At 47.4% G+C, this 57,671-nt stretch carries 50 protein-coding genes and 1 pseudogene (1 of these 51 running past the window's edge); 36 read left to right on the top strand and 15 right to left on the bottom strand.

Annotation, left to right across the window (positions count from 1 at the left end; all coding sequences use genetic code 11):
* From GSO_RS16250 to GSO_RS11935, 7 genes and pseudogenes are all read left to right on the top strand, one after another.
* Positions 1-1,868, top strand: partial view of a Ser-Ala-175 repeat protein gene (locus GSO_RS16250; protein WP_010492503.1) — the 3' end only. The gene continues 5,857 nt to the left of window position 1, outside the view; only the last 1,868 of its 7,725 coding nucleotides appear in the window; the start codon falls outside the window, past its left edge; it ends in the stop codon at positions 1,866-1,868.
* A 61-nt stretch (positions 1,869-1,929) separates the two neighbouring features.
* The gene (locus GSO_RS11955) at positions 1,930-4,341 is read left to right on the top strand and encodes a KxYKxGKxW signal peptide domain-containing protein (protein ID WP_010492502.1); all 2,412 of its coding nucleotides are present in this window, start codon (positions 1,930-1,932) and stop codon (positions 4,339-4,341) included.
* Between the two features lie 8 nt (positions 4,342-4,349).
* Positions 4,350-4,595 carry a bacterial Ig-like domain-containing protein gene (locus GSO_RS11950; protein ID WP_010492501.1) on the top strand — a complete coding sequence of 82 codons (246 nt, stop codon included), beginning with the start codon at positions 4,350-4,352 and terminating at the stop codon, positions 4,593-4,595.
* 190 nt (positions 4,596-4,785) lie between these two features.
* Positions 4,786-4,893 (top strand): annotated as a pseudogene (locus GSO_RS18610) (KxYKxGKxW signal peptide domain-containing protein); the annotation flags it as partial.
* Positions 4,894-4,929: 36 nt separating this feature from the next.
* The gene (locus GSO_RS11945; protein WP_235500836.1) at positions 4,930-6,234 is read left to right on the top strand and encodes a hypothetical protein; all 1,305 of its coding nucleotides are present in this window, start codon (positions 4,930-4,932) and stop codon (positions 6,232-6,234) included.
* Between the two features lie 3 nt (positions 6,235-6,237).
* Entirely contained in the window at positions 6,238-7,479 is a 1,242-nt protein-coding gene (locus GSO_RS16005) for a CAP domain-containing protein (protein ID WP_010492499.1), read from the top strand.
* A gap of 109 nt (positions 7,480-7,588) precedes the next feature.
* Positions 7,589-9,022, top strand: coding sequence for a hypothetical protein (locus tag GSO_RS11935; RefSeq protein WP_010492498.1), 1,434 nt, complete (start codon positions 7,589-7,591; stop codon positions 9,020-9,022).
* Positions 9,023-9,163: 141 nt separating this feature from the next.
* On the opposite strand, the gene GSO_RS11930 is transcribed toward GSO_RS11935, so the two are convergent.
* Positions 9,164-11,395: a coiled-coil domain-containing protein gene (locus GSO_RS11930; protein WP_010492497.1), complete on the bottom strand. Its 2,232-nt coding sequence runs from the start codon at positions 11,393-11,395 to the stop codon at positions 9,164-9,166.
* Between the two features lie 710 nt (positions 11,396-12,105).
* Between GSO_RS11930 and GSO_RS17890 the strand changes: the two genes are divergently transcribed.
* From GSO_RS17890 to GSO_RS11905, 6 genes are all read left to right on the top strand, one after another.
* Positions 12,106-12,267: a hypothetical protein gene (locus GSO_RS17890; RefSeq protein ID WP_155807537.1), complete on the top strand. Its 162-nt coding sequence runs from the start codon at positions 12,106-12,108 to the stop codon at positions 12,265-12,267.
* The gene (locus GSO_RS16000; protein WP_010492494.1) at positions 12,267-13,118 is read left to right on the top strand and encodes a hypothetical protein; all 852 of its coding nucleotides are present in this window, start codon (positions 12,267-12,269) and stop codon (positions 13,116-13,118) included. Before GSO_RS17890 ends, GSO_RS16000 begins: the two co-directional genes overlap by 1 nt.
* A gap of 38 nt (positions 13,119-13,156) precedes the next feature.
* Positions 13,157-14,620, top strand: coding sequence for a glycosyl transferase group 1 (locus tag GSO_RS17590; protein ID WP_010492492.1), 1,464 nt, complete (start codon positions 13,157-13,159; stop codon positions 14,618-14,620).
* 60 nt (positions 14,621-14,680) lie between these two features.
* Positions 14,681-15,217: a hypothetical protein gene (locus GSO_RS11915; protein WP_010492491.1), complete on the top strand. Its 537-nt coding sequence runs from the start codon at positions 14,681-14,683 to the stop codon at positions 15,215-15,217.
* A gap of 613 nt (positions 15,218-15,830) precedes the next feature.
* Entirely contained in the window at positions 15,831-16,499 is a 669-nt protein-coding gene (locus GSO_RS11910; RefSeq protein ID WP_010492489.1) for a B3/B4 domain-containing protein, read from the top strand.
* Positions 16,500-16,925: 426 nt separating this feature from the next.
* A complete protein-coding gene (locus GSO_RS11905; RefSeq protein WP_162097791.1) occupies positions 16,926-18,704 on the top strand; it encodes a matrixin family metalloprotease in 1,779 nt (592 codons plus the stop codon).
* 78 nt (positions 18,705-18,782) lie between these two features.
* Here GSO_RS11905 and GSO_RS11900 read toward each other — a convergent pair whose 3' ends face one another.
* The 3 genes from GSO_RS11900 to GSO_RS17095 form a co-directional block, all read right to left on the bottom strand.
* Positions 18,783-19,085, bottom strand: coding sequence for a hypothetical protein (locus GSO_RS11900; RefSeq protein ID WP_029345600.1), 303 nt, complete (start codon positions 19,083-19,085; stop codon positions 18,783-18,785).
* Between the two features lie 131 nt (positions 19,086-19,216).
* Positions 19,217-19,864, bottom strand: a complete 648-nt coding sequence (locus tag GSO_RS11895) for an ABC transporter ATP-binding protein (RefSeq protein ID WP_010492483.1) — start codon at positions 19,862-19,864, stop codon at positions 19,217-19,219.
* Between the two features lie 3 nt (positions 19,865-19,867).
* The gene (locus tag GSO_RS17095; protein ID WP_010492481.1) at positions 19,868-21,985 is read right to left on the bottom strand and encodes a DUF1430 domain-containing protein; all 2,118 of its coding nucleotides are present in this window, start codon (positions 21,983-21,985) and stop codon (positions 19,868-19,870) included.
* Positions 21,986-22,351: 366 nt separating this feature from the next.
* Here GSO_RS17095 and GSO_RS11885 point away from each other — a divergent pair, with 366 nt between their 5' ends.
* The 12 genes from GSO_RS11885 (at position 22,352) to GSO_RS18605 (ending at position 33,465) form a co-directional block, all read left to right on the top strand.
* Positions 22,352-23,167: an ABC transporter permease subunit gene (locus tag GSO_RS11885; protein WP_010492480.1), complete on the top strand. Its 816-nt coding sequence runs from the start codon at positions 22,352-22,354 to the stop codon at positions 23,165-23,167.
* A complete protein-coding gene (locus tag GSO_RS11880; protein ID WP_010492477.1) occupies positions 23,164-23,868 on the top strand; it encodes an ABC transporter ATP-binding protein in 705 nt (234 codons plus the stop codon). Before GSO_RS11885 ends, GSO_RS11880 begins: the two co-directional genes overlap by 4 nt.
* The gene (locus GSO_RS11875) at positions 23,865-25,103 is read left to right on the top strand and encodes an acyltransferase (protein WP_010492476.1); all 1,239 of its coding nucleotides are present in this window, start codon (positions 23,865-23,867) and stop codon (positions 25,101-25,103) included. The genes GSO_RS11880 and GSO_RS11875 overlap by 4 nt, the downstream gene beginning before the upstream one ends.
* The gene (locus GSO_RS11870) at positions 25,054-26,586 is read left to right on the top strand and encodes an AMP-binding protein (protein WP_010492474.1); all 1,533 of its coding nucleotides are present in this window, start codon (positions 25,054-25,056) and stop codon (positions 26,584-26,586) included. The genes GSO_RS11875 and GSO_RS11870 overlap by 50 nt, the downstream gene beginning before the upstream one ends.
* Positions 26,576-27,544: an aliphatic sulfonate ABC transporter substrate-binding protein gene (locus tag GSO_RS11865; protein WP_010492472.1), complete on the top strand. Its 969-nt coding sequence runs from the start codon at positions 26,576-26,578 to the stop codon at positions 27,542-27,544. Before GSO_RS11870 ends, GSO_RS11865 begins: the two co-directional genes overlap by 11 nt.
* Before the next feature lie 193 nt (positions 27,545-27,737).
* Positions 27,738-28,076, top strand: a complete 339-nt coding sequence (locus tag GSO_RS11860; protein ID WP_010492470.1) for a PadR family transcriptional regulator — start codon at positions 27,738-27,740, stop codon at positions 28,074-28,076.
* Positions 28,073-28,693: a DUF1700 domain-containing protein gene (locus tag GSO_RS11855; RefSeq protein WP_010492468.1), complete on the top strand. Its 621-nt coding sequence runs from the start codon at positions 28,073-28,075 to the stop codon at positions 28,691-28,693. The genes GSO_RS11860 and GSO_RS11855 overlap by 4 nt, the downstream gene beginning before the upstream one ends.
* On the top strand, positions 28,690-29,559 hold the full coding sequence (locus GSO_RS11850; protein WP_010492466.1) for a DUF4097 family beta strand repeat-containing protein: 870 nt from the start codon (positions 28,690-28,692) through the stop codon (positions 29,557-29,559). Before GSO_RS11855 ends, GSO_RS11850 begins: the two co-directional genes overlap by 4 nt.
* A gap of 21 nt (positions 29,560-29,580) precedes the next feature.
* Positions 29,581-30,441, top strand: a complete 861-nt coding sequence (locus GSO_RS11845) for an ATP-binding cassette domain-containing protein (RefSeq protein ID WP_010492464.1) — start codon at positions 29,581-29,583, stop codon at positions 30,439-30,441.
* Positions 30,442-30,446: 5 nt separating this feature from the next.
* Positions 30,447-31,958: a hypothetical protein gene (locus GSO_RS11840; RefSeq protein WP_010492462.1), complete on the top strand. Its 1,512-nt coding sequence runs from the start codon at positions 30,447-30,449 to the stop codon at positions 31,956-31,958.
* A 931-nt stretch (positions 31,959-32,889) separates the two neighbouring features.
* The gene (locus GSO_RS11830) at positions 32,890-33,138 is read left to right on the top strand and encodes a hypothetical protein (RefSeq protein WP_010492460.1); all 249 of its coding nucleotides are present in this window, start codon (positions 32,890-32,892) and stop codon (positions 33,136-33,138) included.
* A gap of 78 nt (positions 33,139-33,216) precedes the next feature.
* Positions 33,217-33,465 (top strand): hypothetical protein, encoded by a 249-nt coding sequence (locus GSO_RS18605; RefSeq protein WP_010492458.1) that lies wholly within the window; start codon positions 33,217-33,219, stop codon positions 33,463-33,465.
* Between the two features lie 156 nt (positions 33,466-33,621).
* Here the strand turns inward: GSO_RS18605 and GSO_RS11820 are convergent, their stop codons facing one another.
* Positions 33,622-36,360, bottom strand: coding sequence for a family 78 glycoside hydrolase catalytic domain (locus GSO_RS11820; RefSeq protein WP_010492457.1), 2,739 nt, complete (start codon positions 36,358-36,360; stop codon positions 33,622-33,624).
* A 652-nt stretch (positions 36,361-37,012) separates the two neighbouring features.
* On the opposite strand from GSO_RS11820, the gene GSO_RS15990 reads away from it, so the two are divergent.
* The 4 genes from GSO_RS15990 (at position 37,013) to GSO_RS17085 (ending at position 39,619) form a co-directional block, all read left to right on the top strand.
* On the top strand, positions 37,013-38,185 hold the full coding sequence (locus GSO_RS15990; RefSeq protein ID WP_268766194.1) for an MFS transporter: 1,173 nt from the start codon (positions 37,013-37,015) through the stop codon (positions 38,183-38,185).
* On the top strand, positions 38,140-38,526 hold the full coding sequence (locus GSO_RS18520; protein WP_268766193.1) for an MFS transporter: 387 nt from the start codon (positions 38,140-38,142) through the stop codon (positions 38,524-38,526). The genes GSO_RS15990 and GSO_RS18520 overlap by 46 nt, the downstream gene beginning before the upstream one ends.
* Positions 38,527-38,864: 338 nt before the next feature.
* Positions 38,865-39,278: a fluoride efflux transporter FluC gene (locus GSO_RS11810; RefSeq protein WP_029345598.1), complete on the top strand. Its 414-nt coding sequence runs from the start codon at positions 38,865-38,867 to the stop codon at positions 39,276-39,278.
* Positions 39,272-39,619: a fluoride efflux transporter FluC gene (locus tag GSO_RS17085; protein ID WP_010492455.1), complete on the top strand. Its 348-nt coding sequence runs from the start codon at positions 39,272-39,274 to the stop codon at positions 39,617-39,619. Before GSO_RS11810 ends, GSO_RS17085 begins: the two co-directional genes overlap by 7 nt.
* A gap of 74 nt (positions 39,620-39,693) precedes the next feature.
* Here the strand turns inward: GSO_RS17085 and GSO_RS18205 are convergent, their stop codons facing one another.
* From GSO_RS18205 to GSO_RS11775, 5 genes are all read right to left on the bottom strand, one after another.
* Positions 39,694-39,843 carry a hypothetical protein gene (locus GSO_RS18205; protein WP_010492454.1) on the bottom strand — a complete coding sequence of 50 codons (150 nt, stop codon included), beginning with the start codon at positions 39,841-39,843 and terminating at the stop codon, positions 39,694-39,696.
* Positions 39,844-40,045: 202 nt separating this feature from the next.
* Complete coding sequence (locus GSO_RS11795; protein ID WP_010492453.1) at positions 40,046-40,948, bottom strand: metal ABC transporter solute-binding protein; 903 nt, start codon at positions 40,946-40,948, stop codon at positions 40,046-40,048.
* A gap of 210 nt (positions 40,949-41,158) precedes the next feature.
* The gene (locus GSO_RS11790) at positions 41,159-43,180 is read right to left on the bottom strand and encodes a SpaA isopeptide-forming pilin-related protein (protein ID WP_010492452.1); all 2,022 of its coding nucleotides are present in this window, start codon (positions 43,178-43,180) and stop codon (positions 41,159-41,161) included.
* A 159-nt stretch (positions 43,181-43,339) separates the two neighbouring features.
* Positions 43,340-43,981, bottom strand: a complete 642-nt coding sequence (locus tag GSO_RS11785; protein ID WP_010492451.1) for an NAD(P)H-binding protein — start codon at positions 43,979-43,981, stop codon at positions 43,340-43,342.
* Between the two features lie 395 nt (positions 43,982-44,376).
* Entirely contained in the window at positions 44,377-45,306 is a 930-nt protein-coding gene (locus tag GSO_RS11775) for a metal ABC transporter solute-binding protein, Zn/Mn family (RefSeq protein WP_010492449.1), read from the bottom strand.
* Between the two features lie 199 nt (positions 45,307-45,505).
* Between GSO_RS11775 and GSO_RS17880 the strand changes: the two genes are divergently transcribed.
* The 5 genes from GSO_RS17880 (at position 45,506) to GSO_RS11750 (ending at position 48,886) form a co-directional block, all read left to right on the top strand.
* Positions 45,506-45,625, top strand: a complete 120-nt coding sequence (locus GSO_RS17880) for a putative metal homeostasis protein (RefSeq protein WP_010492447.1) — start codon at positions 45,506-45,508, stop codon at positions 45,623-45,625.
* Positions 45,626-45,701: 76 nt separating this feature from the next.
* Positions 45,702-45,971 (top strand): 30S ribosomal protein S14, encoded by a 270-nt coding sequence (rpsN, locus tag GSO_RS11765; protein ID WP_010492445.1) that lies wholly within the window; start codon positions 45,702-45,704, stop codon positions 45,969-45,971.
* 343 nt (positions 45,972-46,314) lie between these two features.
* Positions 46,315-47,058, top strand: coding sequence for a metal ABC transporter ATP-binding protein (locus GSO_RS11760; RefSeq protein ID WP_010492443.1), 744 nt, complete (start codon positions 46,315-46,317; stop codon positions 47,056-47,058).
* Positions 47,055-47,948 carry a metal ABC transporter permease gene (locus GSO_RS11755; RefSeq protein WP_010492441.1) on the top strand — a complete coding sequence of 298 codons (894 nt, stop codon included), beginning with the start codon at positions 47,055-47,057 and terminating at the stop codon, positions 47,946-47,948. The genes GSO_RS11760 and GSO_RS11755 overlap by 4 nt, the downstream gene beginning before the upstream one ends.
* Positions 47,945-48,886, top strand: a complete 942-nt coding sequence (locus GSO_RS11750; RefSeq protein ID WP_010492438.1) for a metal ABC transporter solute-binding protein, Zn/Mn family — start codon at positions 47,945-47,947, stop codon at positions 48,884-48,886. The genes GSO_RS11755 and GSO_RS11750 overlap by 4 nt, the downstream gene beginning before the upstream one ends.
* Before the next feature lie 161 nt (positions 48,887-49,047).
* On the opposite strand, the gene GSO_RS11745 is transcribed toward GSO_RS11750, so the two are convergent.
* The 3 genes from GSO_RS11745 to GSO_RS11735 all read right to left on the bottom strand — a co-directional run bounded on the left by GSO_RS11745 (position 49,048) and on the right by GSO_RS11735 (position 50,471).
* A complete protein-coding gene (locus tag GSO_RS11745; protein WP_010492436.1) occupies positions 49,048-49,380 on the bottom strand; it encodes an ArsR/SmtB family transcription factor in 333 nt (110 codons plus the stop codon).
* 138 nt (positions 49,381-49,518) lie between these two features.
* Positions 49,519-50,148 carry a cation efflux transmembrane domain-containing protein gene (locus tag GSO_RS11740; RefSeq protein WP_010492434.1) on the bottom strand — a complete coding sequence of 210 codons (630 nt, stop codon included), beginning with the start codon at positions 50,146-50,148 and terminating at the stop codon, positions 49,519-49,521.
* Positions 50,149-50,270: 122 nt separating this feature from the next.
* The gene (locus GSO_RS11735) at positions 50,271-50,471 is read right to left on the bottom strand and encodes a hypothetical protein (RefSeq protein WP_010492431.1); all 201 of its coding nucleotides are present in this window, start codon (positions 50,469-50,471) and stop codon (positions 50,271-50,273) included.
* A gap of 133 nt (positions 50,472-50,604) precedes the next feature.
* Here GSO_RS11735 and GSO_RS11730 point away from each other — a divergent pair, with 133 nt between their 5' ends.
* Positions 50,605-52,134, top strand: a complete 1,530-nt coding sequence (locus GSO_RS11730) for a multicopper oxidase family protein (protein WP_010492429.1) — start codon at positions 50,605-50,607, stop codon at positions 52,132-52,134.
* A gap of 35 nt (positions 52,135-52,169) precedes the next feature.
* Entirely contained in the window at positions 52,170-53,540 is a 1,371-nt protein-coding gene (locus GSO_RS11725; protein WP_029345597.1) for an MFS transporter, read from the top strand.
* A gap of 236 nt (positions 53,541-53,776) precedes the next feature.
* Here the strand turns inward: GSO_RS11725 and GSO_RS11720 are convergent, their stop codons facing one another.
* Entirely contained in the window at positions 53,777-54,142 is a 366-nt protein-coding gene (locus GSO_RS11720; RefSeq protein ID WP_010492426.1) for a hypothetical protein, read from the bottom strand.
* A 288-nt stretch (positions 54,143-54,430) separates the two neighbouring features.
* On the bottom strand, positions 54,431-57,148 hold the full coding sequence (locus GSO_RS11715; protein WP_010492423.1) for an HAD-IC family P-type ATPase: 2,718 nt from the start codon (positions 57,146-57,148) through the stop codon (positions 54,431-54,433).
* Positions 57,149-57,671: the final 523 nt, after the last annotated feature.

The raw sequence follows: 57,671 nt of genomic DNA, 5'->3' as shown, positions 1-57,671 counted from the left end.
AGGCAGCCGCCAAGGCCTCTCAAGCTGCATTGAACGCGGCTAAGGATTACGCAGCTAACGCCCACAGTTTTGCAAATCAGGCATCTGATTCAGCAAATCAGACAAGTGATTACGCTAATAAGTACCCTGATAATGCAGTTATTGCTGATGCGCTCAAGCAGGCGTCTGCTGCTGCGGCTGATGCTGCCAAAGCAGCGCAGGCCGCTGACACAGCTGCCAAGACCGGCGATGTTTCAGGTGCCTCAAACGCAGCAAGTCGTGCTGAAGCCGATGCCGTGAAAGCCGCCAATGCGGCAAAGGATGCCGCGAAGGCCGCTTCGTCAGCAGGCAATAGTGGCACAAGCACAGCCGCAAATGGCTATGCTGATGCAGCAAGTAAGTCTGCTAAAGATGCAGCTGATTCTGCTAAGCAAACTGGTTCATATGCAAATGAGTATCCAAATGACAAGACGATTGCGGACGCAAACAAGACCGCTTCAGATGCTGCCAGTCATGCGGCTGATGCTGCCAAAACTGCTGAACAAGCAGCTAAAGCAGGCGATGCAAGCAAGGCCAGTGATGCAGCGAGTGTAGCAGCTAGTGATGCCAAGACGGCAAGTGATGCGGCACGTACAGCTGCTCAGGAGGCAGCTAACAATGCTGCCAAAGCTGCCGCCAACGATGCCGCGAAAGCAAGCGATGCCGCGAAGAATGCTGCAAATGATGCGAAGAACAACCCTTCTGATGCGGCCATCAATAGTGACGCCGCTAAAGCGAGTGATGCCGCCTCAAACGCAGCAGATGCTGCCGCTAGAGCGAGTGATGCAGCATCTAAGGGTGACGCATCTGCAGCTTCTCAAGCAGCTAATGATGCAGCCAAGGCCGCAAATACGGCAACCAGTGCAGCTAATGACGCCGCAACTAAAGCTGCCACCAATGCTGTTGCAGGACAAGATTATGTAAGTGCAGCAACTAGTGCCGCTGAAGCTGCTAAGAAGTCCGCTGCCTTAGCCTCTGATGCAGCAGCATCTACTGCCACAATTGCAAAGAATGATCCGAATAATAAGCAAATCGCATACTTGAATACTGATGCATCGACAGCTAGTTCAAATGCTGCATCTTATGCAACAGATGCCGCGACCAATGCAAATTCAGCCAAAATTGCTCAGTCCTTAGCTGGTGTCTTTAAAGAAGCTGGCAAGGCTGATGAAGCTGCTAAGTACACAGCAGCTGCTAAGCGATACGCCGATGCTGCGATTGCTGATGCTAATAATGCTGCAAATGCGGCAAGTCGTGCTGAAGCTGATCGCGATCTTGCTAAGGACCTGGCTACTCAAGCTAACAATGGCGCGCTTCCTGATACTAATGGCAATGGTACAAATGGTTCCGGTACTAATAGCAATGGTTCTACTAGTGGCAACGGTTCGAACGGTAATGGTAACAACGGCCAAGGGACTGGTACTAACGGTACAGGTACCGGCGCTGACGCTAATCACAACGGTAGCAATGGCACTAATAATGGCAACGGTTCGAACAGTAATGGTAACAATAGCCAAGGAACTGGTACGAATGGTTCAGGTGCCGATACGACCAACAATGGTGGTAATGGAACCAATGGTACTGGAACTGGTCTGAATGGCAATGGCACGAATGGTAGTGGTTCAACAACCGGCGCCAACAGTGTGGGTAAATTGTCGACAACGGGCGCTACGAATGGATCAGCCGCAAACAATGGAAATCAGTTTGGGAATGGTTCTACTAGTGGCGACCATTCACTACCACAAACAGGCGAAGATGAAGCTGCGGGTGCTATTGCATTAGCCGGCGTTGGCTTGATGGCTGCATTATCCCTTTACGGTGCAACCCGTCACCGTCGTCATGGCGCGTAATGCAGTTTGAATTCACTTGAATGGATTAAGGGCAAACTATGAAAAAGTGGGGCCGAATCATATGAAGAAAAATTTACAAAGACAAAGGGGGAGCGAAAAAGCGCAAGTTAAAAATACGCATTTTCGTTCTTGGAAGAAGGGTAAGAAGTGGTTATTCGCTTCTTCGCTGGTGGTTTCAATTATCGGTGCGGGCGCCTTAGAATCAGGGAAAACAGTTAAGGCCGACGTCACAACCGACACGATTCAAGTGGCACAGCAAGTCGACCAAGCTGCAGCAAGTGCTAAAGCTGCTTCATCGGCGGCTGTCCAAAGTGAGGCTTCAGCGGAGACAACTAAAAACGTTGAGCAGCCTTCTGCGCCATCAGTGGCAACAGAGACAGTCAAAGCAGTGGAAAGTTCTGCAGCAGCGCCAGTCGCAACTTCGACACAGGCGCAGAGTGCAGCAGCTTCACAAGCAACTGTTGCAACCGCCGCAACACCTGCACCTGCAAACAGTGGCGCAGCAACCACGACCAATGCGGCATCCTCCGCTGCTGCGGTTGCTGCTACAAAGGCAGGAATGGACTTTGCAGCATCAATTGATGCAACAACAGCAAGTTCCGGTGCACCAACTTCGCAACAATTTGCTGATCTCTTATCATCAGCGGCATCTTACGCGAAAACGCCGGCTGGCAGTGCAGCTTTTGCCCAGCTTGGCGATAAGCTCCAGAGTGCGGCAAATCTTCTGAGTGAAGCCGGCTCGTTGGCGAATGACCCTGCTGTTTTGGCTTTTAAGAAGCAACTTTCAGATGCAGCTGCTGATCCTGCCAAGCAACGTGCATTAATTGCGGAATTTAACACAACGTCACAAGGCAAGGCGTTAAATTCGTTAGCAGCCGTCAAAGCATCGTTAGAATCACTGGCAAGTATGCCTGAAGCAAAAGCAATGCTGAACTCACTGTCATCGAGTATTTCGGCGGCATCTGCTAACGCTACTAAAAAAGCAGCCGCTAATTCTGCTGCTGTCGCTGAGTTCATGAAAACCGACGCCGGCAAGAAGCTTCTTGATGAAGCTAAGCTGGCAGCCGATTCGGGTGCTGCTCAGAGTTCTGCGGCTGTGACGGCATATCTGCAGACTGCTGATGGTAAGGCATTATTGGAAACCTTGAAGTCATATGCGGACATTCCCGAATTTGCTGCATTTAGCAAAGCCATGACTGCGGCAGAAAAGGCTTCCGATGCGACAGCCATTCAATCCTTAGCTGCATCGTTCTTTGCAACAGATATCGGTAAGGCATTTGCGGATGATTTGCAGAAATACGAAGCCAAGGATTCTTATAAGGCGATGACCAAGCAAATTAATGATGCACAGGATGCAGTTGCCAATGAGCTGAAGTCGTCCATCTCGAAGGCAAGCATGTCAACTTCACTCGCTGGGTTTGATTTAGGCGGGATTGTGAGTGGCATTACCGGAACGATCTGGAATGTCGTTTCATGGCTGGCGACGAATATCAATCCAGTGCGACTGGTTCCGGATCTGACGGGACTTGGTGAAATTGGTAAGTTTGTTGAATCGTTGGTCGGCGGTGCCATTGGTAGCACGTTCTATGGCACAATTGCAACAGGCGTCGGTGACTTTGGTGCCTTTCTAGTTGCCGGGATCCCTGGAACGATTTTGAACTCGATCCTTGGGTTAATTCCAATCGTCGGGATTGTCGCCAATGCAAGTACCGCTGGTGATATTGGTTGGGCGCCAGGGATTACGGGCTGGTTAGCCGGTTTGATCGGTGCTCCGCTTGGTGCTTACTACGGCGCCACCTCGGGTCCTGGTTTAGCTGATAAAGACGGTAACCTTGACACCGTTGTCAGTGGTACGGCTTTAGGATCTGCAATTGGTGCGCTTGTCGGCGAAACCCTAGGTGACTGGATCATTTCATTCCCTATTGGCACACTTGTCGATGGGATCGCCGGCTTCATCGGTGGTGTTATTGGTGTCATCGGCCTTGGGATTATTGTCGATCCAATCATGTTCCTGGTAGTCGGCTGGGTTACTGCCTTGACGGATACAATTGCAACGCTGGTTGGGACCCCAATTGGATCAGTTATAGGCGGTGCCATTGGTGGCGGTATCGGCGCTGTTGCAAGTCTCCTTGGTTTGAACCTTCATTTGCCAAACCTTCAGTTGCTGATCAAGGATGTTGGCTCATTACCTGGCATTTCTGACTTGATCAACACCGTCCAGAGTCTTGCTTCCAAGGCTGGCAAGCTAAAGACAAAAGACATTAAGTTGTTCCGTGGTGCTCGTTTTAATCCTTTTGATGCGATTGTCAGCGCTCAGGATGGTAATGGTAAGGATATTTCAAAATCTAACATCAAGGTTGAAGGAAATATCTATACTAATTTGCCAGGTAAGTTTTATGTTAAGTACTCCTTCGTTAACGAAATGAACGATAACGAGGTGGTTACCGGTTACGCGACAGTCACGGTCGCCTAGGTGATATTATGCAAGAAGAATTGAGACTAAAACCAATCTCGCTGCCAGTTGGATTGCGGTTTGATCCAAGCGATGTCGTTGTGAATGCTACGTATTCAGATGGTGCCAACGTGCCCTCAGCTAAGCTTGAATACGAAGGTCAGGTTTGGCCTACCAATCCAGGTTTCTATCCTGTTAAGGTTGCGTTTTATGACGAGGTATCTGGTAAGAGAGTTGAAGAAAAGACAATTGTCACAGTCCATGAAGTTGAGTAAGAAAGTTTTTATGTGAACAGTCACATCAGTTCACTGAAGGCGGGAAAGAAGTTAATCCGAGCTTTTGGGTTGACTTCTTTTTTTAAGTTTCAGTGCAAAAGATCATGAATCAAACAAGGAGACTGTTTTGCGGTTATGAGCGAACTGCTTAAACGTTGACGCTGGCAATTATGGAGAAGGAGATTAGATAATGGGGAATCATAGCGGGCAAAGGTGGCTTAATCAACAAACTAAGATCACCCGGTTTAGAAGATGGAAATCTGGGAAAAAGTGGTTGTATGCTTCAAGTGTGATTGTAACTTTTGCAAGCGGGGCGTTTTTGGCGGATGCAGTCATGACAAATCACGTCAATGCAGATACACAATCAGATATAGAAACTGCCATTAAAGTGGCGGATCAGGTCCAGAAAACGGCTACTCAAGCTGCTAATTTACAGAACTCTGGAGTGCCAAGGGACAAGAATGCTGGTTCTCAAGTGACTCGCGAGCAAAATAATCAACCAACTGTTGACAACCAAGAAAAAATAACAGTATCGCCGCAGCAAGAGACACAACAAGTTTCGACAACAAAAGAGGCATCACAGGCAAGTGCACCTGTCTCGCAGCAAAAGAATGAAACGGTTGCAACAACGACAGAAGAGCCGGTTGTTCACTTAGCTTCTACAACTTCCGAAAACGATCCGAGTCGCAGTGCACAAAACGTTTCGCAGCCTGCTGCCACCGCCGAATTAACCAAAAACGACAAATATACTGAAGAAGGGTCTTCGGTGAGCGCTGAACTTCAAAGTATCGCTGAAAGTGAGACTAAGACTAGTTCTAGCTCCACTGAAGGTCCCACATCAATCACTTCTAACGCAGCCAATGATGAAGCAGAAAAAAATCAAGAAGCATGGATTCGTCAAGCCATCAATGCCAGTCTTCACATTGATCAGTACGTATCCAATGTCAATCAGAGTCAAAATGAGGTAAAGCTAGAAGAAATCACATCAGCAGCAGTTGCTGATCACGCGTCAGCAATCATACTAGGCGCAACGAGTACATCAGCAGCAGCGCAACCGTGGCTTACGGCTCCGGACCTGAGTCAGCTGGTCAAGCAAATTAGTGACGTCTACAATTTGACACTTGGAGATGCCGTTAAGTGGGCCATCAAAAATGGTGTTAATGGTGCTCTAGATGGGCTTTCCGCAATCGTTTCCGGGTTGCGGTCCGTAGCAGGATCGCTGCCAATTGTTAATGTGATTTTGCCACTTGCTAGTGGTGCAATCAAAGCTGCCCAAGATGCAGTTACTGTTGCCAATTCGCTTGGCATTGACCCAACCGGTTTGGTTTCCGGCGCACTAAACCTTGGCATTAACACGATTGGTAAAGCGATTCAAGGTGTGATCTCACCGGTATTAAAAGCCATTCCATTTATTGGTCAAAATCTGGCAAACGCCATTAACCCACTTTTAGATACTGCGACGAATCTAGGACCCGCTTCGATCGTCAAGGCGGTGGCGGGGGTTGTTGGACTTTCAGGTGTTTTGACCGGCGTTTCAAACATCACGGCCACAGTTGCACCAACAATCATTAACGCACTGCAAGGCGTTTTGAATATCAGTGTGTCAGTGGTCAATGGGATTGCTTCGTTTGCCGGATAGGCAATGACGATGTTTAAAGATGTTCTTGGCGGCATCATGGCACCAATTCAATGGGTGATTAACCAAGTGAAAACAACGATCCAAGGATTGTTTCCGGGTTCATCCAGTACCGGTGCAGCGACAAATAACAATAATGACAAGAACCATCAAAATGGTGACTCAAAGACGCCTGCCCCTGAAACCCCTGATGCCACCAATAGTGATAGTCCAGACACATCGAAGAGCACTACGCTAACACCATACATTAATCTTTTCGATATGAGCATTCCTTTGGGCACGCGTTGGAATCCAACTAAAATGTTAATAGCTGCTGTCGATTCCACTGGGAAAGCAGTTAGCTTGTCAGACATCAGAATTGATGGTACGGTTCCGGTAACATTACCAGGAATTTATTTTCAACGTTTTGAGTTTACCGATCCCAACGGCACTATCGTTACCAAAATGGGAAAAGTTAGAGTGGGAGGTAAAGAATCTTATGCCATCCCTTCTGACAGTGCCACGCTTGCTAGTATAACGAATGCTATCCAAGCCTTGCCGCACACTGATAGCAACCTTGCCTCCAGATTCACTTCCACCACTAACTACCCGAGCAAAGAAGCGGTTTATCTTGCTGCTAATCCGGACTTCAAACCAGACGCCAAAGAGATCGCTGCTGATTTTCTACAGTATGTCAATCAGCTACGCACGCTAAATGGCCAGAAACCGCTGACTTATTCAGCCAGTGAAGAGGCTTTTGCCACTAAGCGGGTTCAAGAAATTATGACGAACTTTAGTCACGATGGTTCTCATGGATCAACTGAGGATATTGGAGCCAGCAAGGGGATTATTGAGGACATGCACTCTAATCAGGAGATTGCCTATTATCTGGTCATGGATTGGTATGATGAATCGGATAATCCGGAACCGATTGGCGATGGCCATTATGGTCACCGGGCTAATCTGCTGTATGGCGGTCCGACAATGGGGTTGGCATTTACCCAATCGCCGAGCGAAAAAAATCAGTACAGCTATTATTACGCTTTTGAAGCTCCAACTTACAGTGATAAAAGCCTGTATGATAAGGCCTTGGCAATGGCCAATGCAAAGACAAATCCCCAAACAGTACCGCTCCCAGACACAACTTTTGTTTATGTTGACTCGCCGAAATTTGCAAGTCTTCAAGCACAGTTGAAACAGTTACAAACTGAACAAAAAGCAGTCGCGCCAAACCCGGCCCCAGCAATTAAAACCGTGGCGATCGCGTAATTGGGCTATTGGGTGCAAAAATAATGTTGCGAGATAATCGCACACGTCGTTGTTTTAAAAGTTACTGACAATGAAACGTGTGAGCCGATTTTTAGAAAGGAAGATGAAGATGGGCCTATTTTCCAAGAAAAAAACGTCAGATCAGGATGATCTTCTCGGTGCGTTGGAGAAGCAACTGCGTAGGGCTGGGGATGACGGTCTCGCAGGCCTTGCGGAGTTGCTGCCCCGAACGGACGCCAACGGTTTACAGACAGGGATCGCAGGGTCAGCGACAGCCGATGAATCAGAGTCATCCGGTAACGAGGGGGAAGCGCAGGCGGATGTCGTTCCTGCAAAGTCTGAAGTAGTGAAAAGCAAAAACTGGACAATGAGCATTTCCAATGGTGCACAATTGAGCTTTGCTAACGATCAGTTAACACTTTATGTTGATTCTGAGCAATCCGCGAGCAATCAAGCGGCATCTTCGGCTTCAGCGGCCGATGCTAATGATGCTGCTGATTTGAAAGTAACTGCTACTGAAAAGGAGAAAAAAGAAGGCGAAGCGTCAACTCCGGCAGCAGGCATGGCTTTTAAAACGGACAATGTGATTGACATAGATCATTTCAATCATAAAAGTCTCCTCTCTGAAGCTGATGCGCAAGCTTCCGATGCTGTGGCCATTGCATCAGCAGGTGATACCCGTACCGAAATAGCCGCAACCGCCTCATCGGATTCGGCAAAAACAACACAACAACTTCAAGATGGGGAGATTGACTCGACGCCGGAAATGAATGTAGGCAAGTCAGCTTCACAAGCCTCAGGTGGAGAAGTTATCGAAGTCTCACCAGAAAAGAATGAAGAATTGAGTTCAATAGCAAGCTCAACCCATTCACAGGCTTCAACTGAGGCTAGCTCTGGCACATCTGTACCTACTAAGCAACAGGCGACGCAAGTTTCGGAGAATCAACCGAGTGTTGAGCATGTCACTACTGAAAAGCCAAGGGTATCTGACCAAGCTTCCGACTCAACTGAAGTGCCTAGTGCCACAGATCGCAGCTCGGAGACGCAGACCGCTGTGATGGTCGCCATCAAAGCACTTCAGCAACAAAGCCAAACGAACCAGGAACAAATAGCGGTCCTGTCCACGAAACTTGCGCAGCACTTGGATGCTTCTACTGAACTTGAGCGCACACATAGTAAAACGGTTAATAAACTTAGCGAGATTTTGATTAACCTGATCGTGACTAAGAATGAGCTTGAACAAACGAAAAAGGATTTAAATGATACGAATGAAGCGCTTGGCAAGATTCGCGAGCAGGTCAAACAAACACATGAAGAGGTGCTTGATCGCCAAAACGTTCAAAACGAAAGCCAGCATGTGCTTGTGACTGAATTGCAGGCCAAACTCCAAGAGGCACAAAAGTCGATCAAGACATTAACTGACAAGTATGCAGAAAGTCAAGAGCAAACGAAAACACTGCAAGATAAGGTCAACAATCTGCGCTTTGAAAATTTGCAGTTACAACATCAGATTGAGGACAGTAAGATGATTCAAGCTGAATAAACGATCTTTTCGGTCAGTATCAGAAGAGACAACAATAAGAACCCAGCGCGGTGAGCTCATCTAAGTGAGCAAAGCGCTGGGTTCTTATTGTGTGACCGGTTTGCAACCGAGTTCTTTTTCTATAGAAATTTTGGCTAATGATCAATCAGCGGGCATCGAAAGTTGAACCGGTAACGGCGCCTGCTTGAGCACATTAACATAAAGTGGCAGCTTGGCCTTTTTGGCTAAAGTACTTTGCGTGGTGACGTTGTTGGTGATAAATGCCTGTTGCTTGTGATCGGCCATCCAGCGAGTAAAGTCGTCTGTGTCGACAACGGCTTCATCGACAAATGGCACTAACTTGACGCCGGAATTAGCGGTTAAATCACGGTAGGCTTTGGATTTGAAGTTGCCAATCATAGCGCCTTCCTGTGGGAATGACTTTTGTAGCCACCAAACGTTGAGAGCTGCAAGCGAGTCGAAAGAGTTGATTTGCAAACCGGCTTCGTTGAAGACGCTAATGTCGCTCAACTTCTGGCCTTGGTAAGTCGCTGAAACGACGAGCAAACCATCGCGGCGGTAAAATTCTTTGCGCGTGATACCGTTGGCAGCGTCATAGAACGTGTTGGCCGATAGCACACCATTTTTACGGAAGAAGCTTTCTTTCGTGAGTTTGTCACCTTGACGATAAGCAATTTTTGAAATGAGCTTGGTCGGCTGCTTCTGGGCATCGAGTTGATAGGTGACAAGCATGTTCGTTTGACCATCTGGCATGGTGATGGTTTCGGCCGTGTGGTTCTCATTCCATTGCCGATTTTTGATATTGGCAGGTAGCGTTGCCGCATTCTCGCTACCCTCACCAGCATTTTGCAATTGATAAAGGCAGTTGATGATTTGGATTTCATCTGGATTGAAGTTGTTAGCCGTTGACCAGGCATCGATGGTCGGGACCAAATCAATGTTGAAATAGGTCGTGAAAATACCGACCTGTTTCTTCGGCATTGATTGCAACATGTCGCTTAATTGGGGTAAAGCTTCAAAGTCATGAGCAGAGAACGAATCAATATCCAGAATTAATGGGGCATAGTCAGCTTCACTCAAAGCATGAACTGGCTGTGAGAAGTTCAACCATGCGGTGATGCCATCAGTGAGCGTATGCAACTGGTCATGCAAGCGTTTGGACTCGTCTGTTAAATCGGCCTGTTGATGCTCAAGTTTGTCTAATTGCGCTTTGTCGTCAGCCTGATCACTGGCCACTTTAGCCTTTAATGTATCGAGTTTGCGTTGCGCATCGGTGATGGCTTGACCATTGGTATTTTGTTCGCTATTGATTTTGGTGATTTCATCTTTAGCTTGGTTAATTTCATTGATAATATCTTCAAGTTGCTTCTTCAAGCTAATCTGCGTTGCGGTCAGCTTTTTTTCACCGGCCTTAATGTCATCAATTTGCTTACGATGAGCATCGGCAAAAGCGAGAACTTTTTCCGGATCTTTGATACCGGAAAAAGCAGACATGATTTCCTCTTCTTCCTGCTTGAATTTCTTACCCTGCTCAAGGGTCATTTGTGCTTGCTTTTCCAGAGATCGGCGCTGGCGGTTGAGATCATCAAGGACGCCTTGTTTGGACTTGAACTGAGCTGCAATTTTATTGGCTTGGTTCTGTAAATCGCTAATTGTCTTTTGCGCAGGAACTAACTCGCTACCATCATTTTGGGCCATGCGTTTTTGCATGGCTTTGATGTCGCGTTGTGTTTGGGCCAACGTCACCTTGTTTTGGGTTAGAGCGGCCTGCAAATCGGCACGTTTAGCAAACATATTCGTTTGAAGCGTTCGCCGTGCTTCATTGTATGTAGAAATCGCTTGTTTCAAGGTGTTCTTGGCATTATCAATTTTAGCCGAATTTGCGGTGATATTTGTTGCTTCGGTTTGTGCAGCCGGATTTGGTGCAGCTGCCGATTTCTGCTCGTTCTGTGTTGGCTTTGTCATTGCCGGCTTATTGTCTTCTTGTGACTTGGTTGAAGAAGTTGCCACATGGGTACTTGTTGAAGCGGCTGAGGATGACTGAGAGCCTATGTGTGCGTTAGCGGTTGATGCTGAGGCAGATTCCGTCAGCGACGAGGATGTTGATTTAGCAATAGTCGTTGTGGTAGACGCGGTAGCAGAACGCAAATTGGCAACTGGACGATCCGTTACCGCGGTTTTCGTCCCTGTTTCCGGAAGTGAACGCGGTTTGGAAGTGACTTCTTGTTTGGCCTTAACAGATGAAGCAGACGAAAACAGACTAGTACCGCCATTTCCTGCAGCAGCGCTCGAGTTTTGTTCGCTTTCTTGTTGGAGCTTGTTTGGCTGATTGCGTAAAAACTGATTCCGCCCTTTTTTCCCAAAAATACTCATTCTTAAACCACCCCATAAATTAAGTTTTCTTTTTCTACTAAACAATTGAAGCATTATTTCTCACCTGCTAATTGTCTTGTTCTCTTGTGTCAGTTCGTCATCGTTTTTGTACAGACCGCTGATTCTAGTTGACGCATTGCCTAGCCTCAATCGTATTATAAAGCATAATTACATGGCCGATGCACGTATTATTAAACTTGTCGTCGTTAATCTCAAGAGGTTCTGGCAAAACATCTGAACAAGCAACAACATTGTCTGGTTAACCGGCGTGATGACAATTAGCCGGATAAAACTGTTTCTTTTAAGTACAATTAAATAATGAGAAACAGGCAGAATCCCATGTGCCTATTTTACAGCAAAGAGCCGATTTAAAAAAGAATTTTATCGTTGAATATTAATTATTCTAAAGTTGAAAATTCTTTTCGATTTTTTGATCTTGACTGGCATTTTAAGAGATATCCACTCCAAAAGTGGGTGTTGAGGTGCGTTCTGAATCACGACCATGTTATAATTATTAGTGTTGTTGGCTTTTGCCATTTACTATGGAAGACGCAAAACATTTCTTTGTTCATAGGCATTAAAAGGTTGTCAAATAATGAGTACATAAGTGACTTTTGGCGTTCTTGTTTGCGACGGTGACATTGTTTGGACCATGCGCGTCTGGTTTGTTTCACCAAAGAACACGCATTAAATGAAGGTAGGGTGCAGTCATGGGCTGGTTGTCGAATAGATCAAAAAAGAAACAGGAAACAACGAATACAGCTAAAAAAGCAAATGATTTTGTAATAAGCGATGATAAGCAGGACTTTTTTTACTTAGAGACGTTGCCAGAAGATATGTCACAGCAACTGTGGGCAAAAATGCAACGGTGATGAATTATTTTAAAAACAAAGAATCGGCTCCAGCAATCATTGATTGCGGGTTCGGCTTTGGCAAAGTCTCACGTTTCATGCGTTATCGAGATAAAGAAAAGCTGTTTTTACCACCAACGTCATACCATAATTTTTATACGTTTCTACACCACCGCGGCAGTGTTGGACACGCAACGGCCACATTTGGTAGTGAGTTCACCAAGGAACTGACGCCTAAGCAAACTTTGGGGAGTCATGTGACGCGTTATGTTGATCAAGATGGGCAAACTGCGATTAAAGTCGAACGTGATGACCAGGAGCGAGTGCAGGTTGTTAGTTATTTTCGCGATGGTAAGTTACGTCGCGAGGATAGTTACGATCACCAAGGGCGCCTGATGATGACCGAACGTTTTGCTGAAATGCCGAATATCCATCGGCAAAATACAACAGATCCGTTTTTTGTGACGACTTCGGTGCAGCGTATGCTGGTTGACATGAGCGGGCGTCCGGTCATCGTAGCATTGCCGACTTTTAATCAGTTTTGGGTAGAGTCGGAAAGTGGGGAGCCGATTAAGGCCTTAGATGATGAGGCTGAGTTAATGGTTTGGTGGTTGTTGCAAAATTTTCAGCATACTAACCGTAAACTTTATATCGATGCTGACAGTGACCTGTTTGCGCAACTTATTGATGAGCCGGCAATGCATCCGCATTTGGTGCCGATTGTTTATGACAAGCCTGACACTGCGCTCCTAGCAAATGTGAAGTCACCGGCGTATTTGATCAGCCAGCAATTTGTTGATGAACCGGGTGTTAAGAGATTGGCAGGCGACGTGTTGCCGATCTTAAGTTGGCATGAATATATGCCTCATTGAGTGGGTTGGCATCAGTAGAATGAATGCGGAGGGGAATCATGGTTTATTTTTTAACATATCGCTTTGAAGGCGGTACACCTAGTGGCGAAGAGCAGGTACAACGACTCCAATTATTTGCGGATCACCAAGTGCCAGCAAGTATCATTGTCTTGAGCGAGCAAGAAGATCTGGATGAGCAGGTTCAAAAGGCTCATTTACGGTCGGATCAGGTCATGTCACTTATCGATGTTTTACGTGGCACTGACACCAGTGAGGGAAAACCACTTTACACGATTGGCGACATTATGAAGCTGAACGATTATCAAACCAAGACGGTTGATCACCATTTACAATTTTTGAATGGTGACCATTTGATGTATGCTGTTACAGCTTTTGACGATGAAGCTGAGTTGACCGCACAGCGGATTCATACCATTACGTTCTTTGGCGATAACAACCGTAAAAGTTATGCCGAGGTTTATGATCGTCAAGGCAATAAGGTGAAAACCGTGTATTTTCAAGCGGATGGGCAATTGCGGCTAGCCGTGTATTTTTATGCGAATGGAACGCCGCTCTTGTTTGGCCAATATAATGGTAATGGTACTTTGCATCATCTGACCGTGTTAGACTTGGCCGGACAATCAGCCGAGTTTACGGATTGGGCGTCGTTTGGCAGATACTGTCTAGCACATGTGATAAAGCAACATCCGGGTAAGCTATTTGTGGATCAACCAAGCCGCGTTTTGCCCATGTTAGGACAAGAAACGGTGACTGATTTTGTGCCAGTTGTCAGAACCGAAGAGGATGTCAGTGCCATCAGGCAAACCGAGCAGTCAAACGGTAGTCGCGCTGCTTTTGGGCAATTGATTGCTGATCCGCAAGCCTCCTTTGCGTCATCTTTAACGCAACATGGGAATGTAGTACCCATTGCGGCAACAGTGAACCAGCAGTCCACTATTCCGGAAGTTACGCCATGGGAACAGCGCCTGCCTGGCCGAGTAGCGATGGAACTAGACAATCAAAATTTAGCGATTTTTGAGCAGTTACTGAGCACGTTATCAATGGTTAAGATCAAAGAGAAACAGGTGAAGTTGAATCTCTTCGTCCATCATCAAGATCAAGCGTTGGCTCAGCAATTACAAGAAAGCATCGAGACGCTCGGATTGTCTTCAATTCTAGATATTCAAACCCGATCATTAGCAGATTCGGGCGACTTGGCGCGGGTCATGGCATTTATCGTGGCAGATCTAGGCAACTTGGGAGATGCTGATTTGTTGAGCTCGCTCACTTACGGTACGCCGGTCATCACATTTACCAAAGCGGCTGACCAGATGCTCAATGGTGCAACCAATGGCGAGCTTGGCATTGTAAAGCTCAGTGATCAAGTGCTTGACGCGGCGACTGATATGTTGAAATTATTAACGGATCAAACTTGGTGGCAACAGATCAGCGATCAGGCGGTGGCAGCAGCCAAACCATTACGCGGCCTAACTGGCTGGGAGCTATGGAAAATGGTATTGTAACCATTGACATGGTAAAACTATCAGACGTGCAGAGATGACAACGCATTGGAGGAATGGAACGTGCGAAAATTAATGAGCTTATTGGTTCTAATGGTGACGATTGTCGGCATTGCCGGTTGTCAGTCAAAATCGTCAGATTCGTCAGCAAAAAAATCTTCGACGATGGTCACGACCAATAAGTTTGACCAAAAGGCGCTTCAGAAACGCTATACCAAGATCTCGGATACTGTGATCCAAACCTTAACCAAGATCACGGTGAAAGACGACCAAAAAGACATTATGGCGTCGGCTAAAAAAGGTGTTGACGATTTAGACAAAATCACCTTGGAACTGCAGAATAATCAGCCAGCGTCTGGGATTGGCACAAAAAATACCAATGCTGACCTGACCAAGGCGCTGATTACATACAGCCAAACCGCCACCGATGCTCTGAAGAGCCTGCAAGGGAATGATTCGAATGCTTTTCAGTCGGACGTCAAGAACTTCTTCAGTCAAGCTGCCAGCATCGGCAAGCAGTACTTTAACGGCCAATTGCCGGTTTCCATTCAAAACTTTTCCCAGAATCGCCAAGCCGTTACAACGATTCCAAGCAAATAAAGGGCTTCTATGAGACATGGTCAAAGGTTAATTTGTGCTTGACCGGAAAATGGTGCCGTTCAAAAAGTTCCTACTTGGGTCATTGACTTTCCGCAACTTTGACACTAGTATAAAAGCAATTTAATCCTCCAAAAATGCAGAGAAGAGTAGCGGCAATGTAGGTGTGCAGCGAGTCCGGAAGATGGGAAAGGATAACCAAGCGAGCCGTGAAGATGAGCTCTGCAATATTGTTAGTTTGTTGACGCAGGCTAGCCGGTCGGAACCGTTAACTTTCCGGACCTCGCAATGGGCGCTGCAACGGCACGCTATTGCGGCGTCGTTGAGGCATTGCTTGTGAAGGCAATGTAAATTTGGGTGGTACCACGTGACAGCACTCGTCCCTTTGATGATAGGGGATGGGTGCTCTTTTTGTGTGAGCGTGAGCGGGCGCGGTTAGAAGTCGGAGTGTAAGTGGCCTTGGGCGTGATGGCCCGGGTTTAGGCCATTGCGACCAAGTTCCTTACACGCAGACTTCTGCGCCGGTGAGCGCGTTATAGAACACAAAAGTAGCATTTAACCGTCCTCCCAATCTGCGCAAATATTCCCACAACGCAAAAAGAAAGAGGCCATTCATATGAACTTTATCGTAGATCCAAGAGTACTAGCACTTGGTGTCAAAATCCGCGGCGTTGAATTAACTGGCGTGGATAACCACGCGTATCCGCAGGCGCTAAAAGAAATGATTGCTAATGAAATTAAATCGGTCCTAGAAACACTGGATCGCGAACAAATTAAAACGGATCCGGTCATTCAAGGCTTTTGGGATTTGCATCGCGCGGTGCATTTGCCAAAACGCAATAACATGCCGGCACCGGCAACGTTGCTGAAGCTCATCCTGAAACGTGGTGAGTTGGCACCGATTAACCCGGTCGTTGACTTATATAATTTAATTTCGATTCAAAGTCATTTAGCGCTTGGTGCCCATGATATTGACCGCATTGATGGTAATGTCAATTTGCGACTCACGACCGGCACCGAGAAATTCATCCCCATCGGTGCAAATGGTCAACCCGAGCCCGTCAAGGCAGGCGAATATGCTTACATTGACGACAGCAACGAAATCATCTGCCACCTGGAGACGCGCCAGGTGGAAAAGACAAAGGTGACGGCAGAAACAAGTCATCTGTACTACATTGTGCAAGGCAATCAACAGACTAGCCAAGATTTTGTTGATCAAACGGCCAAACAGGTCATCGATTTAACAACGAAGTATTTAGGCGGTAAAGGTAGAATGCTAAATTGATTTTATCAATAATGTGGCGTGAAAATTGTATTGATGAATGTAGTACGGAAAATGGATAAGCCACTAAATGGATTAGGAGGAATATACCCGTAAAACCTAGCTAACTTCATTGTGAACGTTTTTAAATACGAACTGTATGAGAATAATTGTGGGAGTTCACGATATTACGTATTGACATAAAGTGTTAATCAACTCATAATCGAGACGATGAAAAGTTCTATAAGGCACATATACTTGTCAATTTTCTTCTATAGTTTCGAGCCAATGCAAAGCGATCCCACTATGGATGTTAAGGACTATTTTGGGTGCAGAGAAGAAATTGATGAGGAATATCAGTGCACAAGAATTGCGCTTTTGAATTGAACTTTCTGAGCAAGATGGTATCTAGGTTGAGAAATGTTTGGTTGGTATAATGGGGTGGATGATATGAATATTAAGAGCAAGATAATCGTATCTAATAGACATAGCCATTTTGAAGAGCCTTTAATGCATAGTAAAGGCCCCGGATCTGTGGATGATCATGAAAAAAGGCATCAATTTGTCAGAGCTCTAAAAGGAATCGGACTAATTCTAGCCTTCTTTTTGACGTCACAAATTTTCTTTGACCAAAATGGAATCGAGAATTCTTCACCAAACGTTGTCTACGCGGATGCGGATAAAGTATTTGGAAATGGTCCGGCAATTGAAGATCCTAAAGCGGTAAAAGTTGATTATCCAGCAGAGGTCACTTGGGCATGGGACGTAAAAGCTCAGTCAGGAAGCCAATATGACAATGGTGATCAATCAGTTGCAACAATTGGTAACTTGGGCAATTTGGATGGTAAAAATTACGTTAATACGGTCGTTCAAGTCAATGCAAGGGTCAAAGAGCATGATACATACAGCGGGTATGATGACTTAATTACATTGCCCAATGGAAAGTCATACTGGGTTAATGAACTCGTTATAAAGAAGTTAGCAACTGTCGGTAACGGTCCAGCTTTTGAAGACCCAACTGCTACCAAGGTGAACTATCAAGCAAAGATTACGGCAAACTGGTTTTTGAAGGGGCAATCAGGAAGCCAGTACGACAATGGTGATATGTCTGTTCCGACGATTGCGATGCTCAATGATCTTGATGGCAAGAATTATGTTGGGACTATGGTTCAGGTTAGTGAGAGAGTCAAGGAAAACCTCCCATACGGAGGCGGGTACGATTCGTTAATCACTTTGTCGAATGGAAAGTCATATTGGGTTAATGACATCGCGCTTGAGAAAGTGACGCCTGCAAATCAATATAAAGTCCTTTCAGTTACGAAGTATGTAGCGGACACTTCTGACATTACCAGTACGCGAGATTTTCGGGCCGATGGCAGCAGGTTTTATACAATCAAGCCGACAACCGATTCGTATCCTCTTTACGCAGACACATTTGGCAGTTCAAATGTCGCCGGACAATCATCAGATGTAGTGGGTACTTATTACCTGGCCTCTGAAGAAGAGAAAGTTCAAGCGCCAGATGGCACTCAAACTACAGCAGTTCATATCTCTAACGATAATAAGACTTGGTATTGGGTTGACAAGCGTGCATTAAGCACGGGATCTGACGGCTATAAAACAGCTTATGAAGGCATGATTGGCGATGGACCAAATGGAGCTATTAAATACTGGGTTTCCCCCGACGATCCGCTCGCAAGTGAAATTAAGGCAGCTGCTGATAAATGGAATGCCAAAATTCCTAATCTTTTTGTGGAATCGGATTCGCCAACAGATGTGAATCTTAATTTTGAAGAGAAGAACTTACAAAACGATGGTGTATGGGCGTCGACTTACTTCAAGATTTACCAGAATAATGTGACAAAGGCATATTCTTTCGGCAATGAAGCGACCGTTGCACTTAACACTGGCGGTAGTTCAAGTCTGTTAGTTAACAAGGAAAAAGATGATCAGGGAACTGTCAACATTATCGAGCATGAATTAGGACATGTTTTAGGCCTTGGTCATTCTGGAGCAGACGGTGCCTCTTGGTCGTTCTACACGTCACCGACTAACCTGATGTATACAACGACAGACGGTACCTCAAATGATTATAATTCACTTCCGGACACCATGGTCAATGTCATTAAGTTTATTCGTTCGCTTGGCTGGACTTATGTTGGTCAGCCTAATGCAGGTGAAGCAAGTTCTAGCGCAAATCTAACTGTCAAGTGGGTTGGTATACCGTAACTTTCAAAGAATGAAAGTTGAGGAGTTATAAAAGTCCCGGGAAACCGGGACTTTTTGTGATTATTCAGCTTTTCTTTTCTACTCCAGCACCTCATATTCCCTTAAGAACCTTCTGCGCGACACCACACGCTGATTGGTAGCATCCAGAAAATCGCCTGTATACCCATATGCGTAGACGCCAAATCCAGCATCGGTGTCACCAGCGACCATGTTTGGCTTTTCAGTGATTGGCGGTCTCAACGCTGCCATTAGAATGCGCACGCGGTTGTCTAACCAGTAGATTTGATTTTTGGCTAAAGCGTCCTTTACCCAATCAGGACGCTCACTGGTTTGACTAATTTCCCAAACAGAGGCTGGTTTACCTTTATAGAGGACTCTTATGATTGTCACCATCCTTGTTGATCAAGTGAAAAAAGTGGAAGACTCAGCGTAACCAAATTAGCCCACGTCACGATAACATCCCACCTCTTCGGTAGCAACAGATTTCTTCAGCAGAACTCAAACATCGACAACTAATTTTCTGATGAAGACCCAATCGCAATCGTGCGGGAGCATTCCTTGGCCACCAGCGGATCGTGAGTCACGATAATCACGGTTTTTCCTAACCGATTAATGTTCTTGAGTTCGTTTAAGATGAGGCTGCGATTGTCGCCGTCCAGTGATCCGGTTGGTTCGTCGGCAAGGATGAGTTTGCTTGGCTTGATGAGGCAGCGGGCGACAGCAACGCGTTGTTGTTCGCCACCGGATAATTCAAATATTTTTCGGTCAGCATAGCCGTTCAATCCGACTGTTTGAAGCGCATCGTCAATTTGTTTTTGCCGTTGCGCTTTATTTAGCTTGAGGTATTTCTGGGCGATTGCCAGGTTTTGCCCGACTGTTTCGTCATCGATCAGGGCAAAATTTTGGAAGATATAGCTTATTTTCTCGCGAATAGTGCGATTGGCTTGGCGGCTGTTGGGCTTAATATTCTTGATGCCATCGAATTCGTAGGTGCCCGAGGAAAAATCGTCAATCAACCCGATGATGTTCAGTAAGGTTGACTTGCCTGAACCACTTGGCCCCATAATAGCAACCATTTCACCTGTATCAATGTGGAGATTGAGGTTATCAAAAATTGTTTTGGAAGCGAACGTCTTGGTGACATTGGTCAAGTCGATCATGGCTTATTCCCCCTTCAGAACCTGGACGATATTTTTATTTTCTTCGTGATAAAGCATGGCAAAAGATACAAGTAGATCACAAGCAGCCAAGATGAGGCCAACCACGATGGCGAGCGCTGATTTCTGAAGCATAAAGGCGACGATGATTTGGGTCACGTACATTAATAGAAGGAAGCCGATAATCTGTTGGTAGCGGTCAACCAACTTGATGCCTAGCACGCGCAGAACTGATAATTTGAACTTGTGCGTTTCGAAGTACAAAAAGCTGGCAAAGGCAGAGACGATAAGCGAGATCAGGAAGGTGATGATCAGCAGGCCAGCAGAAATCTGTAAGCCTAGTCGCGAAGAATCGGTTTCGTTGTTTAAGATCGAGCCGATCGTGGCAAAGCGCAGTTCGATGCCGCCAAGCTTTTGCGCGTTTGTCATGGTCTTGAGTTTTTGCCGGTTTTGTTTGGTGTTCGTGATTCTCAGCGGGTTTGAAACGTCTGCAGTTAGCAATTGATTTTGGCTTTTGTAATCAATTTTTTGCGGGTTAATCACTTCGAAAATGGGGTTCGAAGTGGCGTGCCATTTGCCATCATTGGAGAAGTATTTAGCCTTTTCAGTGGTCGGCGTGTAGTACTGAAGCGCGACTTTTAACTGGCCAGGCGTCGTTTTCTTTTGTTCAGCTTCGGACAGTCGATCGTAGGCGAGTAGCTGGCTCAAAAGCTTGATATGCCGATCATTTTTGCGGGAGATTGGAATCAAGAACTGATTAGACAAATGCTTTTTAGTAGAAAGGTTAAGCGAGCGCAGGACATTTTGATTAACCCGAACAACCTGATAGGCGTCTTGCGGTTTGAAGGTACTTGCTGCGGGATACCGGGTCAAATTTCGCCGCGGATATACGGTGCCTCCGGAGATGAATTCGGCGCCAAGTTGCGTATCCAATTGCGAGAAAATGGCGCCGAGCCTAGCCTCATTTTTACCGTTGTTCAATTCGAAGTTTTTCAGTGCTTCGCCTTCAAATCCTAGTGAGTTAATCGTGAGCTTTTTTCCAACTTCAGCCACCTGATTGTAGCGCTTCGTCGCGGTGACAATGTCTTTGATGTTGGCCAGACTGCCGATTAAGAGAACCGTGGTCAAGATGATCATTACGGCTTTCAAAATGGCAAGGAGGCCAGTGCCGAGTTTGAAGCTAATCGCATTTTTAAGGAATCGGACGACCTTAATACTGCGGATTAACACGAGGACAATGAGAATAACAATCACAAAAATCATCAGAACAGCTAACTGTGAGGCACCCAAGAGTGTCCAGAAACCTTTGGGAAAATAGTCAAAGTAGAAATAGCAAGCCGCCAGCACTAGCACACTTGATGCAAGTGTCGTGATGATGGGCAGACGATAGAGTTGAAGTAAAATGTCGCGGGTTGACAGCCCGACAATCTTCCAAACGCCAATCGGTTTGATCCGGTCCATGGCTAAGGCGAGCACGCCTAGTAAAGACAGCAGTGCCAAAACACCAAAAGCAATCGCGTACATTAACAAGTCCCGATTGACATATTCTTTTTCAGATTGTGTTTTTGGTGTCAGCAACTCTGACTCGGGAACGTCGAAAAATGCCGCAAATTCCTTGGTGATGGCATCTTTGGAAGCGCCAGTGGCGGGAATGATAGTGTAAATACCGTTGGCCGATTTGTCACCGTTCTTAAAATAAGCTGCCATGTTTTGGAGGCGAATGTTGATGCTTTTTCCGAAAACCGGAATATGCGGCTGACCTTTAGAAGAAGCAGCCTGAGTATAAGTGGCGTTGGGATTTTCGAAAAGCTTAACGGGCTGAGGATTCTGGAAGAAGTTGGTGTAAGGAAAACTTGACTGATCAACAACGGCGGATTTTAAAACAGTTTGGTTCGGAAAATCAGTTCGCACAATTGAGGCGTGGTGGTTTTTGGCCAATTGCTCGAAAAAGCTTAGCGTTGCTTGCGGGCTTTTAGTGGTGTTAGCCAGATAGACCTTAAATGAAGTCGGCGTTGACTCAATGTTTTCGACCCGGATCTGATCGTTAGTCTGGAAAATATTAATGACGAATAAAGACGCCAGTAAAACCATGAATGAAAGAAAAACACTGACAATCCGTTTCATGAACGTGCTCCCCCTTAAGTGCAGTTTGACACTGCCATAAACACAAGTTCGAAGTATAGCGATTGCCCTGATTACCCCAACGACAGGACGTTTTCCTTAGTGTACTTCAGGTTTTATGAAAGCGTCTACAAAAACGAACTAACACAAAAACTTTTGGCTCTTCGTGATTTAACAAAACGGTTTTTAAGGGATAAACACGTTATTTTCGTTTTTCCCAATCAGCTCATTCACTGGCCCAACGCCGTTTCACGCCCGAAAAGACATTTTTTCATGACGGTTTGGTCATAAACTCTTCAAATCGACTTAAGTCAGCTTTAAGTCGCTGCCCGTAGTATAAGCATCATCAACTTAAAGGAGATGGCGCTGATGCAAGAAGTAACGACACTGACGCAACAGCCAAAAAGGCGGGCGAGACGATCCGTGAATTGGTTGAAGGTATTGCCATGGATCGTGCCGCTGGCGATACTGATTGGCTGGCAGGCGGCAGTCAGTTTTAACTGGATCACCAGTTCATTGATCCCGGCTCCGACGACCGTTATCCAAGATGGCATCACGTTGTGGCAAAACGGTGAATTGCCGAAGAATATTGCGATTAGCCTATATCGGGCCACGGCCGGTTTTGCCATCGGCGGAAGTGTCGGCTTTGTGCTTGGCCTCATCAACGGTTTGGTCAAACCGATCCGCGCGCTGCTGGATAGTCCCATTCAGATGTTGCGCAATATCCCGCATCTGTCGTTGATTCCCTTGATGATTATTCTGATGGGAATTGGCGAACCCGCTAAGATCGCGTTGGTGGCGATCGGGGTGATGTTCCCGATGTACATCAATACGTATCAAGGGATTACCGGCGCTGACCCGGAGTTACTGGAAATGGGCCGGGCTTATGGACTTTCCAGAAGAGCATTATTCACCCGCGTGATTTTTCCGGGCGCCTTGGCCAACATTCTGATGGGTGTTCGCTACGCACTGGGTGTCATGTGGACGACCCTGATTGTCGCCGAGACGATTTCGGCCACTTCAGGTTTAGGTTACATGGCCACCAACGCCCAAGAATTTATGCGCATGGATACGGTGCTACTTTGTATTTTGATTTACGCCTTGCTAGGAAAACTTTCCGATGTAATTGCTAAGAATCTGGAACGGCTTTTCCTCAGCTGGCGTCAAGGAGGCGTTGACGCATGACCAATCCAATCGTGCAATTGCAACATGTGGAAAAAGTATACGGTGACAAAACCGTCCTGAATGACATTCAACTTAACTTGTACCCAGGTGAGTTCCTGGCCTTGGTCGGGATGAGCGGCGGCGGAAAAAGCACGATTTTACGCTTGATCGCCGGACTCGAAGCGCCGACAGCCGGTCACTTGAGTCGTGAAAAAGGCTTAGTGATGCGGGTGATGTTTCAAAATGACCGCCTGTTACCGTGGCTGACCAATCTGGATAATGTCTCGTTTAAGAATCGCGATCCGGAAGTCATCAGCGAGGCGAAGAGCCTCTTGCATGCAGTTGGCTTAACCGATAAAAGCACCGGTTATCCGGCTCAACTTTCCGGCGGGCAAAAGCAGCGGCTGGCGTTGGCCCGGGCGTTATTGGCTAAGCCGCAATTGTTGCTCCTCGATGAACCGCTGGGCGCGTTAGATGCGTTGACCCGGCAGCGGATGCAGGATCTCATTTTGAAAATTTTTACCGAGCAAAAGCTGAGTACGTTGCTCATCACGCATGATGTCAACGAAGCAGCCCGCATGGCAGATCGGATTATCGTCGTCAGGGATGGCCAGTTGGTCGCCGAAACGACCGGTGCCCGCGGGCAGTCGCCTGAAGCAGTGGCGCAAACCGCCGCTCGGGTGTTGCAAGCAATCCTGTCAGAAGAGCCGGTGACCTCATGAAAGAGCCAGTATTAACCGCTACTGCTGCCAAGCCCTCTAAGAAGCATCGTTACCTATATGAAATTGACTTGATGCGACTGATTTTCATTGCCGGGGTCTTGTTGAATCATACGACAACCGCGTTTGAGCATCAGCTGTCATCCGGATTCGCAAGCACCGCCTTACTTGCCACGCACTTGATGATCCACTTCACGCGGATGGGCTTCATGTTCATGACCGGACTGGTTCTGACCATGGTGTACTTTTCGCGGAAACGTAATTGGCCGTTGTTCTTCAAAAAAAGGTTCACAACTGTCGGCATTCCCTATGTTTTGTGGAATACGTTGTTGATGATCGGATCCATCTTGCTTGGTATTGGCGGTTTCACCATTGCTAATTTCTGGCCGGACTATCTCAGCGCTATCCTGCACGGCGATCAGTTCTATCTATACTATGTCTTGGTTACGATGCAACTGTATCTGTTGTTTCCGGCGATGCTCTGGTTATTCAAAAAGACAGAAGGGCGTCACGGCGTCTTGGCACTGGCCAGTTTTGGCTTACAACTGATGATTGTGGCCGGGATTAAATACGGACTGCCCCACATTGATACCAGTGGTTGGCTATGGTGGTTCCGTGCTTATGGCGTCAATGTCTTCACGTATCAATTCTTCTTCATTGCCGGTGGTCTTTTCAGCTTACATGCTAAGTCAGTCAAGAATTGGTTGCTGGATCATCAAACGCTCATCGGCATCAGCACATTGATACTCAGTTTTGGCACAATTGGGCTTTATGTCTTTAATAAACAGATTTTGGGCATGACCCATAGCGCCGCCGTTTCACCGCATCAGCCCTACATGCTGGTCTACGACGTGGTGATGATTGCCTTTGTGGCACTACTTGGCCAAAAGTATGCTACCTGGCATGCCAAGCAGCCCAAGCATTGGTTCGCCCGCTTAGTTGGCAATGGCGCCCAAGTTTCTTTTGGGGTCTATCTTTGCCAAACGATCGCACTGTCGTTATTAAGCGGGGTGCTGGGATTGCTACATCTTAGCAATCTGACCCTGATGTTACTGCTACCGGTTGGTTATCTCGGTATTCTCGGCGTCTCTTTTGGGATTGCCTGGTTCTGTTACAAAGTTTCACCGTTTGGGTGGCTAATAGGCCGTCCGCAATCGTTGTCGTTATCTGCGAAAGGAGTCCTGAATCATGAGCAAGCTCACCGATCAGTTATCTCAGAATCTCATCAATCATCGTGATTATCCCTTAGTTAAGTCCGTTGCTGCCAATACGTGGTACACGGGGCGCGACTTAGAAGAAGATGTTGCCGCCTTACGCGAGCAATTTGCCGAACAGAAAATCGGTGCCGGGGATCAGGTTTTGATCGTCTTGCCGAATTCACCGGTTTTCCTGCCGCTTAATCAGGCACTTTGGGAAATTGGTGCGGTCGCCCATCCGATCGCGGCTAAAACGCCGGTGCCAGAATTACTCGACGAGTGGACCACTTATCACTATCAAGCGGTCATCACCCTGCCAGCTCTGGGAGAAGCCATGGAAGCCCCCTTGATCCCATGGGCGCGGGTTCGCTTGCATACCATGCCGGAATTGGCCATCCTAACCGATGCCGGCCAGCTGGCTTATCGCATCAACGCCCCACAAATGGCGCCGCGCGAAGATGATCTGGCCTTAATTCTGAACACCTCAGGTACCACCGGTAAACCGAAACGTGTCGGCCTGACGCACCGAATGCTGGTTAACGCAGCCCACTATGACATTATGAGCCACGCGCTAACGCCAGATGACACGGCAATGGTTGTGATGCCGATGTTTCATATTAATGCACAGGTGATTTCGGTTTTGGCCACCCGACTATCCGGCGGTAAATTGGTCATTGCGCCCATGTTTTCGGCAAGTGCCTTTTGGCCAACTATCGAAGACAATCACGTGACCTGGGTGTCGGTGGTTCCGACGATCATTTCGATTCTGCTCATGAACCAAAATGCCTTAAAAGCGTATCACGACAATATCCATTTGCGGTTTGTCCGCAGTTCTTCTTTCGCCTTGCCGGAAGACAAACTCGTGGCGTTTCAATCGCGGTTTCACACGCAGGTTTTGGAAGGATACGGCATGACGGAAACAGCCAGCCAAAGCACCCTAAATCCGATTCAGGCACCCAAAATCGGGTCAGCGGGCAAACCGGTTGGCACGGACCTACGTATCAGATTGGCAGACGGCATGTTGACCAAAAAACCTTTTGTCGAAGGCGAGATTGTCCTTCGCGGCGACCACGTGATTCACGATTATCTCGAGCCCCATCCTGATTCATTTGCCGATGGCTGGTTCTTGACCGGTGATATCGGCTATCTGGATCAAGACGGCTACCTGTTTGTCAAAGGCCGCCGCAAAGAGATGATCAATCGTGGCGGTGAAAAGGTGGCACCGGCCAAAGTCGAAAATGTGCTTAATGAATTGGATTGGATCGCACAAGTGGCGGTCATTGGGTTACCGGACAATCTGTACGGAGAGGCCGTCACGGCTGTGGTCATTCGACAGGATCCAACTGCTGATCCGCAAAATGCCAAGGCTGACTTACTCGATTTTGCCCGCCACCACCTTGCTGCTTACGAATGTCCGACCGAAGTCGTGTTTGTTAAAGCTTTTCCAGTGAATACCACTGGCAAGGTTTTGCGACCGAAACTACGCGACCAACTCATGCGAGGCGGGAAACTTTATGAAGCGTAAATTTCGATTCATTTTACTGTTAGTCGGGCTCATTACGTGGTTCAGCGTTGCCGTGTATGGCTATACCCAAACCACCACGGCTTCGACCAATCAGGAAACCGTCACGATTGGCTACCAAAAAGCCGACCCGGTGGACATCTCCCGCCAGCGCGGCGAACTAGCCAAGAAATTGAAGGCAAAAGGCTATCAAGTCGTCTTCAAGGAATTCTCGGATGGCGCGGCACTGATGACCGCTCTTAAAAGCGGCGCCATTGACTATGCGCGAGTTGGCGACACGCCACCGGTCACGGCTAAAGCGTCCGGTACCGATATTGCTTTGATTGCGACAGGTGCCACGAAAGAATACGGCAGCGGCATTCTGGTTGGCAAAAATAGCGGCATCACCAGTCTCAAGCAACTCAAAGGCAGGACGATTGCTTATCAAAAAGGCACTGCTGCCCAGTACCTGATCATGCAGGCGCTCAAGAAAGCCGGACTATCAACCAGCGATGTCAAGTTGGTGAATATGGATCAGAGTTCGGCGTCGGTTGCTTTTGCAAAAGGCAGTGTGGATGCTTGGGTCACATGGGATCCGTACACGGCAACCGCGCAAGTGAACAACAATGCCAAGCTGCTGACCAACGGCACCGGCCTGTCCAAAAACCGGGACTTCCTGATTTCAACGCAAAGCTATGCCAAGAATCACACATCATTAAGTAAGTTGTTGACCACAGCGTTGAATGACGACATGACGTGGGCGAATGCGCATCATACCCAACTGATTGCCATGTTGAGCAAGACCCTCAAGCTTTCGGATGAGGTGATCCAAAAAATGGTCGAACGGCGAACCTATTCCATGACGCTTATTGACGGCAACAGCACAATTGTCGCCGAAGAAAACGCCATTGCCAAGGCGCTGTATCAAGCTGGTGTTGTCACCAAGGAAGTGGATATGAAAACAACGTTAGTCGATGAATAGACCTTATATGTGAAAGTTTACGATAAATCGCAAAATATCGTTAAGCGGCCAATCCCTTTGGTATGAAGGAGTTGGCCTTTTTTCGTGCTTATAACTGTCAAAGAGTTTGGCCTTTTTCACCTAGCTTTCTTGCATATGATATTATATGCCGTATAATATAGGCGATGATGTAATAAGGAAGGAGGTTGGGTTCATGAGTATGCCGCTCAGTGCGGAACTATTAGATGGCATTGTGCTGGCCGTGTTGAAAAAATCCGATGCATACGGATACGCACTGACCCAACAAATTCAAGCGGTGATTAGCATTTCCCCTTCCACGTTGTACCCGGTGTTGCGCCGGTTAAAAGCTCAAGGTGCGCTAACGACTTACGATCAGCCATACGAAGGGCGCAATCGTCGCTATTATCGGATTACGCCTGTCGGAACCAAGTTGTTACAGGAAACCGAAACCAATTGGCAGACTTTCAAGCAGCAGATTGAGCATTTTCTGCCCGACGCAGGTAACCAAGCGAAGGAGGAGAAACGGTTATGAGTAGTGAAGCTTATTTTCAGGCATTAATGCAAATACTGTCACCGCTAACCAGCGATGAACGGGCAGAAGCCGTTGCCTTTTTTCAGGATTATGCCGAAGATGGCGGCTTGACGGACGGCGATGCAATTACCAAGGCGCTCGGCACACCGCAGCAGCTTGGTCGCCAGATTTTGGCAGATTATGCCATTAAAAGCAGCACGGCTTCTGGCTCCGCGGCGTCGCCTAAAGCCAATGCTCGGCAAATTAAGACCATTGTATTGGCGATTTTGTCAGCACCGATGACGGTTCCGGTTGCCATTGCGTTGTTTGTGATCGTTTTGGCACTGCTGATTGTGATTGCGGCAGTCAGCTTGGCGATTCTGCTGGTGCTTGCCGGTGCCACTGGTCTGGGCTTGGGCGTTGGCGCCTTCTCGATCTTCGCCGGACTGTTCCTGCTGGCTCATCCCATGGTGGCGTTGAGCTACGTGGGTTTAGGGATCGCAGCCATTGGCGTGGGACTTTTCCTGATACCGTTATTGAAATGGACGACACAAGGCATGTTTAACGTGGTGGCCCGCTTCTTCCGGTGGATCTATCGACACATCCGCAAGCAACATTTGGAGGTGACCCAATTATGATGAAAAGATTACTCGCAATTGGGGCGCTGCTAATTGTGCTTGGCTTGGCTATGCTTGGCATCGGTGCCGCCCATGATGGGTTGCAGCCGATTGCAGTGGTACACGGGCAACCCATTATTGCCAATCCGACGACCAAAACGCAACAGGTCAAACCGTTCTCACGACTCTCGGTGACTGCCAATGATATGGACGTGGTCGTGAAAACCGGCGCGCAATATCGCGTTCAAGTTACATCGGTTGGATCCGGACACGTTAAGCAGACGGTTCGTTCCGGTCAGCTCAAGTTAACGCAAAAAGGAAAGCCGATTTTTGGCATGATGCTCGGCCAGACGCGCGCACCGCAAATTACGATTACAGTTCCGCGCGATCGAGCCATCACAGCGGCGGCAGTGCACACTAGCTCCGGTAACTTGACGTATGCCGTTGCCAAAACCACTCGGCTTAAGCTCAGTGCAACCAGCGGGGATATGACGGTCAGCCATGTTCAGCAGGCACAGTTGCAATTGCAGTCAGACTCCGGCAATGTCCGCGTGACGAACGCGACATTGCATGAACCAAAAGTCACGACAAAATATGGCGATCTGTTTGTCACCGACAGCACGATCAATCAGGGGCAATTTACTTTGAGCAGTGGCGATTTTCACATGACGCACACTGAACTGAAAGGGAAGAATCAGGTTAATAATACGTATGGCGATAATGTCGTCACCGACGCGGATAAGCAGAGTGGCTATGACTTACGCACCGGTTCTGGCGATAACAAGGTATTTACACATGCCACAACTGAAAATAACGTTACTTATAACCGGCGAGCTGATACGCAGCTTCGCCTAGTGACGCATAATGGCGACAATCAGGTGAAATAACGCGTTCGGAGGTTGATTTTTATGAAACTAACAACGAAAAATTTGACCATGCAATTTCACAATAAAATGGCCTTGAATCATGTTTCGGTGACAATTGAAAGTGGCGGCTTAGTTGGCTTGATTGGACCAAATGGCGCTGGTAAGTCGACGTTTATGAAAATTTTGGCAACGTTAATGCGCCCCACGGCTGGCGACGTTTTGCTGAATGGCCAAAGCATTTTACGGCATCCTGGCAAAATGCGGCGGGTATTGGGTTATATGCCGCAAACCGTACCGATTATTCCCCAGTTGACCGCGACGGAGTATTTGCAATATTTGGCCGCGCTTAAAGGGTTGCCAACGACCAAGGCTGATCGCCAAATTAAGGCACTGTTGCAGCAAATGCATTTGCAGGGTGCCGCCCATGCACGTTTAGGCGGATTTTCCGGCGGCATGCGGCAACGTGTGGGCTTGGCGGCCGCATTATTAGGCGATCCCAAAATCATCATTGTCGACGAACCGTCTGCCGGACTTGATCCGATTGAACGGATTATGATGCGCAATTTGTTAAGTGAACTCGCGCAAACACGGATTGTGTTGTTGTCGACGCACATTGTTTCGGATGTCGAAGCCGTTGCCAGTCAATTGTTGTTGCTAAAAGGCGGGCAGTTGGTCTTCCAAGGCACTGCGCCGGCACTGATTCAAGCCGCGACGGGTCACGTGTGGGAGTATGTGCTGCCGCAAGGGACGGAACCGCAGACCGATCAGGCGATGAGCGAAATGCGGCAAGCCACTGATGGCATTCATATTCGAACCGTTGCCAAGCAATCACCAACACCTCAGGCAGTAGCGGTGACGCCCACGTTGGAAGACGCAACGTTAAGTGCTTTGGAAAGCCGGTGATCAGCATGTTAACTATGATCAAAACATCGTTCAAAGAAAGAGTCCGGCAGCACTCATTCTGGCTGATGATCGGGACAGTGGTCGTGTTAGCGATTCTGTGTACCCCGCGGTTTAACACCGGTATTAAAGTCCTATCGTTAGATCCTAAGATTTTTCGGCAGGCGGATAATCCGACTTGGTTGCCAATCTGTGCTGCGCTGATTTTCGGCTTCACGTTGCCATTTTTTGGCATAGGCGCGGTTGAAAATGCGCTGCAAACCGATCGCACTAGTGGCGTATGGCCATGGATTGCAACAACGCGGTTTGCGCGGCTATCGTATGGACTGGCTTTATTTGTCGGTAACTTTTTGGTGTTGCTGTCAATGTGGTTCGTAACACTGTTGGCTACCGGTTTGATGGTAGTGATCCGGTTTCCGAGACAAGGTATTAGTTTGGCCACCTTCTTGTCGCCGTTTTTGGCTTTGTTGCCAAGTATGGCCTTGATTGCGGCGCTGGCGTTGCTGGTCGAAAGTATCACAGCTAAACGCAGCAGTGGGTTGGTCACAGTCTTTATGTTCGGTCTCCTGTATGTGTATGCCACGCAGCTATCGGAGCCGCACGCATTTTGGCATCGCTTGTTGAGTCTCAGCGGATTGACGTCACTGCAGGATACGGTCAGTCGCGCTAGTGAACATGTCATCGGTCGCCCGATCGATGGGATTCAAATGTTCAGCAGTTATGCAGGACAGCAAGGCAAGCTGTCGCTACATTTTGGCCCCGTGGCGTTTGACCGGACAACCTTGGCATTTATGCTCGGTGAGATGTTGATTGCGGTAGGCATTGCGCTGGTAGCAGCATTGCTGATGCACAAGGCACGGCAAACCGGCAGTCTAAAAGTAAGGCATCAAGTCCAAGCGCCAGCATCTAGCGCTCCAGTACCAGCGGACTATGTTCCCATTCAGCCTAGGCATTTTCAGTGGGCACAACTCCTGCAGGTGGAAGCAAAACGTCAGTGGCATATCGGTTCATGGCGTTATCGTGCGCTTTTGCTAGGCAGTTGGTTGCTTGTCTGGTTTGTTCCCACCGCAGCACAACAAGAAGCGGGCTTGCCGATCGTATGGCTTTTGGCCTTGCCATGGCTGAGTGCGTTAGGCTCATCACCACGCGGCTGGCAGTCGTGGCTGCATACGGTTCCGGCAGCGAATCAGCGCCAAAAATGGGCCGAATTGTTGGTCAGCGGCGGATTGGCACTAGTCATCATGTTACCTTTCATCGTCCGGACGCCTGGTGTCGCGCTTCAGCTGGTACTCGTAGCCGTAGCGACAGTTGCATTGGCGCAAGGGATGGGAAGCTTACTGAACTCAGGGCATTTGCTAGCGTTGTTGATGGCGCTATTCTGGTTTTTCTACATGAATGGTCTTACCGGGATGATCAGCCCAACGCACTTTTCCTTGATCGTTTGCGTCGTCTTTGCAGGGTTGTTCATTGTTGGCTTGGCGTTGACGCAGTTTGCGAACCGCCGGCGAAGCGTGGCTTGATGGTGTGAATATTGGGAAGTGGGGAATGCCTAATATGATGTGCTTGCAAGGTGGAAGCCCTCTCGCCTAAAGCTATCTTCACGCCGACTTCTAATTGCGTCGGTTCACGCTCACCATAACGCGCTCCCCGGCGCAGAAGCCTGCGTGTAAGGACCTTGGTCGCAATCGCCAAATAGTTTCAGTGGAAGATGGTTCTATTTTAGGCAAATGTGAGACCAGACTTCCGCTTTCTATAACGCGCTCACAGTCGCAGAAATCTACGTGTAAGGACCTCAGACCTAAATGGCCAAAGCCCAGCCATTTAGGTCTGAGGCCACTTACACTCCGATTTCTAAGCGCTCCTGTTCACGCTCACCATAACGCGTTCGCCAGCCCAGAAACCTGCGTGTAAGGACCTTGGTCGCAATGGCCTAAACCCGGGCCATTACGCCCAAGGCCGCTTACACTCCGGTTTCTAAACGGGCTGGCTCACGCTCACGAAAAAAAGCAACCCCATCCAAAAGGATAAGGTTGCCACTGTGGCTTGTTTATCAAGCCACAGAAATGCCTTTTGCCATCGTTATGGCAGACATCAAGTATCGTTGCCGATACTACGGATTCGAGGTCCAATAAATTTACACGGAGTCTGCGCTCCGGTAACTTTATGATAGCGTTTTCGGAAAAATGGAAGCTATTTGACTTGGCTTTTTTTAGAATTCAAAAAGTTTAAAGCAAGAGCATTAACCTAGTGAGAATCTCGGCGTATAAATAACGAAGAATTTATAGATGCTCTTTTAAATAAATGGTATTTAGATGTTGATAATTCAGCAACAGAAGAACAGGTATAATTTGTTGACTGATATTAATGGATGGGTATAGATTACGTTTATACAAGATCCTTTTCTTTGAAGATCGGTGTCTGACACGATTAATAGGCAGGGAGCTGACGTAAATGACTTTCTGGGATATCGTTCAAATTATGTTCGCCCCAGTCGTGATTATCTGGATTATTGCCACGTCGAAGGGCAAAATTGATCGTAGAACTAAGGAACTAATTTGGATTGTTGTTCTCTTAGTGATTGTCGGGAATGTCGCAGGTTATATCATTGCGACTGAGCGAAGTCACTGGGCAATTGCCTATAACTACACATTTGCCTTTATCCAGTTAGTCATCATGTGGTCGTTTGCGCGAAACTTCTAAAGGTTTATTTTAAAAGTCTGAAGTCACTTTCGGAAGACGCGCGGTGAACGGCATCACTTAGAGGTTAGGGGTGGGCGAATGAATATTGGTGATGCAACTCAAATTGTTTTTACTACGATTGTCATCATTTGGATTCTTAAGACATCCAAAGGTAAACTTGATAAAAGGACAAAGGGCTTAATCTGGATTATCAATGTCCTGTTGATCACTGCTAACTTTGCTGCGTATTTCCTTACAACGGAGAATAGTAAGTGGGCGTTGGCATATGATCTTTCTTTCTCCTTTATTCAACTTGTCATACTTTGGTATTTTGCACGGAATTTTTGAGGATTTTGTGCAAAAATCCATGTCCTCCTTCAGCGGTCATCCCATGAGCTGCATTTCATCCTTTTTGTACCAAGACCAAAAGACACCAGAACTCAAACTCAATTGAGACTCCGGTGTCTTTTTTTGATTACGTTCCCTTTTTCAAACGCATGCGCATCACTTACCCACAGTACCTTGTTGATAAGTAATCCGGTAGCTGCCAGCCGGGATGGTCAAGGTCTGATCATCGTGCTGGACGGCGGTTGTCCAATCTTTGCCGAATTGATCCTGCACGGCCACTTGGTGTGCTTGGGCGGGGAGTTCGACTTGTGCTTTTGCATTCATCGGTACGGCAACTTCTAGAGTTTGGTTGCCTGCGTCTTGCTGATAATGAACGGTGATGAGGCCCTTCACGGACGGGGTGGTGAGGTTCAGGTGGGTCAGGTTGCCCGCACGAACTTTGATTCTGAATGTAGAAAATCCGGGTTCGATTGGCATGATGCCCGCAATGCCCTGAACAATGGTTAATCCCGGGGTGGCACCCCACGGATGGGACAGCGTTAAGTTTGGCTTGTAGTGATTGCTCCAAGCTTCCGGGGCGATGGTGGCTTTCAGACTGTCGAGAATCGCGGCGAATGATTTGTGATCCTTTTGATCGTTAGGGTCTGTCAGCAACGTAATCGCGTCTGCCGCGTGACCGGATTCGAACAGGCCTTTGAGCATGAAGTAGATAAAGTAAATGCTGCCGACGAATTGGCCATTGTTGGCAACAAACTGGCTTAAGCGATCGGCCATGGCCTGGTCGGTATAAACACCATAGCAAAGCGCATAGGCTGAAGCATGGTGTGAGGTATGGCGGTTGATGGTTTGGTCGGCATTCAGTGAATCAAAGAATCGGCCTGTCTGGTCATCGTACAACTTGTCGATCAGATTCTTTTTAATCGTTGCTGCCCGATCTTGATAGTGCGCCGCGTCGTCGTCATGATGCAGAACCTTGGCGATTTTGGCCATGGTCGAGTAAGCACCGTAGAAAATGGCGTTGAACGGGGTATTATAGGTGCCTTCCACAAAGCCATCGCGTTCCGAAATCGGCCAGTCAACCAGACCGTCGTTAGTGACTAATCCGACTTTTTCATCGAAGTTGTCGACACCTTTGCTATTTTTCAGTGAACCTTTGAAACTCTGCGATGCGCCGTCAAAACTTTCGGCGGATTTGCCGCGGTTGAGCTTGTATTGCAAGGCTGTGTAACGCGTCTTGAGTAGCGTATCATCGCCGGTGTAAAGAAAATCAAGCCAAGCCATTTCAATTGCGAACAGCTTGTAATCTTCCGGCCAGGTCGGGTTGTCGATTAAATAATCCAAGGAGTGGCGGGCCAGTGAATAATTTGCAGATACCGTGTAACTTGTATTCGCGTTAACCAACAAGTCACCTTCATACGGCCGCCGTTCACGGGCCTGCGAGTCAACAAAAACATCCTGATTAGTGGCCTTAATCGTGTACTTAGATAGCTCGTATTCACGGTTTAGCAGGTCGCTATCGCTTTGGAAGTTGCCTTCGTTGTCCGGGAAACGCTGCTGCATGGCCCAACCATTAATGGCATCGAGGTGTAGGTCACCTTCGAAACCAAGTAGTTCAACATAGCGGAAATTTTTCATTTGCAAAGTGGTGAAATGATTTTCACCCTTGACCAGCGTCCAATTTTCAACGTAGTCAGGGCCGCAAGCCATGTCGTGACGAACGTGGCCGTTGTCTTCGAGTTGTTCGCCCATCAGTACAGTCACGCGTTGATCCATGTCACTGGCAAGATCAACGGTCAGGCCGCCGATAATTTCTTTACCTAAGTCAATTAACCGATTTTGCGGTGAAAAAGTGACGATACGTTTATTGGCATCATGGACCTCAATGCGCTCGGTATTTTCACTGCGATAGGGAACCAGCACTTCGTCATCAGCGATCAGCGGTTGCGGGTTGCGCCAAGCAGCTGGCCAATCATGGTCATCGAAGGTCTTGCTTGCCCAGTTTTGGGGGTAGTAGCGCATATCGATATTTTCACTGACCATGCCAAAATATTGGGAGCGGATTTTGACCCCGAAGTCGCCAAAAGCACTGCTGCCGTCCAGCGCCCGCCAGCTAGGATCAGCTGTGGTGACGACTTCTTTGGTACCGTCATGTTTGTACACAATCAACTGGCACCAAAAAGCGCGTCGGTCTGAACTGCCGGTTGCCAGCGCTGCTATCGTATTGATGCCATTTTCCAGGTAATCAGTGGCGTCGTAGACATTATAGTAAACTGCCGTGCGGTCCGTGCCGTGATCATGTTCCTGCTGGCGCGCGGAACCGACGCCGAGGCAGTGACCATTAACGTACAGGTCAAAGCTTTGGGCAAAAATCGGTTCATTGCCGCGCGCGAAGGCAACCACAACTGCCGTGTCGACATCGTTCGTGTCAATGGTCAACTGCGGACTGCGAAGAAAGACGACGTTACCGATATGGGCTAGTTCTTCACCAGATTTTGGTTGCGATTGCCGCCAGATGCCTTGCTGAACGGGCAGTGCGGGGTCAGCACAAATGAATTTCGCCGGCTGTGAGAAATCACTGGTGTGGCCAAGATTGTCTTTAATCCGGACCTGCCAGTAATAGAGATCACCAGGATGCAAGCTGTCTGCTAAGTCTGCGGCAGTGATGGCTGAGTTTTGTGCTGAATGGACCCAGCCGCTGTCGTATAGGTAGGTTTGGTGATCGCGATCCTGAAGCCGCTTGAAGACAACTAGCTGATAGGCCGTTTGGGCGGCGTCAGAGAAACTACTATGATTCCACCAACTGAAGCGGGGATGTTGCTGAACGTTATAGGCAAAGTGCTGCAAGTTAACGCTTAAATGATCTGGTGCGTACAATGCTGCTGTTATGTTTGACATGATTTAACTTACTCCTTTATAAGTAAAGAACGTTTTTTCTTAGCGTACGTTGTAAATATTGAAAAATCAATATGGCGTTTAAGCGTTTACTAAAAATCAAAGCGACTAGGCGAGCATAAATTGCGTAATATCACCTATTCTCGAGAATAGTAGGATTGGCGAAATGTGTATTTGTTCCAAACTTAGTATTTCATTGTCCCAAAGTGAAAATACGCGACCAAAACAGGCGCTTTTTTTGACGAACAGCGTGAAGAGAAACTTCGAAACAATGGTCGATACCGGTAAATTCCGGGTCACTCTAGTAAAAAGGTCTATGTTTTAAGAAGCACTTGCCGCATGTTTCACAAGTTTTCGCGGCAGGGATTATAAACCTTGCCGATTGGACAGATGGCTATTAGTGAGTAAGTGGTATCGATTTTTTGCTAGTCGTCATTGTTAAACAAATATGAAGACAGATGGCTCAAAATGAACGGACCCTGTAGATTTGTTCCAGTTTTGGGACATATCAATAGCAATCGCGCCTCTTTTACTAAAATCTCCTAATTTTGGTAGCGGTTTTACGAAAACGATGTTAATCTCATTTTTGTAAACGTTTACGAAAAGCGGATTCGGATTCATATTTGTTGTTAATCAAACAGGGAGGTCTTTCATCGTGAAGAGGAAAGTCCGGTGGCGTAATGTTATTGGTTACGGTGCCGCAGATTTATTTGGTAATGGGGCGCTAACGGTTGCCTCAACGTGGATGCTTTTCTTCTACACATCCTTTGGTGGCTTGTCACCAGTCCTTGGTGGTACGATTCTTGCCATTGCTCGTGTAGCTGACTCATTAATTAGTCCATTGATGGGGTATTTAACCGATCATTTTGGCGCAACTAAAATGGGACGGAGATTTGGACGCAGACGCTTCTTCCTGCTGATCTCCATTCCGTTAATGTTTATCTACGTTGTCATCTGGGTTTCACATATGGGCTTCTGGTATTATCTGTTTACCTATCTGCTCATGGAAGCATTCACAGCGCTGGTCATGATTCCTTATGAGACCTTAGCTGCTGAAATGACAGATGATTACGATATGAAAGCTCGTTTGTCCAGTTCCCGGATGCTTTGGTCAGCGCTTGCAACGTTCCTTGCATCATGGTTGCCAGGTCGGATCTTTGCTATTATGGGTAAAAACAATCCCAACGCGTTCTTAACGCTTGGTATTGTCCTAGCCATCATCTTTATTCTTGCGATCGGCTTAACCTACTTCTCCACTTTCGAGCGGGAAACTGACGGTACGCCTGAAGAACGTAAAGCGATCATCGAAGAAAGCCGCAACAAAGGCGAAAATCCGTTGGTATCGCTTTGGAACATGATTAAAGATATGGGTTCGGTTTTCCGAATCAAGTCCTTTGCGCTTCACTTAGTTATTTATCTTAGTTCATTTACCGCCCGCGATATTGTGGGTGCGACTTATGTCTTCTACATTGTTTATGCGATGCAGAGTAACCCAACCGAAGCTTCGAACATCCTGACAGTTGGTTCGATCATCGGTATTCCATGTAACCTGTTCTGGCCGAAGATCATGAGCAAACTTGGCCCGTCTAAGTTATTGCGGATTATGTACTTAATGATGTTCTTTACGGTTGCTTGCTATGCCGGTCTTTATTATGGTTCGGCTGCAGGTACCAGCTGGGGCATCATGACCTTGTACGCACTTCAGGTTACGTGGGGCATTTCAAACTCTGGTACCGGTTATGTTCCGTGGACGGTTTACACCTTCTTCCTGATGTGGATGAAATGGTCACCAAACAACGGCGCGAAGGTATTTTTGCCGGCATCATGACGTTTGCTCGCAAGACCACTTCTGCACTGGCACCGTTCTTAACCGGGATTGTGCTATCAGCATTTGGCTTCAATGAATCAGCCAAAAGCCAAAGTGCAGGTGCGTTAAACGGTTTGATCTTATGGATGCTGCTTGGTACCGCTCTCATGCTGCTCTTGGCATTTGTCACTTCTTACTTCTTCAAATTGGATCGTGAAAGTCACAAGGTTCTGCGTGACGAAATCGATCGTCTGAAGGCCGGTGGTAAGATGTCCGATGTTGATCCGAAGGTTAAAGCGCAAGTTGAAAACCTAACCGGATTTAAGTATGACCATCTTTGGGGTCACAACAACATCGTCTAAGGTGTTCACGCAGCTACTCAAAAAAGGCTTTAGAGAGCGTTGTCATTTGATTCACTCCCAATTCAATCAATTCTGCCGCAACGAGCGGAACAACGCACAACGTAAACCACGGCCATTGGAAACATGAATCCGATGTACATGGCAAAATGAAAAACCCGTGTTCAGGTGAATGCGGGTTTTTTCGTGGAGAAAAGTTTGCTATAATTTTTTTGGATTGAATGACGATGGTGTTCGCCTATACGTTTAGTTGATGACACCTACCTTGGGATATATGACAGGGTGGGTGTCTTTTTATGTATGGCTGGCAGGAGACGCACGAAAAGGAGAATGAACAGTTTATGATACAGCGAGAACAAGTACGGTTTGGCTGGCTGGTAGGTATTTTTGTTGGCGGTTTTTTCGGTGGCGTTTTGCGTTACTGGATTAGCGCAGTAACAACAGATCAAGCAACTATGATGGGAACGACGATCGTGAATTTACTAGGAAGCTTTTTGTTGGCAGTAACCACTTATGGATTGGACTTGAAGTTTGATTTGCCTGAATGGTTACTGTTAGCGATTGGAACAGGCTTGATCGGGGGGTTCACAACATTTTCCACGCTTATGTTGGACTTCGTAAGTCTGATCAGAACGAATATGCTTGCGGCTATCTTGATGCTAAGTGTGAATCTTCTGGGAGGGATGCTAGCTGTAGCGGGAGGCGTGCTAGTCGCCAAATTCACAGTTGGAGAGGATCATGGCGCTTTATGGTAATACTGATTGGGATCGGAACAGGATTGGGAGCAGTGTGTCGCTACGGGTTGACCGTGTTGGGACGAACTTTATGGCCGGGTAAGCCATTTGCTACGTTGTTGATTAATGTTTTGGGTGCATTTTTAGCTGGCCTTCTGGCGGGATTGCCAGTATTGTCGAATTTCCGACTATTTTTATTGACTGGCTTTTGTGGTGGATTTACAACATTTTCAACTTTCACGACGGACACGTTTATTTTGCTGAGGAATCGTCAATGGCGATTGGCAGCACTTTATGGTCTGAGTAGTGTGCTGCTAGGGATACTGGCAATGGTAACAGGATTGACATTGTCCGGAGCTTAAGTGTGCAACTTTTGCGCATAAAAAAAAGCCGCCTCAACCAACGTCGAGACAGCCAGAACCGTGGTAACCATCAATCAAAATCTTGCATTTGTTTTTGGTTGTAGGCTACTGAGATTTGTGTAGAACAAGTCAGCCTGCAAATGGGCTTGTTCTTCTTCGTGGGGATCGCGTGGTGTGGCGATCAGATGCTCAACGCGTTTAAAAGTATGCTTGATCAGTGACATTAGAAACATCTCCCCTTTGGTTGCTCCTGTTTACAACTACATTGTAGGAGCTATGTCAAAGAAATTCAATCGGTCTAGGGCAAATGAAAACGCATTCATTGCAAAAAGTTTACGAAAAGATTGCAGATGTTACAATGTTTCACAAGCGACCAAGAAAAGTTCCTAAAATAAACAGCGAAATCGGAGCGATTGGCGGTCAAAATTACTTAGCAGCTGTTTGGTTTTGAATCTTTTCTAACTGCTGATACTGACTGAGCATCCAGCTGCGATAGTTTTTGCCTTTAGGTAAGGTTTCGGTGACATTAAGAACCGGAACCTTATTTTCTTTTGCGAGTTTAATGAAACTATCGACAACTTTAGAACTGGCTTGACTATTGTTAACGAAAAAGGCAATTTTCTTTGTCTTAATGTCTTCTTCGACGCTATGAATATCTTTAGCGCTATAATCGGTACCTTCTTCAGTCGCCTGGGCAAAGTGGCGGTTGTTAATCTGATAGCCGAGGTAATCGAGCGCATAACCGAAGACCGGTTCGGAAACATCTACTTTCTTGCCTTTGGCGTTTTGCCTAAGTTTTCCGATCAGGTCATTGAGTTTACCGAGTGAAGCAATATAGTGCTTGGCGTTAGCTTTAAACGTCGCCTTTTTGTCTGGATTCTGTTTTGCAAATCTGGCAGCTAGCGCGTTTGCGAGTTTCGGCATGGTTCGCGGATCGTACCAGATGTGCTCATTGTCGCCTTCATGTTTACCCATGATATCTTCCGCGACCCGTAAAGACTGTTTAGACTTGTTCTCGGACTTGATCAATTTGGTCATCCAGCCGTCGTAGCCGATGCCATTAGCAATCACCACATTGGCAGTCGCTATCTGCTTGCCGACTTGGGTGGTTGGTTCATAATCGTGGGGATCAATTGCCGGGTTGTCAATAATCGAAGTGACTTGCACTTGTTTGCCGCCGACAGCTTTGGCGACTTCACCATAAAAATCAACAGAAGCGACGACTTGAATTTTATCATTGTCACCGGACTGCTTAGCGGTTGTGCCACAAGCGCCCGCCACAACCGACAATAATAGTAGACTGATGACTGTCAATACTCGTTTCATCATTCGTAAAACCCCTTTAACCGTAATCGTTACGAGCATAAGCGTAGCGTATTGAGGGCTATAGACGCAAGTAAAATATTCGTTTGATCAGCTGTCAGTCTTGAGGGATCCATAATCGAATCAAGGATGACCGCGGTTTTGTTCTAAAGACGAGAAAAAGAATAAGCCCTTGATTTGGCCTATTCTTTTCAGTAAAAGCGTTTGAATTGATGTTTATCGATGATTCTTAAAGAACAGAACGCTACCGACTACAGTTAACACGATGCCGATCGCAGTGGACAGGGCGCTTACAAGGCGTTCACCTGTATTGGGTAGGATCATCCATCGCTTGGAGGCGTGCTTGCTGTGGGGATTAATTGTTTCAGTTGAGGGATCGTCTTGCCCGGATTGCGTGTTCGTGTCTGAGTCCGTTGGCAAAGCTGTATCGGAACTGGCTACCGAAGAAGTTACTGCAGATTTGGCTGGCTGAGACGTATGACTTTCAGAGGTCGAACTGGCGGATTCTCTAGTAGGGGCTGATGAAGAAGCGCCCATTGATGGCTTAAGACTTGCTGATGAATCACTTGACCCAGTACTGGAAGCTGATTCAGGAACTGACGAACTCGATTTAGAAGAGGCAACCTGATGGCTTGAGGAAGATGCAGACGACTGCGCGCTTGATGACGTTGACGGCGGGTTAGACGGCTTGGTGCTTGAGGATGGTTTCGACGGTTTGACGCTGCTCGATGCCTGAGATGACGACTCAGATGGCTTGGGACTGCTGCTCGGTGCTTTAGATGAAGGTTCTGAACTGCTGGATGCCTTAGACGAGGGCTCCGATGGTTTTGAACTTCTTGAGGCTTCAGACGAAGGTTTTGATGGCTTAGAGCTGCTCGATGCTTTAGAAGATGGCTTAGCTGATGATGCAGACGAACTGGAAGTGCTCGATGAATTTGATGATGAAGCAGGTGTTATCGGCATATCCGCTGACTTGATGGCCACCCGCGGATGATCTTTGGTCAAAGTGAATTTAATTGGCTGTCGGTTGAGGCGGTAGCCAGCGAGTGCTTTGGTTTCGAGAAACTGATACTGACCAGCCAGTAGCTGAGAAATTGATAAGCTGCCATTCTTGTCAGTCGTCAGCCCGTTTTTAACAAGTTTGCCATCATTGCGGTAAAGTGCAAAAGTTTCCCCTTTTAATGGTTGCTGCGGTCTTGTCGCACCTACTTTAGTTAGCTTCACCTGACTGACTGAGCCAATACCAACACCAGTGTTATTCCAAGTGATTTTACCCTTGGCAGTTGGATTCAACCCGCTATCTTGCGAGCCTGTTGCCGTGACCTGATTGTTCCAGGTGTTCTTGTCACCGCTAAAACTTCCAAAACTGGTTGAAAGCGGATTGGTCCATAAGCTGACTTCAACGGCTGTGGTAATGGTGCCTAAGGGGATCGTCATTTCCCGATTGTTTACTTGAGGAGTAACTTTAATCGTACCATTTTGATGAAAGGCGTTCTGACTGTATGTGCCAGTGGCTGCGGTCAATGCATGCGAAGTATCAAATGTCTGACCTGCATCCAAAGTATCATGCAGGACAACATCGTGGATAGTTTTGCCTTGAGGGTTTAACGTGATTTGCCATTGAAAGAGTTTTGGTCTGCCCAGTGAATCGACATATTGATTCGAATTCGCTGCATGATTACCCTTAGGCGGCGTCACCACCCAGCCGGCTTTATTGATATACCAGCTAACCTGCTGGTGATCGGGATCGTTAAAGCGGCCATTGACTTGGAGTTTTAAGGTGCCTTCGCGTTTGACCGTCTTTTGGCTGAAAAAGTCGGTAAAGGTGATAAGCCCTTGGGAGCTGCCTGCTTTAACAAAAACATTGCCAATCGTTTCCTGGGTGCCGGGGTTTAATATTTTGAAGCTAATGTCGGATTGCGGCAACACCGATGATGGCAGTGAAAATTCGGCAGTGTCGCCGGCATTAACGGTGACCCCATCGGAAATTTGCCAATGGTACGTTAAGTAATAAAGCTGGCCTCGTGAAAGACGCACTGTATGGGGCACATCTTTTTGATTAATGTCGGTAATCGTTGCATCATTGCGATTTAAACCAGAAACCGGGACATTCTTTCCCGCATCAACGACGGTCGGCGGGCTGATTAGCGGGCTGAACAAGAACGTTAGACTTGCAAGCAGCAGCGTTAACAGTAACCAACTCGACGTATACTTTCGGATGCGGTTTTGAATTTGCATAGATACATTCCCTCTTAAAAATTAGATTCCAATTTATTTATATCAGATCGCGGTTTATGGAATTAATAATATAAAAAAATTCGCCGAGTCCTCTTAAAAAGTTGCTACCTACTGAGCGGGCTTCCGGTGAAATCTTTTTTAATTGGCAAAGAACGGGTTTCAATAGAAGGAAGGTTTGTCACCTTGCGTATTCGGTTGGTCAACCCCAAGTGATTGACCAATGTGCTGGCTAGGATCGTTGATTAAATTGACGACTAGATCCGCGATGCTGCGGCGTGAAACCTCTGTTCCCTTGAACGGCTCACCTTTTTGGGTGATCTCGTAGCTCACGATATTTTTGTTGGACAGCCATGCCGGACGGATAATCGTATAAGCTAAATCAGACGTCTCAATGACTTTAGCGGCCGCCGCATAAGTTTCCAGATAGCCACCGTCTAACATTTTGTGATTCCAGCGGCCAAATGCACCGGGAACTTCATCATAAATGCCCAGCGTTGAAATCCAGATTAACCGTTTAATGTTGTTGGCATCCATGGCTTGGACCACTGACTTGGCTTGGTTTTCAATGCCTTTGTTGCCTAGATTGGCATAGACAAGATCACTGCCGTTCATGGCTTTTGTCAGAAGGGGAGTGTCGGTGACATCTCCGTCAACAACGGTTTCCCGCTGGTCATTAACGTTTTGCAGCCGCTCAGCGTGACGCAGAAACAAGTTAAGATGATGCTGAGTTTCTTTCAACAGGCGCTGGCGTACCAATGTTGCAATTTGTCCGTGGGCGCCTAGAATCATGACATTTGCCATGGTCATCTTCCTTTCTTGTTCGTAAGTCAATTTCATTGTAACACTGTCGATTTTGGGTGGAAGGCGGCGGAAGGGAGGTGTTGGCTTCTATAACGCGTTCGCCGGCGCAGGGGTCTGCGTGTAAGGACCTCAGTCGCAATGACCAAGCCCGGGTCATCGCGCCTGAGGCCGCTTACACTCCGACCCTAAACGCGCCGACTCACGCTCACACAAAAAAGCACGCCATTTCTGGCGTGCTTTCCTTCTGGCCGGGGTTGTCCGGTGCTTTTGACCCGGAGCTATGGTTTGTCATGTAATCAAAGCTAAGCGATTGACGAATTCGACAGGGGATGTGTCTTGCCGAAATTAAAAGTAAAGGAGAAAAAGTGTGGCAAACCCTCGTGGCCAGAAAGAGGTTATTTGCTTACCGAAGTGGCGCTGGATGATGACTGATCCTGGATTTTTTCAAGCTGCTCATATTGGCTTGTCATCCAAGTGCGGTAGTTTTTACCTTTTGGCAGCGTTTCGGTAACCTTTAAGACCGGCACATTGTTTTGTTCGGCTAGTTTGACCAAACGCGTCACGGTCTTCGAAGATGCCTGGATGTTATTAACGAAGAAGGCAATCTTCTTTTCTTTAATGTCGGTTTCGATACCGTGGATATCCTTGGCACTGTAATCGGTACCGTCTTCAGTAGACTTGGAGAAGTGTTCATCGTTGACTTTATAACCCATGTAATCCAAGGCATAGCCGAAGACTGGTTCGGAAACGTCAACGAGTTTGCCATTTGCATTAGCCTTTAGTTTGTTGATTAAAGCGTTGAGATCATCCAAGGAAGCGATATACTTCTTCGCGTTGGCTTTGAACTTAGCCTTGTCAGCCGGGTCCTTCTTGGCGAACTTGTCGGCTAAGGCATTAGCCAACTTCGGCATGGTTCGCGGATCATACCAGATATGTTCGTTGTCGCCTTCCTTTTTGCCCATCAGATCGTCAGCAACTTTTAAGTAATTTTTCGACTTGTTTTCGGACTTGACGACTTTGTCCATCCAGCCGTCATAGCCGATACCGCTGGCAACCACTAAGTCAGATTTTGCAACTGACTTGCCGACTTTAGTAGTTGGTTCATAATCGTGCGGATCCACGGCCGGATTGTCGATAATCGACTGAACCGAAACTTTATTACCGCCAACCGCTTTGGCGACCTCACCATAAAAATCGACGCTGGCAACAACCTGAATTTTGCTGTTGCTAGTGCTGGATTGCTTTGCGGCACCATTATTACCGCATGCTACGCCGAAAATGGCTAGCAGTACGACACTGATACCTGCAAGTAATCGCTTCATCATAAATACCCGCTTCCTTCCAAAACGTAATCATTACGCTTTAAACCATAAAGCAAGCGGAGCAAATTGACAAGCAAAATTTTTAAATTCTAATCCGAAAACAATTGCCGCCAAAATTTCATTGACAGCAAAAAGGCCGGCATGATAAGGTTAAATCCGTCGTTTAAGCGTAATGATTACGATTAAAAGGAGCTGAAAAATTTTGGAAAAAACCGATTTGGCGAGTGCACGGCGGCGTATGAAAAGCCCAAACATCAAAACCCGTAAGCGCGCCTTGAAGATTTTGCATGAGGCGAAACGCAAACAACAAAAGAATCGATAAAAGGAAGTATACGCCTGTCAATTTGCGAAACCAACAATGACAGTGTGGTCACTTCATAACAGAAAGAGGTAAGCGAATGGCAAAAAAATCAAAGATTGCCAAGGCCAAGCGCCAGGAAAAATTAGTTCAACAGTATGCGGCGAAGCGTGCGGAACTCAAAGCAAAAGGTGATTACATCGGACTTAGCAAATTGCCGCGTGATTCGAGTCCGGTTCGATTACACCATCGTGATGCATTGGATGGCCGACCACATGCGTATATGCGTAAATTCGGTCTTTCCCGACTCAACTTTCGCGAGCTGGCACACAAAGGACAGATTCCGGGTGTCCGCAAAGCTAGTTGGTAGTAGTGGCGTACCGCTGAAAAGATTCATTGCTTTTAGCGAGACATTGAGCCGTGAAAATGTTTAAAATAACATATCCATAAACACAGTCCTATGAACAATCAATGAGATTGCTCATGGGCCTTTTTTTTATGGCTAATAGTGATGAATTTATGTATTCGATTTCATTGCTTATTAATTTAGCTTAATTAGCGGTCATCACGAAGAAATTTGGTTAACGAGTTATAACTTTAAATGGGTTACCAATATTTTTTAAGTACGCCTTAAAAAACACTTGTCAGTAGGCACGGTTTTCTGTAAGCTAAGGATGAAAGCAAATTAGGTCACCCTAAAATTGGAGGTTCTTATGTTAACAGTCAAGAACCTGACCGTTGCCTACGCTGACACACCGGTGTTTGCTGATGTTGCCGTTCATTTTAACGCAGGCAAGATCACCGGGATCATTGGGCCTAACGGAGCAGGTAAATCGACCTTGATCAAAGCCATACTGGGCTTGATCAAGGTCCAATCAGGAACAGTGGACTTTTCTGGCAAAACACTCAAAGAAGTCCAGCAAGCCATTGCTTATGTTGAACAGCGTAAAGATCTGGATCTGACATTTCCGATTAATGTTCTGGATCTGGTGCTGACCGGGACGTATGGGCGCTTGGGTTTATTGAAAAGTCCCGGAAAAAAAGAACGTCAGGCAGCCTATGATGCGCTTGAACAAGTGGGATTGGAGGAATTTACCAAACGTCAAATCAGTCAGTTGTCCGGTGGCCAGCTACAGCGGGTCTTTGTTGCACGGGCGATCGTCCAGCAAGCTGACATCATGATTCTCGACGAACCATTTGTCGGTATTGACATGAAAAGTGAGCAAGAGATCATGACGATTCTGAACCAGTGGCGGGATGCCGGTAAAACATTAATTGTCGTGCATCACGATCTGAATAAGGTATCGAATTATTTTGACGAACTTGTCGTCATGAACCACGGCATTATTGCTGAAGGACCGGTTGAAGAAGTTTATACGGCCCGGAATATTGAACGGGCATTCTCGGCGGACCTTTCCAATGTATTGTTTGCAACTAAGGAGGGGGCGAGCGCATGAACTCATTGATTGAATTTTTTAACGCGTTAGGCAAGTATGACTTTCTGCAAAGCGCATTAGTAACCGCGATTATGGTCGGTATCATGTCCGGATTGATCGGTAGCTTCATTATTCTACGCGGCATGTCGTTGATGGGCGATGCGATCTCCCATGCGGTGCTGCCGGGTGTGGCGGTTGCCTATATGCTGGGCGTCAACGTGATGATCGGCGCGTCGGTGTTTGGGATTATTGCCGCCTTATTAATCGGTTTTGTAGCCGCTAACAGCAAGATTAAAACCGACACCTCGATCGGCGTTGTGTTCAGTGCGTTTTATGCCTTAGGATTCATTTTGATTTCAATGGCAGAAAGCGCCACGAATTTACACCACATTCTGTTCGGTAACATTTTGGCGGTTAGCGATAGCGACATCATGACCACCGCGATCGTCTTAGGCATCGTCGTCCTGTTCGTGGTTCTGTTCTATAAGGAACTGTTGATCACGTCCTTCGATAATACCTTCGCCAAGACGTATGGGTTAAACACCACGGCCATTCACTATGCCTTGATGCTTGTTTTGACTTTGGTGACAGTTTCAGCCTTGCAGACAGTCGGGATCATTCTGGTGGTTGCGATGCTGATCACTCCAGCAGCAACGGCCTTCTTGTGGACCGACCGTCTCGAAACCATGCTCATCATGGCAGCCAGTGTGGGTGTGATCTCATCCATCACCGGCCTATACTTCAGCTTTACCTTAAACTGGGCATCCGGTCCGGCCATCGTGCTCGTAGCGGCCGTCCTATTCGCTATCTCATTTATTTTCTCGCCGAAGCAGGCATTCTTTAGTTTTAGCAAGCGTCAGCGGACCAAGGAAGCTGCGACAACTCAGACAGCGGAGGAGATTGTTCGATGAAAAAGATTTTAATCACAGTTGGGGCGTTAATTGTCATGATCGGTGGCGTGTTTTGGTTCGTCAACAGTCGCAGCAACGCACAAAAAGATGCAGCCAGTACCGGGCAAAAATTACGCGTCGTAACCACCAACTCGATTCTTGAAGATATGGTGCAAAATGTCGGCGGCGAGCGGATCAAACTTTATAGTATTGTGAAGCGCGGTACCGATCCGCATGAATACGAACCGCGACCGACCGATGTGGCGGCGACAAGCGAAGCCAATCTTGTTTTCCACAATGGCTTGAATCTCGAAACCGGTGGCAATGGCTGGTTCAAGAAACTAGTCAAAACCTCACACAAAGCTTTTGGTAAGGACGTCTTTTCCGCAAGTGCCGGGGTTACGCCGGAGCATTTGACAACCAACGTCAAGGAAGAAGATCCGCACGCGTGGCTGGATTTGGCTAACGGAATTCAATACGTTAAGACTATCACCAAGGTGCTTAAGGAAAAAGATGCCAAGAATGCTGATTACTATCAGAAGAACAGTGATCAGTATGTTGCCAAGTTACAAAAGCTGCATAAAACGGCGCAATCACGGTTCCTAGACATTCCGGAAAAACAACGCGTTTTGGTAACATCAGAAGGTGCTTTTAAGTACTTCTCCAAGGCTTATCACGTGACTCCGGCCTACATTTGGGAAATCAACACCGAAGCTCAAGGGACGCCAGAGCAAATGCAAACGGTTTTGGCTAAGATCCGGTCGTCAGAAGTTAAACATTTATTCGTCGAAACATCGGTATCACCGAAGTCGATGAACAAGGTAGCTAAAGAAACCGGACTTTCGATCTATTCCAAGATCTTCACCGACTCCCTTGCGGCTAAAGGCAAGCAAGGCGACACGTATTATACGATGATGAAGTGGAATCTCGACAAGATCCACGATGGCTTGGCGGGGTAGTGCTCGAAGCCTTTGATAAAGTACAGAGACATGCTCATGTGTGAAGTCGGCTAGTAATTGGCCGGATTCACATCAAAAACAGCGCTGCTCGCGGATTTTCGTAAAGGAATCTGCGGGTGGCGCTGTTTAGTTGGCATAAGGGGGCCTTGCTACGCGTGTTGTTACTCACCATGTCGTTTACCACGGGCGACGTGGTCGGCGTGGGCGAGCATGGCGTCGATCACCGTGATAATGTGAGGATCGTCCAAGCGGTAGTAATTCGCCTTGCCCACTCGTTTGGCGCTGACCAGCTGATGCTTACGCAGGAGTGCCAGCTGATGGGAGACGATCGATTGTTCGAGCCCCAATAAGTCGCCAAGCTTGCTGACGTTGAGTTCCTGCTGTTCGAGTAACTTCAACATCTGTAGTCGGATCGGGTTGCTCAGCAGCTTAAAAATATGTTCGGCTTCGGCAAGCTTAGCTGATTCGACTAATTTTAACGAGTTGGCAGTCATAAATGTCATCGCTCTTTTCTGAAATGGGTTTCGCGGATTGTTTTTTGAATATAAAACGACCTTAAAGCAAGATGTCTTAACATTCAAGGCATGTTACTTTAAGGTCATTTTGATTCGAGGTGGTAATGAACCATGAATTCAATCACGGTCTAATCCCGTTTGTAGGCTTTCCCAACCTTCAGTCGCAACAAAGTAAACCAGAATCAAGGCAGCCACTGAATCAGCCCACCACCAATTAAGCAGCCAAGTTAACAAACTGCCAAGCAAAACCGTAGCGGCCATATACGCACAGGTGATGTTGCACATGCCGTCTTCGACTAATGCTGCAGAAGCCAGCTTTTGGCCAAGATGGCGTTTTTTCAACGTCAGAATCGGCATTAGCAACACAGAGGCAATGGCAATTCCAATCCCGCTAAAGCTGCTTTCAGCGGCAGCATGGGTCACAAGGTTGAAGCCGGAAACACCGACTACATAAAGACTCAGCAGTAGCAAAACGCTGCCGACCACAAGACTCGAGCGCCGTTCAGCCGCGGCTACAACTGCCGCGGGTGCACCGCTGTTTTCTTTTTTAAGTCGCCAGATTAAGGTTGCTCCCGAAATGATTTCAAGAAAACTATCTAGCCCAAACGCGATTAATAGAATCGAACCGGCTTGAAGACCTGACCATAACCCGATGATGAATTCAAAAGCCATCCAAGCCGTCGAGAAGTATTCAACCCGAATGGCTGCGGTCATATCATGCTTTTCAGTAATGGAAAGTGGCTGCATGCTCATCCCCCTTGTTCATCTTGATTGCTAACACATGATACATTTAACATATGTATGTGTCAACATATATAACTGATCGAGGGGTTCATCGATGGCCGAAATCGGCCAGCTGGTTGGGCACATTAATGTTGCGGAGCGTGGCCTTGATGATGCGTTTCGCGGTCAGCGTGATAGGCTGAGATTAACCCCGAGATGGCATCAAGCGACATGATAATACCCATTAACCACATCGCAGCCATGTTGTGCATGGTAGCAATTAGCACCAGCAGCACGACATTGAGGGCCAGCATGAACCAGCCCATTGACTTTGACATTGTTTGCATGTTCATTTCCTCCTTTTTCAAAAAAAGTTCCCCAAACGGCGCTGATGGATACGCGCCTAGTTTAGATTAATTCTAAATTGTATTTATGGCAACCCTAAAAAGTGCTAAAATTCAAATTAAGGGGGGACCGATGATGAAAACCTATACCGACTATTTCTTTGATGAGCCGGCGTTTGACTTGCACGATGGCGGCTATGTGCCGCTTGAGGTAAGCGATGCGCCAGCCAAACCCTTGAACGTACCGCCTTTGTTGAAGCCTGACAAAGAAACGGCAACTGATGTTTATTACACAGTCACGGCAGAAGCGGGCGAGACGCAACTGTTGCCGGGACCCAAGACCAAGACGTGGGGATACAATGCCAGCTTGTTGGGGCAGACCATTGTTTATCGCCGTGGTCAGCACGTTCACGTGACGTTGAAAAATGCGTTGCCAGAAGTGACGACCTTTCATTGGCATGGGGCCGATGTGAGTGGTCCTTATGTGGATGGTGGCTGCCATGCGCCGGTTTATCCAGGTGAAAGTAAGCAAATTGATTTCACACTGGATCAACCAGCTACAACGCTTTGGTTGCACGCCCATCCGTGCCCGGAAACGGCGGAGCAGGTATGGCATGGACTAGCGGCGATGGTCATTGTCAAAGATGACCATGAGGAGAGTCTGCCACTGCCACGGAACTATGGCGTGGATGATATTCCGGTTATTTTACAGGATCGGCGCTTTCATGAGAATAATCAATGGGATTACCGTGCTGATTATGATCCTGATGGGGTTGCCGGCCCGACTGTTATGATCAACGGGACGGTTAATCCTTATTTTGACGTGACGACGCAAAAAGTTCGGTTACGCTTTTTGAACGGTGCCAATCGTCGTGAATGGCGTCTGCATTTTTCTGATGATCTGCCTTTTACCCAGATTGGCGGGGATGGCTCGTTGCTGCCAGAGCCAGTTTCATTGACTCATTTGATGATGACGTGTGCCGAGCGAGACGAGGTCATCGTTGATTTTGGTCAGTATCATGAAGGCGACGAGGTGACCCTGTTCACGGATGACGTGCCAATATTAAAATTCCGGATTCATGCATTTAAGCCGGATCACTCCCAGTTGCCGGATAAGCTATTCACCGTGAATGCACCGGCGGTAGATCCTGCTTTGCCAATTCGGCATGTGGTTATGCAAGGGATGGATGAAAGTGTCGCCATTGACGGCAAGAAATTTGAAATGCAGCGGATTGACGCTACTCAACCGATTGGCAAGGCCCAGTATTGGGATGTCACCAATAGTAATGAGGCGCCTGGCATGGTTCATCCGTTCCATGTGCACGGCACGCAATTTTTGGTTCTGTCACGTAACGGTCATGCACCTTATCCGAATGAGCATGGCTACAAAGATACAATTGGCGTTAACCCGGGTGAAACGGTTCGGCTACTGGTTCGGTTTGACTTGCCCGGGGTTTATATGTATCACTGCCATATTCTCGAACATGAAGATGGCGGCATGATGGCGCAAATCGAAACGTTTGATCCGAATAAACCAAAACAGGGATACAAGTTGATGGACATGGATACGTTAATGAAGGCGTTGGCAAAAGAACGCGGCGTCAAGCCATCTGAATTATGGATGGGCGGTATGCAGTCCTATGAAAAAATGGGCATGAAAATGTGAGGCTCCAACCATACTAAATAGAAATCGATGATGTTATGAGTGTTTCAACGATAAGACATCGCGGTGCGTTTGTGGCAACATTGCTGACAGGAACGTTCTCGATGTCAATTTCGCAGTCTTCTTTGAGTACCGCGTATCCGGCGTTTATGAAAGCATTTGGCTTAGGCGCGGATACGGTCGCGTGGCTGACAACCGGTTTTATGCTGGTGATGACATTGATGATTCCGGTCAGTCCGTGGCTTTTGCATAACGTTCCGTTTCAACGGTTATTTCAGGCGATCGAACTGATCTTTGCAATCGGGACCGGGCTTTGTATCTGGGCGCCGAACTTTACCGTTTTGATGATTGGCCGGTTGCTTGAAGCAGTTGCCGTCGGGATTATTTTTCCTAGCTTCCAGACGGTCTTGTTGACGATTACACCGCATTCGGAACGGGGCAAAGTGATGGGCACCGCCGGCTTGGTAATGGGCTCAGCGTTGGCAGTCGGCCCGATTATTTCCGGGGTACTGCTGACTTGGTTTCCATGGCAGGCACTGTTTTTATTCTTCCTGATCGTGTCGCTGTTGGTGCTGGCAGTTTCGACGGTGACGATTGCTTCGGTGATGCCGATGGCGCCAACTCGATTGGACTGGGTTTCGTTTATTTTGTCTGCCAGTTTTCCAATTTTGCTATACGCCTTGAGCGCTTGGTCAAAGCAAGGCTTGCATGCCGGAGTTGTTGGCCTACTGATTCTAGGCGTTTTAGCGGCCGGTATTTTCGTGGTTCGGCAGTTGAATCGCCAGCCACCGATGCTGCAAATGCGGGTGTTTGCGACCGGTATGTTTACCAAAGCGGTATTCTTAACCGGCATTTCCTATATCGGGTTAATTGTCACGACGATTTTAATGCCGCTGTACTTTCAGACGCTGTTAGGCTTATCGCCACTGGTTTCAGGACTGTCTTTGGTTCCGGCGGCAGTTTTACTGAGTCTGCTTAACCCGGTTAGCGGTCGGTTACTTGATCGCTTTGGGCCGCGATTGGTTGCGATGATCGGGATGGTTCTGATTACCGGCGGCTTTGGTTTGCTGGCTATTTTTGCCCATCACCTACCACTAATTGGCGCGATCGTGTTGGCGATGGCGACGGAAGCGGGTAATGCATTTGTGATGATGCCATCAGTGACCGCTGGTGCAAACGCCTTGCCGAATGACTTGGTGGCAGATGGCACCGCCGTCACCACGACCGCCCGGCAGCTGTTCGGTTCGGCCGGCGTCATGTTTGCAACGGTCCTGCTGGCTAACATGCAAACGACGCTGCACAGCAATGCTGGCGGGTTCGTTGTCACCTTTGCTGTCTTTGCCGGTGTGGGACTCATCGGCTTGTTACTGGCGTTGACGTTGCCGAAAACGGTCGCAAAAGCGCAATAAGACGATAAAGACGGCTTCCTGTCACGAGGGTAACATCCCTGCGCAGGAAAGCCGGCTTTACGTAATATAGGATCTAGACTTAAAAACATTTTCATACTTGTATGAACAAAACGCCGCCTAACCCGAAAAAGTTAGGCGGCGTTTTGTTGCAACTAAGCTGCTTGACTGAATGACTTAGCCGCAGTGATCAGGAGAGAAGCCGTGATGCGACTAGGAAAGGAGGTAACGCGGTTGCTTCAGTCAACAAAAACCAACTCGATTTCCGCGTCGGCCGGTTTAATGTTAACTGACAAATGACGGTTGAGGTCGGCAACCAGTTTGCGTGCAAATGCCATTTTTTCATCGAAATCAGTCATATGCGAGGTGAAAGGAACGCTTTGATAATCGAAATTTTCCCCGATGAACGCTGGGTCAGTCACATAACGCAAATTATTTTGGTCATGCCGACTGCCTGGCCTTAAAACGGTATCCAAATACTGATACAAAATCGTTGGCTCGTAGTTCAGCGGTTTATCAAGGGTCGTGGTAATCTTATAGCCACTTGCTTCACCAGCAAATTCTTCGTTAATTTGGACTTGCGTGAGACCTTGGTACAATTTCAAAACGATCAGCTCCTCTTCTTTTCACTTACAGTATACCAGCTGTATTTTTATTTAAAAGACCGAATTTAGGATTGCCTGAAATATTTTTTGGTGACACGATGCGGATGTGCTCAACCTCGTCACTGGTACTGAAAAGAAAAAAGCACTCAAAAAACCCGCCAAGTCGGGGGATAATTAACCAACTTGGCGGGTTTTATGAATACGCATAAGGTTTGTTAGGGAAACCTTACTTATATTATTACCATTGTTATCGCAAAAAGAAAAGAAAAAGTTTAGGGCATCCGAACATTATTCATTGGTTTTGGAAACAGAAGGGAAGGTACCGTGTCCGTGCAGCCTGTCCCACCGGATGCGAATGATTTTATCGATTTCCGTGACGATCAGGATGATAGACCCGGCCGCAACTGCCAACCCCCATTCACGCCAAGACATAGGTGCGGTCTGAAAAATATCCTGCATAAACGGTACGTAAGTCAAGAAGCACTGCAGAGCCAGCATGACCGCGATGATGACAAACGCCATGGGATTACTAAAGAAGTTCTTGGAAAGTGCCAAGGTGTTTGTGCGGATGTTGAAAAGGTAAAAGATTTTACCTAAGACAATCATGTTGACCATCATTGTGCTGGCAGTTACGCGGTCGGTCAAATGGTTGGCCGTCAACCAATCAAAGGCCCACAAGCCGATTCCAGCTATCATCATCGCCACGTACGCAATCTGGAAAACATCGTGCTTGTGCATCATCGAAGCGTTTTTCTTTCGCGGCGGCCGATCCATGGTACCGGCTTCGGCGGGTTCGAAGATGAAAGCAAATTGAATGGTAATGGCGCTGACCATGTTAATCCACAATAGTTGACTGGCACGCAATGGCATGGCTTGTTGCGTCAGAATGGTGAATACGATCACTAAGCCTTCCGCAAATGATGTCGGCAGCAGGAACAAAATACTTTTCTTGATATTTTGGTAAATCCGGCGGCCTTGAGCAATCGCCGTTTCCATGCGGGCAAAGCGATCATCGGTCAAAACCATGTCGGCCGCATCTTTGGCGACATCGGTTCCGGATTGCCCCATGGCGACGCCGACATCTGACTTTTTGAGGGCCGGTGCATCATTGACACCGTCGCCAACCATGGCAGTGACGTTCCCGGCATCCTGCAAGGCGGTCACAATCGTCAGCTTGTCCTTTGGCGTGGTTCGGGCAAAAACATCGGTGTCCAGAATGGCCTGTTGCCGTTGGTCATCTGATAGTGCGGCTAACTGGGCGCCGGTGATGGCTTTCGGAGAATCGGCCATGTCCAGTTTCTGTGCAATTGCCAGCGCCGTTTCTGGATGATCGCCGGTAATCATTTTGACTTTAACGCCAGCACGCCGCATTTGTTTGATCGCGGAGATGACCGATTCACGCGGCGGATCAATGATCGCGGTGAGCCCCAGAAAATCAAGCCCTTGTTCTAAAAGAGCCGGGGTGATCTCGGTGGTGTCAGGCGCGACGATGCTTTCGGCAACGGCAATGACACGCTGGCCTTGAACACTGAATTGACTGGTTAACTTTAAATAATAGTCGGTGTCGAAATCCGGATGAGCAGTTACGACCAAAGGCAGCAACTTATCGGGCGATCCTTTGACAAATAAGCGGGTTTTCCCGTCAGCACACTTTGCCAACTTGGCCATATAGCGATTGTTGGAATCAAACGGCATTAAATCGCGTTCGGTGTTGTCCGGATCCTTTTTAAAGACTTTGTAATAGGCAGTGAGAAAAGCGCCATCAGTGGGCTCGCCGTTGATCACATACCGGCCGTCTTCTTGATGCAGCTCGGTGTCGTTCGCTTCAAAACCGGCCGTCAGCAAAGCAATTAAATCCGGATGGGCGGTCGGCTGAATCGGCTTGCCGGCACGTGTAAAGTTTCCTTTTGGCGTGTAACCCGAACCGCTGACCTCATAGGTGGCCTTTGGCGTGACAATGGTGGTAATGGTCATTTCGTTTTTGGTCAGCGTGCCGGTCTTATCGGTACAGATGACATCAACGGAACCCAAAGTCTCGGCGGCTGGTAAGGTTTTGACGATGACGTGCTGCTTTTTGGCCATGTTGGAAACGCCCATGGCCAAGATGACAGAGGTGGTGGCCGGTAAACCTTCTGGCATCGAGCCAACGACCATCGTGACAATGGCGAGTGCCAATACAGGCAGACTGTACTTGCCGATGATCAGGCCAAAAATGAAGAGCAGAACCGCCGCGGCGATGATCGCATATGAAATGCCTTTCCCGATGCCATCAATTTCACGCATCATCGGGGAGCGGCCCTTGCGAACATCGGAGACGGCTTGGGAAATTTTACCGAATTCCGTGTCGTGGCCAGTGGCGACCACGATTCCGATGCCGCTACCACCTGCAACGGCTGTCGAAGCAAAAGCCATATTGCTTTGATCGGCAAGCGGCGTATCAGCCGGCAGCGTGGCAGTGGTCTTAATGACAGAATTAGCCTCACCGGTCAAGACGGCTTCTTGAATGGTGAGGTTGTCGATATCAACGAGGCGCAAGTCGGCAGGTACATTGTCGCCGGCTTCTAAGAACACAACATCGCCAACCACTAAATCCGCACTGGGGATGTCGAGACGCTCACCGTCCCGATAGACAGTGGCTTCAGGCGCCAGCATTTTTTTGATTTTCTCAAGCGAGTCGCTGGCGTTGCTTTCCTGATAGTAGCCGATGATCGCGTTGACGATAATCACTAAAACAATGACTGAAGTATCGGTGACATCACCAATAATCGTGGTCAAAATTGCGGCAATCATCAGAATATAAATGATCAGGTTGTTAAACTGTCGCAGAAAAATCAGCCATTTTGGCGTCGGATGCGATTCAATGGCGTTCGGACCATTAACTTTTAAACGTTCAGCGGCCTCAGCTTTGGAGAGACCGTGGTCAAGGGATGGGACCTGCAACTGCTGCTGCAGATCCTTGATACTGTGCGCCGTGGCGGGCGGTTGCGCGTCAGGAACTTCTTCCATACGTAATTCCTCATTTCGTGATATAAATTTTCTGTTACTATCCTTATCATATGGGATGCCTAAACCTGATGCAATAAATTTGTATAACTGATTTAATACGCAGGGAAAATTTCACATTTTTCAAATTTTAAAAGGGGGTCACGGTGAATTTGAAAAAAGTTTTCTGAAAGCAAGCTGGGCAAGGAAAAGCCGTGGAATGCCCATAAATCGGCATTCTTGAGGCAGCATTATTAAATTAACTAATCACAATTTGTTCACTGAAAATACAAATTATTTTCATGAAACGGTTGACGATATCAGCTTCAAGGCATATTCTATTAGAGGATTAAGTTAGGGAGACCTAAAAGGCCTTGTTCCCCAGGGACTTAACTTTTTTCAGAGCGTGAACTGGCGCGGTTAGAAGCTGGAGTGTAAGTGGCCTTGGGCGTGATGGCCCGGGCTTAGGCCATCGCGACCAAGGTCCTTACACGCAAGCTTCTGCGCCAGTGAACGCGTTTAAAAGAAGAGCGTGAACCAGCCCGGT

The sequence above is a fragment of the Lacticaseibacillus zeae DSM 20178 = KCTC 3804 genome (assembly GCF_000260435.1).
Classification (GTDB): Bacteria; Bacillota; Bacilli; order Lactobacillales; family Lactobacillaceae; genus Lacticaseibacillus; species Lacticaseibacillus zeae.
Note: the sequence above shows the minus strand (reverse complement) of the source record. Positions and strands in the feature narration are given on the sequence as shown.

Bases quoted from the DNA above. Each gene is read 5' to 3' on its own strand.
- GSO_RS11955 (WP_010492502.1), top strand. From the start codon at position 1,930: ATGAAGAAAAATTTACAAAGACAAAGGGGGAGCGAAAAAGCGCAAGTT.
- GSO_RS11950 (WP_010492501.1), top strand. From the start codon at position 4,350: ATGCAAGAAGAATTGAGACTAAAACCAATCTCGCTGCCAGTTGGATTG.
- GSO_RS11945 (WP_235500836.1), top strand. From the start codon at position 4,930: ATGACAAATCACGTCAATGCAGATACACAATCAGATATAGAAACTGCC.
- GSO_RS16005 (WP_010492499.1), top strand. From the start codon at position 6,238: ATGACGATGTTTAAAGATGTTCTTGGCGGCATCATGGCACCAATTCAA.
- GSO_RS11935 (WP_010492498.1), top strand. From the start codon at position 7,589: ATGGGCCTATTTTCCAAGAAAAAAACGTCAGATCAGGATGATCTTCTC.
- GSO_RS11930 (WP_010492497.1), bottom strand. From the start codon at position 11,395: ATGAGTATTTTTGGGAAAAAAGGGCGGAATCAGTTTTTACGCAATCAG.
- GSO_RS17890 (WP_155807537.1), top strand. From the start codon at position 12,106: ATGGGCTGGTTGTCGAATAGATCAAAAAAGAAACAGGAAACAACGAAT.
- GSO_RS16000 (WP_010492494.1), top strand. From the start codon at position 12,267: ATGAATTATTTTAAAAACAAAGAATCGGCTCCAGCAATCATTGATTGC.
- GSO_RS17590 (WP_010492492.1), top strand. From the start codon at position 13,157: ATGGTTTATTTTTTAACATATCGCTTTGAAGGCGGTACACCTAGTGGC.
- GSO_RS11910 (WP_010492489.1), top strand. From the start codon at position 15,831: ATGAACTTTATCGTAGATCCAAGAGTACTAGCACTTGGTGTCAAAATC.
- GSO_RS11905 (WP_162097791.1), top strand. From the start codon at position 16,926: ATGAATATTAAGAGCAAGATAATCGTATCTAATAGACATAGCCATTTT.
- GSO_RS11895 (WP_010492483.1), bottom strand. From the start codon at position 19,864: ATGATCGACTTGACCAATGTCACCAAGACGTTCGCTTCCAAAACAATT.
- GSO_RS17095 (WP_010492481.1), bottom strand. From the start codon at position 21,985: ATGAAACGGATTGTCAGTGTTTTTCTTTCATTCATGGTTTTACTGGCG.
- GSO_RS11885 (WP_010492480.1), top strand. From the start codon at position 22,352: ATGCAAGAAGTAACGACACTGACGCAACAGCCAAAAAGGCGGGCGAGA.
- GSO_RS11880 (WP_010492477.1), top strand. From the start codon at position 23,164: ATGACCAATCCAATCGTGCAATTGCAACATGTGGAAAAAGTATACGGT.
- GSO_RS11875 (WP_010492476.1), top strand. From the start codon at position 23,865: ATGAAAGAGCCAGTATTAACCGCTACTGCTGCCAAGCCCTCTAAGAAG.
- GSO_RS11870 (WP_010492474.1), top strand. From the start codon at position 25,054: ATGAGCAAGCTCACCGATCAGTTATCTCAGAATCTCATCAATCATCGT.
- GSO_RS11865 (WP_010492472.1), top strand. From the start codon at position 26,576: ATGAAGCGTAAATTTCGATTCATTTTACTGTTAGTCGGGCTCATTACG.
- GSO_RS11860 (WP_010492470.1), top strand. From the start codon at position 27,738: ATGAGTATGCCGCTCAGTGCGGAACTATTAGATGGCATTGTGCTGGCC.
- GSO_RS11855 (WP_010492468.1), top strand. From the start codon at position 28,073: ATGAGTAGTGAAGCTTATTTTCAGGCATTAATGCAAATACTGTCACCG.
- GSO_RS11850 (WP_010492466.1), top strand. From the start codon at position 28,690: ATGATGAAAAGATTACTCGCAATTGGGGCGCTGCTAATTGTGCTTGGC.
- GSO_RS11845 (WP_010492464.1), top strand. From the start codon at position 29,581: ATGAAACTAACAACGAAAAATTTGACCATGCAATTTCACAATAAAATG.
- GSO_RS11840 (WP_010492462.1), top strand. From the start codon at position 30,447: ATGTTAACTATGATCAAAACATCGTTCAAAGAAAGAGTCCGGCAGCAC.
- GSO_RS11830 (WP_010492460.1), top strand. From the start codon at position 32,890: ATGACTTTCTGGGATATCGTTCAAATTATGTTCGCCCCAGTCGTGATT.
- GSO_RS18605 (WP_010492458.1), top strand. From the start codon at position 33,217: ATGAATATTGGTGATGCAACTCAAATTGTTTTTACTACGATTGTCATC.
- GSO_RS11820 (WP_010492457.1), bottom strand. From the start codon at position 36,360: ATGTCAAACATAACAGCAGCATTGTACGCACCAGATCATTTAAGCGTT.
- GSO_RS18520 (WP_268766193.1), top strand. From the start codon at position 38,140: ATGGTCACCAAACAACGGCGCGAAGGTATTTTTGCCGGCATCATGACG.
- GSO_RS11810 (WP_029345598.1), top strand. From the start codon at position 38,865: ATGATACAGCGAGAACAAGTACGGTTTGGCTGGCTGGTAGGTATTTTT.
- GSO_RS17085 (WP_010492455.1), top strand. From the start codon at position 39,272: ATGGTAATACTGATTGGGATCGGAACAGGATTGGGAGCAGTGTGTCGC.
- GSO_RS18205 (WP_010492454.1), bottom strand. From the start codon at position 39,843: ATGTCACTGATCAAGCATACTTTTAAACGCGTTGAGCATCTGATCGCC.
- GSO_RS11795 (WP_010492453.1), bottom strand. From the start codon at position 40,948: ATGATGAAACGAGTATTGACAGTCATCAGTCTACTATTATTGTCGGTT.
- GSO_RS11790 (WP_010492452.1), bottom strand. From the start codon at position 43,180: ATGCAAATTCAAAACCGCATCCGAAAGTATACGTCGAGTTGGTTACTG.
- GSO_RS11785 (WP_010492451.1), bottom strand. From the start codon at position 43,981: ATGGCAAATGTCATGATTCTAGGCGCCCACGGACAAATTGCAACATTG.
- GSO_RS11775 (WP_010492449.1), bottom strand. From the start codon at position 45,306: ATGATGAAGCGATTACTTGCAGGTATCAGTGTCGTACTGCTAGCCATT.
- rpsN (WP_010492445.1), top strand. From the start codon at position 45,702: ATGGCAAAAAAATCAAAGATTGCCAAGGCCAAGCGCCAGGAAAAATTA.
- GSO_RS11760 (WP_010492443.1), top strand. From the start codon at position 46,315: ATGTTAACAGTCAAGAACCTGACCGTTGCCTACGCTGACACACCGGTG.
- GSO_RS11755 (WP_010492441.1), top strand. From the start codon at position 47,055: ATGAACTCATTGATTGAATTTTTTAACGCGTTAGGCAAGTATGACTTT.
- GSO_RS11750 (WP_010492438.1), top strand. From the start codon at position 47,945: ATGAAAAAGATTTTAATCACAGTTGGGGCGTTAATTGTCATGATCGGT.
- GSO_RS11745 (WP_010492436.1), bottom strand. From the start codon at position 49,380: ATGACTGCCAACTCGTTAAAATTAGTCGAATCAGCTAAGCTTGCCGAA.
- GSO_RS11740 (WP_010492434.1), bottom strand. From the start codon at position 50,148: ATGCAGCCACTTTCCATTACTGAAAAGCATGATATGACCGCAGCCATT.
- GSO_RS11735 (WP_010492431.1), bottom strand. From the start codon at position 50,471: ATGCAAACAATGTCAAAGTCAATGGGCTGGTTCATGCTGGCCCTCAAT.
- GSO_RS11730 (WP_010492429.1), top strand. From the start codon at position 50,605: ATGAAAACCTATACCGACTATTTCTTTGATGAGCCGGCGTTTGACTTG.
- GSO_RS11725 (WP_029345597.1), top strand. From the start codon at position 52,170: ATGAGTGTTTCAACGATAAGACATCGCGGTGCGTTTGTGGCAACATTG.
- GSO_RS11715 (WP_010492423.1), bottom strand. From the start codon at position 57,148: ATGGAAGAAGTTCCTGACGCGCAACCGCCCGCCACGGCGCACAGTATC.